52 protein-coding genes, 2 pseudogenes and 1 riboswitch (2 of these 55 only partly in view) are annotated in these 56,532 nt (G+C 70.6%); of the genes and pseudogenes, 39 read left to right on the top strand and 15 right to left on the bottom strand.

Annotated features, from left to right (window positions below; translation table 11 throughout):
- The 10 genes and pseudogenes from ACGFW6_RS24520 to ACGFW6_RS24475 all read left to right on the top strand — a co-directional run.
- Positions 1-1,400, top strand: the 3' portion of a protein-coding gene (locus ACGFW6_RS24520) for a sugar phosphate nucleotidyltransferase (protein ID WP_393513591.1). The gene continues 1,096 nt to the left of window position 1, outside the view; 1,400 of the gene's 2,496 nt are visible here — the last part of the coding sequence; the start codon falls outside the window, past its left edge; it ends in the stop codon at positions 1,398-1,400.
- Between the two features lie 109 nt (positions 1,401-1,509).
- Positions 1,510-2,412, top strand: a complete 903-nt coding sequence (locus ACGFW6_RS24515; protein WP_393513588.1) for a DUF881 domain-containing protein — start codon at positions 1,510-1,512, stop codon at positions 2,410-2,412.
- Entirely contained in the window at positions 2,409-2,741 is a 333-nt protein-coding gene (locus ACGFW6_RS24510) for a small basic family protein (protein ID WP_003988855.1), read from the top strand. The genes ACGFW6_RS24515 and ACGFW6_RS24510 overlap by 4 nt, the downstream gene beginning before the upstream one ends.
- A gap of 5 nt (positions 2,742-2,746) precedes the next feature.
- Entirely contained in the window at positions 2,747-3,607 is an 861-nt protein-coding gene (locus ACGFW6_RS24505) for a DUF881 domain-containing protein (protein ID WP_393513585.1), read from the top strand.
- Between the two features lie 433 nt (positions 3,608-4,040).
- Positions 4,041-4,115, top strand: a pseudogene (locus ACGFW6_RS24500) (zinc-ribbon domain-containing protein); the annotation flags it as partial.
- Between the two features lie 18 nt (positions 4,116-4,133).
- A complete protein-coding gene (locus ACGFW6_RS24495) occupies positions 4,134-4,577 on the top strand; it encodes an FHA domain-containing protein (RefSeq protein WP_393513652.1) in 444 nt (147 codons plus the stop codon).
- A gap of 41 nt (positions 4,578-4,618) precedes the next feature.
- Positions 4,619-5,356 carry a MerR family transcriptional regulator gene (locus ACGFW6_RS24490; protein ID WP_393513582.1) on the top strand — a complete coding sequence of 246 codons (738 nt, stop codon included), beginning with the start codon at positions 4,619-4,621 and terminating at the stop codon, positions 5,354-5,356.
- A gap of 85 nt (positions 5,357-5,441) precedes the next feature.
- Positions 5,442-5,915 (top strand): bifunctional nuclease family protein, encoded by a 474-nt coding sequence (locus ACGFW6_RS24485; RefSeq protein WP_004002801.1) that lies wholly within the window; start codon positions 5,442-5,444, stop codon positions 5,913-5,915.
- A 262-nt stretch (positions 5,916-6,177) separates the two neighbouring features.
- Entirely contained in the window at positions 6,178-6,840 is a 663-nt protein-coding gene (locus tag ACGFW6_RS24480; RefSeq protein WP_393513579.1) for a MerR family transcriptional regulator, read from the top strand.
- 109 nt (positions 6,841-6,949) lie between these two features.
- The gene (locus ACGFW6_RS24475; RefSeq protein WP_393513576.1) at positions 6,950-8,458 is read left to right on the top strand and encodes a DNA polymerase IV; all 1,509 of its coding nucleotides are present in this window, start codon (positions 6,950-6,952) and stop codon (positions 8,456-8,458) included.
- A 358-nt stretch (positions 8,459-8,816) separates the two neighbouring features.
- Here ACGFW6_RS24475 and ACGFW6_RS24470 read toward each other — a convergent pair whose 3' ends face one another.
- Positions 8,817-9,218, bottom strand: coding sequence for a PRC-barrel domain-containing protein (locus ACGFW6_RS24470; RefSeq protein WP_393513573.1), 402 nt, complete (start codon positions 9,216-9,218; stop codon positions 8,817-8,819).
- Positions 9,219-9,332: 114 nt separating this feature from the next.
- Positions 9,333-9,428, top strand: a riboswitch (glycine riboswitch).
- A gap of 175 nt (positions 9,429-9,603) precedes the next feature.
- Between ACGFW6_RS24470 and gcvP the strand changes: the two genes are divergently transcribed.
- Entirely contained in the window at positions 9,604-12,489 is a 2,886-nt protein-coding gene (gene gcvP, locus ACGFW6_RS24465; RefSeq protein WP_393513570.1) for an aminomethyl-transferring glycine dehydrogenase, read from the top strand.
- Between the two features lie 78 nt (positions 12,490-12,567).
- Here the strand turns inward: gcvP and ACGFW6_RS24460 are convergent, their stop codons facing one another.
- The 3 genes from ACGFW6_RS24460 to ACGFW6_RS24450 form a co-directional block, all read right to left on the bottom strand.
- Positions 12,568-12,990, bottom strand: coding sequence for a molybdopterin-binding protein (locus ACGFW6_RS24460; RefSeq protein ID WP_393513567.1), 423 nt, complete (start codon positions 12,988-12,990; stop codon positions 12,568-12,570).
- Positions 12,991-13,082: 92 nt separating this feature from the next.
- A complete protein-coding gene (locus tag ACGFW6_RS24455; RefSeq protein WP_393513564.1) occupies positions 13,083-13,604 on the bottom strand; it encodes a hypothetical protein in 522 nt (173 codons plus the stop codon).
- A 119-nt stretch (positions 13,605-13,723) separates the two neighbouring features.
- Positions 13,724-15,679, bottom strand: coding sequence for an amino acid transporter (locus tag ACGFW6_RS24450; RefSeq protein ID WP_393513561.1), 1,956 nt, complete (start codon positions 15,677-15,679; stop codon positions 13,724-13,726).
- Positions 15,680-16,071: 392 nt separating this feature from the next.
- Between ACGFW6_RS24450 and ACGFW6_RS24445 the strand changes: the two are divergent.
- From ACGFW6_RS24445 to ACGFW6_RS24380, 14 genes and pseudogenes are all read left to right on the top strand, one after another.
- A pseudogene (locus tag ACGFW6_RS24445) lies at positions 16,072-16,473 on the top strand (histidine kinase); the annotation flags it as partial.
- 249 nt (positions 16,474-16,722) lie between these two features.
- The gene (locus ACGFW6_RS24440; protein WP_393513558.1) at positions 16,723-18,564 is read left to right on the top strand and encodes an APC family permease; all 1,842 of its coding nucleotides are present in this window, start codon (positions 16,723-16,725) and stop codon (positions 18,562-18,564) included.
- A gap of 323 nt (positions 18,565-18,887) precedes the next feature.
- Positions 18,888-18,977 carry a K(+)-transporting ATPase subunit F gene (gene kdpF / locus ACGFW6_RS24435; RefSeq protein WP_016434100.1) on the top strand — a complete coding sequence of 30 codons (90 nt, stop codon included), beginning with the start codon at positions 18,888-18,890 and terminating at the stop codon, positions 18,975-18,977.
- Between the two features lie 8 nt (positions 18,978-18,985).
- Entirely contained in the window at positions 18,986-20,647 is a 1,662-nt protein-coding gene (kdpA, locus tag ACGFW6_RS24430; protein ID WP_393513555.1) for a potassium-transporting ATPase subunit KdpA, read from the top strand.
- Positions 20,647-22,779 (top strand): potassium-transporting ATPase subunit KdpB, encoded by a 2,133-nt coding sequence (gene kdpB, locus ACGFW6_RS24425; protein WP_393513552.1) that lies wholly within the window; start codon positions 20,647-20,649, stop codon positions 22,777-22,779. Before kdpA ends, kdpB begins: the two co-directional genes overlap by 1 nt.
- Before the next feature lie 6 nt (positions 22,780-22,785).
- On the top strand, positions 22,786-23,454 hold the full coding sequence (locus tag ACGFW6_RS24420) for a potassium-transporting ATPase subunit C (RefSeq protein ID WP_393513549.1): 669 nt from the start codon (positions 22,786-22,788) through the stop codon (positions 23,452-23,454).
- Positions 23,455-23,563: 109 nt separating this feature from the next.
- The gene (locus ACGFW6_RS24415; protein ID WP_393513546.1) at positions 23,564-24,247 is read left to right on the top strand and encodes a response regulator; all 684 of its coding nucleotides are present in this window, start codon (positions 23,564-23,566) and stop codon (positions 24,245-24,247) included.
- Between the two features lie 2 nt (positions 24,248-24,249).
- On the top strand, positions 24,250-26,805 hold the full coding sequence (locus ACGFW6_RS24410) for an ATP-binding protein (protein ID WP_393513543.1): 2,556 nt from the start codon (positions 24,250-24,252) through the stop codon (positions 26,803-26,805).
- A 577-nt stretch (positions 26,806-27,382) separates the two neighbouring features.
- Complete coding sequence (locus ACGFW6_RS24405) at positions 27,383-27,811, top strand: SAV_915 family protein (protein ID WP_393513540.1); 429 nt, start codon at positions 27,383-27,385, stop codon at positions 27,809-27,811.
- Between the two features lie 14 nt (positions 27,812-27,825).
- Complete coding sequence (gene lysA / locus ACGFW6_RS24400) at positions 27,826-29,160, top strand: diaminopimelate decarboxylase (RefSeq protein WP_393513537.1); 1,335 nt, start codon at positions 27,826-27,828, stop codon at positions 29,158-29,160.
- A 426-nt stretch (positions 29,161-29,586) separates the two neighbouring features.
- Positions 29,587-30,882: an extracellular solute-binding protein gene (locus tag ACGFW6_RS24395; protein ID WP_393513534.1), complete on the top strand. Its 1,296-nt coding sequence runs from the start codon at positions 29,587-29,589 to the stop codon at positions 30,880-30,882.
- 6 nt (positions 30,883-30,888) lie between these two features.
- On the top strand, positions 30,889-31,887 hold the full coding sequence (locus ACGFW6_RS24390) for a carbohydrate ABC transporter permease (RefSeq protein ID WP_393513531.1): 999 nt from the start codon (positions 30,889-30,891) through the stop codon (positions 31,885-31,887).
- Positions 31,884-32,714, top strand: a complete 831-nt coding sequence (locus ACGFW6_RS24385; protein ID WP_393513528.1) for a carbohydrate ABC transporter permease — start codon at positions 31,884-31,886, stop codon at positions 32,712-32,714. The genes ACGFW6_RS24390 and ACGFW6_RS24385 overlap by 4 nt, the downstream gene beginning before the upstream one ends.
- Before the next feature lie 57 nt (positions 32,715-32,771).
- A complete protein-coding gene (locus ACGFW6_RS24380; protein WP_393513525.1) occupies positions 32,772-33,809 on the top strand; it encodes an endo-1,4-beta-xylanase in 1,038 nt (345 codons plus the stop codon).
- A gap of 199 nt (positions 33,810-34,008) precedes the next feature.
- Here the strand turns inward: ACGFW6_RS24380 and ACGFW6_RS24375 are convergent, their stop codons facing one another.
- Together ACGFW6_RS24375 and ACGFW6_RS24370 are read right to left on the bottom strand one after the other, a co-directional pair.
- The gene (locus ACGFW6_RS24375) at positions 34,009-34,215 is read right to left on the bottom strand and encodes a DUF5999 family protein (protein ID WP_030053671.1); all 207 of its coding nucleotides are present in this window, start codon (positions 34,213-34,215) and stop codon (positions 34,009-34,011) included.
- A 443-nt stretch (positions 34,216-34,658) separates the two neighbouring features.
- Positions 34,659-35,261, bottom strand: coding sequence for a hypothetical protein (locus ACGFW6_RS24370; protein WP_393513522.1), 603 nt, complete (start codon positions 35,259-35,261; stop codon positions 34,659-34,661).
- Between the two features lie 555 nt (positions 35,262-35,816).
- Between ACGFW6_RS24370 and ACGFW6_RS24365 the strand changes: the two genes are divergently transcribed.
- Positions 35,817-37,334, top strand: a complete 1,518-nt coding sequence (locus tag ACGFW6_RS24365) for a glutamate-cysteine ligase family protein (protein ID WP_393513520.1) — start codon at positions 35,817-35,819, stop codon at positions 37,332-37,334.
- A gap of 29 nt (positions 37,335-37,363) precedes the next feature.
- Here the strand turns inward: ACGFW6_RS24365 and ACGFW6_RS24360 are convergent, their stop codons facing one another.
- Complete coding sequence (locus tag ACGFW6_RS24360) at positions 37,364-39,136, bottom strand: substrate-binding and VWA domain-containing protein (RefSeq protein WP_393513517.1); 1,773 nt, start codon at positions 39,134-39,136, stop codon at positions 37,364-37,366.
- Between the two features lie 193 nt (positions 39,137-39,329).
- On the opposite strand from ACGFW6_RS24360, the gene ACGFW6_RS24355 reads away from it, so the two are divergent.
- Positions 39,330-40,130, top strand: a complete 801-nt coding sequence (locus ACGFW6_RS24355; RefSeq protein WP_393513649.1) for a CPBP family intramembrane glutamic endopeptidase — start codon at positions 39,330-39,332, stop codon at positions 40,128-40,130.
- Between the two features lie 76 nt (positions 40,131-40,206).
- On the opposite strand, the gene ACGFW6_RS24350 is transcribed toward ACGFW6_RS24355, so the two are convergent.
- Positions 40,207-41,016 carry a PhzF family phenazine biosynthesis protein gene (locus tag ACGFW6_RS24350; protein WP_393513514.1) on the bottom strand — a complete coding sequence of 270 codons (810 nt, stop codon included), beginning with the start codon at positions 41,014-41,016 and terminating at the stop codon, positions 40,207-40,209.
- Positions 41,017-41,156: 140 nt separating this feature from the next.
- On the opposite strand from ACGFW6_RS24350, the gene ACGFW6_RS24345 reads away from it, so the two are divergent.
- Positions 41,157-41,774: a PadR family transcriptional regulator gene (locus tag ACGFW6_RS24345; RefSeq protein ID WP_393513511.1), complete on the top strand. Its 618-nt coding sequence runs from the start codon at positions 41,157-41,159 to the stop codon at positions 41,772-41,774.
- 86 nt (positions 41,775-41,860) lie between these two features.
- Here the strand turns inward: ACGFW6_RS24345 and ACGFW6_RS24340 are convergent, their stop codons facing one another.
- Together ACGFW6_RS24340 and ACGFW6_RS24335 are read right to left on the bottom strand one after the other, a co-directional pair.
- Positions 41,861-42,292, bottom strand: a complete 432-nt coding sequence (locus tag ACGFW6_RS24340) for an SRPBCC family protein (protein ID WP_393513508.1) — start codon at positions 42,290-42,292, stop codon at positions 41,861-41,863.
- Positions 42,293-42,420: 128 nt separating this feature from the next.
- Positions 42,421-42,588, bottom strand: coding sequence for a hypothetical protein (locus ACGFW6_RS24335; RefSeq protein WP_393513505.1), 168 nt, complete (start codon positions 42,586-42,588; stop codon positions 42,421-42,423).
- 216 nt (positions 42,589-42,804) lie between these two features.
- Here ACGFW6_RS24335 and ACGFW6_RS24330 point away from each other — a divergent pair, with 216 nt between their 5' ends.
- From ACGFW6_RS24330 to ACGFW6_RS24320, 3 genes are all read left to right on the top strand, one after another.
- On the top strand, positions 42,805-43,365 hold the full coding sequence (locus ACGFW6_RS24330; protein WP_393513502.1) for a Clp protease N-terminal domain-containing protein: 561 nt from the start codon (positions 42,805-42,807) through the stop codon (positions 43,363-43,365).
- Between the two features lie 189 nt (positions 43,366-43,554).
- The gene (locus tag ACGFW6_RS24325) at positions 43,555-44,559 is read left to right on the top strand and encodes a DMT family transporter (RefSeq protein ID WP_393513499.1); all 1,005 of its coding nucleotides are present in this window, start codon (positions 43,555-43,557) and stop codon (positions 44,557-44,559) included.
- 202 nt (positions 44,560-44,761) lie between these two features.
- A complete protein-coding gene (locus ACGFW6_RS24320) occupies positions 44,762-45,730 on the top strand; it encodes a DMT family transporter (protein ID WP_393513496.1) in 969 nt (322 codons plus the stop codon).
- 81 nt (positions 45,731-45,811) lie between these two features.
- Here the strand turns inward: ACGFW6_RS24320 and ACGFW6_RS24315 are convergent, their stop codons facing one another.
- Positions 45,812-46,444 (bottom strand): FMN-binding negative transcriptional regulator, encoded by a 633-nt coding sequence (locus tag ACGFW6_RS24315; RefSeq protein ID WP_393513493.1) that lies wholly within the window; start codon positions 46,442-46,444, stop codon positions 45,812-45,814.
- Entirely contained in the window at positions 46,444-47,127 is a 684-nt protein-coding gene (locus ACGFW6_RS24310) for a pyridoxamine 5'-phosphate oxidase family protein (RefSeq protein WP_393513491.1), read from the bottom strand. The genes ACGFW6_RS24315 and ACGFW6_RS24310 overlap by 1 nt, the downstream gene beginning before the upstream one ends.
- A 35-nt stretch (positions 47,128-47,162) precedes the next feature.
- Here ACGFW6_RS24310 and ACGFW6_RS24305 point away from each other — a divergent pair, with 35 nt between their 5' ends.
- Positions 47,163-48,494 (top strand): aminotransferase class I/II-fold pyridoxal phosphate-dependent enzyme, encoded by a 1,332-nt coding sequence (locus ACGFW6_RS24305; protein WP_393513488.1) that lies wholly within the window; start codon positions 47,163-47,165, stop codon positions 48,492-48,494.
- Positions 48,495-48,829: 335 nt separating this feature from the next.
- On the opposite strand, the gene ACGFW6_RS24300 is transcribed toward ACGFW6_RS24305, so the two are convergent.
- Positions 48,830-49,768 carry a DMT family transporter gene (locus ACGFW6_RS24300; protein ID WP_393513485.1) on the bottom strand — a complete coding sequence of 313 codons (939 nt, stop codon included), beginning with the start codon at positions 49,766-49,768 and terminating at the stop codon, positions 48,830-48,832.
- Between the two features lie 74 nt (positions 49,769-49,842).
- On the opposite strand from ACGFW6_RS24300, the gene ACGFW6_RS24295 reads away from it, so the two are divergent.
- The gene (locus ACGFW6_RS24295) at positions 49,843-50,745 is read left to right on the top strand and encodes a LysR family transcriptional regulator (protein ID WP_393513482.1); all 903 of its coding nucleotides are present in this window, start codon (positions 49,843-49,845) and stop codon (positions 50,743-50,745) included.
- Between the two features lie 94 nt (positions 50,746-50,839).
- Here the strand turns inward: ACGFW6_RS24295 and ACGFW6_RS24290 are convergent, their stop codons facing one another.
- On the bottom strand, positions 50,840-51,307 hold the full coding sequence (locus ACGFW6_RS24290; RefSeq protein WP_393513479.1) for a pyridoxamine 5'-phosphate oxidase family protein: 468 nt from the start codon (positions 51,305-51,307) through the stop codon (positions 50,840-50,842).
- Between the two features lie 160 nt (positions 51,308-51,467).
- Between ACGFW6_RS24290 and ACGFW6_RS24285 the strand changes: the two genes are divergently transcribed.
- Positions 51,468-52,142 carry an isochorismatase family protein gene (locus tag ACGFW6_RS24285; protein ID WP_393513476.1) on the top strand — a complete coding sequence of 225 codons (675 nt, stop codon included), beginning with the start codon at positions 51,468-51,470 and terminating at the stop codon, positions 52,140-52,142.
- On the opposite strand, the gene ACGFW6_RS24280 is transcribed toward ACGFW6_RS24285, so the two are convergent.
- A complete protein-coding gene (locus ACGFW6_RS24280; protein ID WP_393513473.1) occupies positions 52,129-52,620 on the bottom strand; it encodes a Rieske (2Fe-2S) protein in 492 nt (163 codons plus the stop codon). The genes ACGFW6_RS24285 and ACGFW6_RS24280 overlap by 14 nt on opposite strands.
- Positions 52,621-52,838: 218 nt before the next feature.
- Between ACGFW6_RS24280 and ACGFW6_RS24275 the strand changes: the two genes are divergently transcribed.
- The 5 genes from ACGFW6_RS24275 to ACGFW6_RS24255 all read left to right on the top strand — a co-directional run.
- On the top strand, positions 52,839-53,603 hold the full coding sequence (locus ACGFW6_RS24275) for a HipA family kinase (RefSeq protein WP_393513470.1): 765 nt from the start codon (positions 52,839-52,841) through the stop codon (positions 53,601-53,603).
- Positions 53,600-54,049: a DUF3037 domain-containing protein gene (locus tag ACGFW6_RS24270; RefSeq protein WP_393513462.1), complete on the top strand. Its 450-nt coding sequence runs from the start codon at positions 53,600-53,602 to the stop codon at positions 54,047-54,049. The genes ACGFW6_RS24275 and ACGFW6_RS24270 overlap by 4 nt, the downstream gene beginning before the upstream one ends.
- Positions 54,050-54,162: 113 nt before the next feature.
- Entirely contained in the window at positions 54,163-54,924 is a 762-nt protein-coding gene (gene fabG, locus ACGFW6_RS24265) for a 3-oxoacyl-ACP reductase FabG (RefSeq protein ID WP_107912163.1), read from the top strand.
- Between the two features lie 19 nt (positions 54,925-54,943).
- Positions 54,944-55,705 carry an SDR family oxidoreductase gene (locus tag ACGFW6_RS24260; RefSeq protein ID WP_393513459.1) on the top strand — a complete coding sequence of 254 codons (762 nt, stop codon included), beginning with the start codon at positions 54,944-54,946 and terminating at the stop codon, positions 55,703-55,705.
- Between the two features lie 203 nt (positions 55,706-55,908).
- A protein-coding gene (locus tag ACGFW6_RS24255) for an ABC transporter substrate-binding protein (RefSeq protein WP_393513456.1) crosses the window boundary here: on the top strand, positions 55,909-56,532 show its 5' end (the start). It continues 957 nt past the right edge of the window; 624 of the gene's 1,581 nt are visible here — the first part of the coding sequence; its start codon is at positions 55,909-55,911; the stop codon falls past the right edge of the window.

The raw sequence follows: 56,532 nt of genomic DNA, 5'->3' as shown, positions 1-56,532 counted from the left end.
CCGGCGCCTTCGTCAACACCTCGGTGATCTGGGAGTCGAGAGGCCAGGCGCATCTGTTCGGCGCCCGCGGCGTCTCCGGAATCCTGAACGTGGAGATCACGCCGGAACTCGCCGTGCGCCTGGCCGGGGCCTACGCGACGACCCTGAAGAAGGGTTCCACCGTCACCACGGCCCGCGACCACTCCCGTGGCGCGCGTGCGCTCAAGCGGGCGGTCATCTCCGCGCTCCAGGCCAGCGCCATCGACGTACGGGACCTGGAGAACGTACCGCTGCCGGTGGCGCGGCAGCAGACCGCGCGGGGCAGTGCCGGCGGGATCATGATCCGGACGACACCGGGTGTGCCCGATTCCGTGGACATCATGTTCTTCGACGGGCGGGGAGCCGACCTGTCGCAGGCCAGTCAGCGGAAGCTGGACCGGGTCTTCGCGAGGCAGGAGTACCGGCGTGCCTTCCCCGGTGAGATCGGGGACCTGCACTTCCCGGCCAGTGTGTTCGACTCGTACACCGGGTCGCTGCTGCGGAACGTCGACACGACCGGGATCTCCGAGTCGGGTCTCAAGGTCGTCGTCGACGCGTCGAACGGTAGCGCCGGGCTCGTGCTGCCCAGCCTGCTCGGCAAGCTGGGTGTGGACTCGCTGACCATCAACCCCGGTCTCGACGAGTCCAGGCCCACGGAGTCGGCGGACACGCGGCGGTCGGGGCTGGTGCGGCTGGGGGAGATCGTGGCGTCGGCGCGGGCCGCGTTCGGCGTGCGGTTCGACCCGGTCGGAGAGCGGCTGTCGCTGGTCGACGAGAAGGGGCGGATCGTCGAGGACGACCGGGCCCTGCTGGTCATGCTCGACCTGGTGGCGGCCGAGCGGCGCAGCGGGCGGGTGGCGCTGCCGGTGACCACCACGAGGATCGCCGAGCAGGTGGCGGCGTATCACGGCACGCAGGTGGAGTGGACGACCACCTCGCCCGATGACCTGACCCGGGTCGGGCGCGACGACACGACGATCTTCGGCGGGGACGGCAGGGGCGGGTTCATCGTCCCGGAGTTCAGCAGTGTCTTCGACGGCACGGCGGCCTTCGTACGGCTGATCGGGCTTGTCGCGCGGACGCAGCTCACGCTCAGCCAGATCGACGCCCGGATTCCGCGGGCGCATGTCATCAAGCGCGATCTTGCGACGCCCTGGGCCGTCAAGGGGCTCGTCATGCGGCGGGTCGTCGAGGAGGCCGGAGATCGCTTTGTCGACACGACCGACGGAGTGCGGGTCGTGGAGACCGACGGGCGGTGGGTGATGGTGCTGCCGGACCCGGCTGAGGCGGTCACCCATCTGTGGGCCGAGGGGCCGGACGACGCGTCCGCCCAGGAGCTGCTCGACGAGTGGTCCGCGGTCGTGGACAGCGCCGGGCGGTAAGGCAAGCAGCACACGCGCGTGCCGGACAGGTGTCCCCGAAAGGGGGCCTGTCCGGCACGCCGGTGGGGCCATTCGGAGGTAGCGGCCACGACGTGCGACGATGTGCGGCATGCCGCAGCCGCCCCCCGTTCGGAGCACATCCACGCCACCTGCGCGCCCGGACGCGTCCATGTCGCTGCTCAACAACGTCATGGATCACAGCCTCGACGACGGGTACGCCGAGGCCGCCGCGCGCAAGAAGGCCGCGGGTGACGGGGGGCTGCCCAAGACGCTGAGGGCGAAGCTGGGGCTCGCCGCCGGTCTGGTGCTCGCGGCGCTCGTGGTGACCGTGGGAGCGGCGCAGGCGCGCGTGGCGGCCCCCGTGGTGGCCAAGGAGCGCGAGGAGCTGATCGACCGCATCGACCGTGAGACGGCGACGGCGGACAAGCTGGAGGAGACCGTCGACGACCTGCGCGCCGACGTGAGCGCGCGGCAGCGCGAGGCACTCAAGACCGCCGGGGGCGACCAGGCGGAGCTCGTGGGCATTCTCGCGGGTGCGGTCGAGGTGCACGGGCCCGGCGTGAAGCTCGTCGTGAACGACGCCAAGGAAGCGGGCACGGACGGTGACGGCGACCCGCGCGGGTCGTCCGGTTTCTCCGACACCGGGCGGGTGCGTGACCGCGACATGCAGCGTGTGGTCAACGGGCTGTGGGAGTCGGGCGCCGAGGCCGTCTCGATCAACGGGCAGCGCCTGACGGCCCTGTCGGCGATCAGGGCCGCGGGTGACGCAATACTGGTCGACAACAAGCCGCTGGTGCCGCCTTACACGGTGCTCGCGGTGGGGGACGGGGAGCGGCTGAGCACCAGGTTCCAGGACAGTGCCGACGGGCTGTACCTGCACGCCCTGCAGGAGAACTTCGGCATCCGGACCAGCATTTCCGTGCAGGAGGACCTCCGCCTGCCCGCCGCCCCGAGTGTGATCGTACGTACAGCACAGCCGAACACCGAGAAAACCGAGAAGGGCACATCGTGATCGCCGTACTGGGCCTCGTCGTCGGAGTCGTGGCCGGACTGTTGGTCCGGCCTGAGGTTCCGGCGGTCGTCGAGCCTTACCTGCCGATCGCCGTCGTGGCGGCTCTGGACGCCGTCTTCGGGGGTCTGCGGGCCATGCTCGACGGCATCTTCGACGACAAGGTCTTCGTCGTGTCGTTCCTGTCCAACGTGGTCGTGGCCGCGCTGATCGTGTTCCTGGGCGACAAGTTGGGCGTCGGGGCCCAGCTGTCCACGGGTGTGGTCGTGGTGCTCGGCATCCGGATCTTCTCCAACGCCGCGGCGATCCGCCGGCACGTGTTCCGGGCGTGAGGCCGATGAGCGAGCAGGAGCAGACCCCGCAGAACAGGTTGCGCAAGGAGCTGCCCGAAGAGGTGGCGACGGGCGCCGGCGAGTCCTCGGACGCCCCTGAGGGCACGGACGCGCCCGAGGGGCAGCAGGCGCAGCAGGCCGGGCTGACCGGTCGGCAGCGGCTCGCGCAGGGGCTGTGGCCGCCCCGCGTGACCCGGGCCCAACTCATCGTCGCCCTGCTGCTGTTCGGCCTCGGGTTCGGTCTGGCGGTCCAGGTCGCGTCGAACAGCGACAGTGACAGCGCCCTGCGCGGCGCACGTCAGGAAGATCTCGTTCGTATCCTCGATGAACTGGACGACCGTACTCAGCGTCTAGAGGACGAGAAGCAAGGTCTCGAGAAGCAGCGGGACGAACTGGAGAACAGTTCGAACCAGGCCGAGGAGGCCCGCAGGCAGACGGTCGAGAAGGAGAGGCAACTCGGCATTCTGGCGGGCACGGTGGCCGCTCAGGGACCCGGCATCACGATGACCATCGACGACACGAAGGGAACGGTCGAGGCGGACATGCTGCTCGACGCGATCCAGGAGCTGCGCGCGGCCGGCGCGGAGGCGATCCAGGTGAACGGCGTTCGCGTCGTCGCCGGGACCTACCTCACCGATTCCGGCAACAGCGTGAGCGTCGACGGGAACAAGATCAACGCGCCCTATCGTTTCAAGGTCATCGGCAAACCGCAGGACCTCGAACCAGCGCTCAACATCCCTGGAGGCGTGGTGCAGACCCTCGAGAAGGAGCAGGCCACCGTGACGATCGAGCGGTCGGACAAGATCGTCGTCGACGCCTTGCGAGCGGCGAAGCGGCCTGACTACGCTCGGTCGTCCTCGCAGTGAACCGGGGGTGCATGGGGGACGTCCGGGGAGGGCATGAGGTTGCGGGGGGTCGGCGCACCGATTGGGTGGTGCGTGGTGGAAACTGTCTGGCGGAGACGGACGTTGTGAGGATGTCTGAGTCAGCCAGCGAGAGCAGTCAGGGTTCGTCCTGCCCCACGGGCGGGTCTGTTTCGGTCAAGGGGAATCGCCCGTGAAGTTGTTTGCGAAGTTGTTCGGCGGCAAGAGTGCGCGAGAGGGCAGCGACAACGCGACCGCTCGTCACCGTGCGCAGGGGGACGACGAGGGCCAGCGCCCGTTGTTCAGGGATCAGGTGTCTGGGCCGGGCGGTGACATTTCCGGAGGTCAGGGCGCGCCGTCAGTTGACCCTGGCCAGTCCGGCGGCATAGGTTTCGGGCAACCGTCAACCTCAAGTACGGGTGGAGGGTTTTCCCCGATGTCGGCCCTGGTGTGTACGAGGTGCGGTAACCGCAACGCGGAGAACAGCCGCTTCTGTTCCAACTGTGGTGCTCCGCTGCGGAGCGGCGCCATGCCCGAGCGGCCGTCCGAGACGACCTCCACGATCTCCATCTCCGGTATCGAGGCCTACGACGCCGAGACCACCGGTCAGACGCAGATCCCGGCGCTGTCGCCCGAGGCGCAGGCCGCTGTCGACGCGCTGCCGCTGGGCTCCGCGCTCCTGGTGGTGCGCCGCGGACCGAACTCGGGCAGCCGGTTCCTGCTGGACGGCGATCTGACCACCGCCGGTCGTCACCCGCAGAGCGACATCTTCCTGGACGACGTGACGGTCTCGCGTCGGCACGTGGAGTTCCGTCGCCTTCAGGACGGCTCGTTCACGGTGGCCGACGTCGGCAGCCTGAACGGCACGTACGTCAACCGGGAGCGGATCGACCAGGTCCCGCTGAACAACGGCGACGAGGTGCAGATCGGCAAGTACCGGCTGGTCTTCTACGCGAGCCAGCGGGGCTACTGACCCTCCCCCGGAGACCGTCCGGGGAGACCCAGGGAAGGTCCATGCTGAAAACACCGAGCGGCGGTGCCGGCCACGGCATCGCCGCCACGGACGGTCGGCTGATGAGTATCGGCGCGGTGCTGAACGTGCTGCGCGACGAGTTCCCTGACATCACCATCTCCAAAATCCGGTTCCTGGAGTCGGAAGGGCTGGTCGAGCCGCAGCGGACCCCCTCGGGGTATCGCAAGTTCAGCGTGCAGGACGTCGAGCGGCTCGGTCACGTCCTGCGGATGCAGCGGGATCACTATCTGCCCCTGAAGGTCATCCGGGAGCACCTGGACGCCATGGAGCGCGGGGAGGCGGCAGCCCTGCCGTCCGTGTGCCGCCAGCGGGACGGCGAAACGGTCCTGGAGGCCGTGGAGGCGCCCCCAGTGGCCCGGATCGGGCGTGCCGAGCTGCTGGCCGCCGCCGAGATCGACGAGCGTGAGCTCGCGGAGTGGGAGTCGTACGGCCTGATCGCTCCGCTGCCGGAGGGCGTGTACGACGCGGAGGCGGTCACCGTGGCCGCGCTCGTGGCCGAGCTGGGGCGGTTCGGGATCGAGCCTCGGCATCTTCGGGTGATGAAGGCCGCCGCCGATCGTGAGGCCGGGCTCGTGGACCAGGTCGTGGCGCCGCTGAAGCGGCACCGCAACCCACAGACCAGGGCTCATGCCGAGGCGCGCGCCAAGGAGCTGGCCGGGCTCACGGTCAAGCTGCACTCCGCGCTGGTGCAGACGGCCCTGGGGCTGCGGCTGCCCTGAGCGGGGCATGCACAGGAAGGCCGGATCGGCCACCCGTTCTCGGCCCGACTACCCAAACGTCCCGAGCACGGCCTAGGGTTGCTGTGTGAACGAGCTCGATGTCGTAGGTGTCCGGGTCGAAATGCCCTCCAACCAACCGATCGTGCTCCTGCGCGAAGTGGGAGGCGACCGCTACCTCCCCATCTGGATCGGGCCGGGGGAGGCGACGGCGATCGCCTTCGCCCAGCAGGGCATGGCCCCCGCGCGACCGCTGACCCACGACCTGTTCAAGGACGTGCTGGAGGCCGTCGGCCAGGAGCTCACCGAAGTACGCATCACGGACCTGCGTGAGGGCGTCTTCTACGCCGAGCTGGTGTTCGCCAGCGGCGTCGAGGTGAGCGCCCGCCCGTCCGATGCCATAGCACTGGCCCTGCGCACCGGGACGCCGATCTACGGCAGCGACGGGGTGCTGGACGACGCCGGCATCGCGATCCCGGACGAGCAGGAGGACGAGGTGGAGAAGTTCCGCGAGTTCCTCGACCAGATCTCGCCCGAGGACTTCGGCACCAGCAGCCAGTGAGATGTGGGCGGTGCCGGCCGGACTTGCGGTCCGTGGCGGTTCGGCCCACAGTCGGTAACAGCTCAAATGCCGGCATTTGCCAGCGGCGAGCGAGAGCGTCCCGAGGCCCGTTCCGAGGGCATTCGGCTAGCCTTTCCCCGCGGTGGGGTGCGGGAAACCACTCCTAGGGTGATTATCACTCGGCGTGCCGAGTGTGGCGATCGTTGACGCACCCCTGGTGACTGCCTACCGTCGAGAAGGCAGGTCAAGGACGGAGGTCGGCGTGAGAAGCAGCGGCGACGGTACGGCTGGGGGTGCCCCCGGGCGCAGTCTCGGGGCGAGCGGTCCGTACCCGCTTCACAGCAGCGCTGTTCAGGGCGGTGCTGCCGATCACGCTCAGCACAGGCCGACGGCCGTGCCGAGCACCGGCGGAGGGGCGGCGTCCATGGGGTCGGAAGAGATTGGCTACCGCGGTCCGACGGCCTGTGCGGCCGCCGGCATCACGTACCGCCAACTGGACTACTGGGCGCGCACCGGCCTCGTCGAGCCGAGCGTGCGGCCCGCGTACGGGTCCGGGACGCAGCGCCTGTACAGCTTTCGGGACGTCGTCGTCCTGAAGATCGTCAAGCGGTTTCTCGACACCGGTGTGTCGCTTCAGAACATCCGGACCGCCGTGGTGCACCTGCGGGAGCAGGGCTTCCGCGATCTCGAGCGCATGACGCTGATGAGCGACGGCGCGACCGTGTACGAGTGCAGCTCGCCGGACGAGGTGCACGCGCTGCTCCAGGGCGGGCAGGGGATCTTCGGGATCGCCGTGGGTGTGGTGTGGCGGGACGTCGAGAGCGCGTTGTCGCAGCTGCACGGCGAGCGGATCGACACCGGGGAGACGCTCATCGGGCACAACCCGGCGGACGAGCTGGCTCGGCGGCGTAACCGGGCGGTCTGAGCGGAGTTCGTGGCCTCGCCCGGCCGTGGAGCCGGTGGTCCGGCGTCCGTGGCAGCGAACGTGCGGTGATGGCGGGGCATTGTCAGTGGCGTGAGGCAGCATCGGAGATGTGAGAAACGCGCCCACGATCCTGCATCTCGACATGGATGCCTTCTACGCCTCGGTGGAGCAGGCATCCAAGCCGAGCCTGCGCGGGAAAGCCGTGATCGTCGGCGGGCTCGGGCCGCGCGGAGTGGTCGCCACCGCGTCCTATGAGGCCCGGGTGTTCGGGGTGCACTCGGCGATGCCCATGGCGCAGGCGCGGCGGCTGGCGCCGAACGCCGCGTATCTCGTGCCGCGCTTCGGGATCTACCGCGACATCAGCGAGCAGGTGATGGGGCTGCTGCGGGAGCTGTCGCCGCTGGTGGAGCCGTTGAGCCTGGACGAGGCGTTCGTCGATCTGGAGGCCGGGGGTGCGGCCTGGGACGAGGCGTCGGCGCGGCTGGTGGGGGCGAAGCTGCGCGGCGACATACGGGCCGCGACGGGGCTCGCGGGGTCGGTGGGGCTGGCCGCTTCCAAGATGCTCGCGAAGATCGGCTCGGAGCAGGCCAAGCCCGACGGGCTGGTGGTGATCGAGCCGGGGACGGAGCGGGCGCTGCTGGGGCCGATGTCGGTGCGGACGCTGCCGGGAGTGGGGCCGGCCACGGGGGACCATCTGCGGCGGGCCGGGATCCATACCGTCGAGGAGATCGCCGAGGCCGGTGAGGACGAGCTCGTACGGCTGCTGGGCAAGGCGCACGGGCATGCGCTGTACGCGATGGCGCTGGCGCACGACGAGCGGCCCGTGGTGGCCGAGCGGGAGACGAAGTCCGTGTCGGTCGAGGACACCTATGACGTGGACATCCACGACCGGGTGCGGGTCGGGCTGGAGGTGCAGCGGCTTGCCGATCGCTGTGTGGGGCGGTTGCGGGGGGCCGGGTTGTCGGGGCGGACCATCGTGCTGAAGGTGCGGCGGTACGACTTCTCGACCCTGACGCGGTCCGAGACCTTGCGGGGGCCGACGGATGATCCGGCGGTGGTGCGGGAGGCCGCCGCTCGGCTGCTGGAGTCCGTGGATACGACGGGTGGGGTGCGGCTGCTGGGGGTCGGCGTCAGCGGGCTGGCCGACTACACGCAGGAGGATCTGTTCGCTCAGGCGGCGGGGGAGCTGGGGAAGCTGGGGGAGCAGCAGCCGGTGGAGGGCGGGGAGGACGGCGTGGAGGCGGTGGCCGTGGCGCGGGGGGAGGAAGGGCCGGGCGAGCGGAGATGGCATGCCGGGCACGATGTGCGGCATGCCGAGTACGGGCACGGGTGGGTGCAGGGGAGCGGGCTCGGGCGGGTGACCGTGCGGTTCGAGACGCCGGGGTCGGAGCCGGGGCGGGTGCGGACGTTTCGGGTGGAGGATCCGGGGCTGGAGGCGGTGGAGCCGTTGCCCTTGGTGGAGGAGCGGCCCGGGGGGAGTGGGGGAAGCCGGGAGGTTCGGGGGAGTGGGGGAAGCGGCAGGGCTGGGGGAAGTGGGGGATCTGGCGTGGCGGGGGTGTCTGAGGGGTCTGAGGTGTCTGTGGTTGGTGGGGATGGTGCGGCTGCGGTTTCTGGGTAGGGCGGGGGCGGTAGCGGCGGGGGCGGTGCGGTTGCATCCGTGCGGTGGCAGCAGGGAGCGGCTGTGCGGTGGGTGTCTGGTTGCCCTGGGCCTGGGGTGCCGTGGGGGTGGGGACGCTCGCCCGCGCTGGCGGGGTGCCGCTGCGCCCACCCGTGCCGCCCCAGCGGCACGACTGCCCGCAGTTGGGTGCAGCTGGGGTGTAGCCGGGTGCGGCATGGCTTGCTGCGGCTGGGTGAGGCGTGACGTCCTGGGGCTAGGGGCAGGTGCGCGAGGCGCGACTGCCTGCAGTTCAGCCAGGTGCTGTGGTGGGAGGGGCCGAGAGGTTGTCTGTGTGGATGGGGGGGGAGGGGTGTGCTGGTCAGGGGTGCGGGGTTGTGGGGTCGTTGTTGTTGGGGGGTTCTGAGGAGGCCAGGTTGCCGAAGTCTCGGTCGGGGGGCGGGGGCTGGGCCGCCACGTCGAGGCCGTAGTGGTGATAGAGCTGGAGTTCCTGCTCGGGGGACAGGTGGCGGCCGACTCCGAAGTCGGGGGCGTCCTTGATCAGGGCGCGTTCGAAGGGGATGTGGAGGGTGCCCTCCACCAGCTCGCTGGGCTCCAGGGGGACGAAGGCGTCCCGGGAGAAGAGGCCGGTGCGTATCGCCGCCCATTCCGGCACCCCGGTCGCGTCGTCGAGATAGACCTCGTCGATGGTGCCGATCTTGGTGCCGTTGCGGTCGAAGGCCTTGCGGCCGATCAGATTGCGCGGATCGATGTCGGTCTGCACGGGCCCTCCACTTGGTCGCAACTCATCCGTAAGCACTACGAAAAGGCAGATTGGTGAGAGCGGCCACTCGAAGGTCCGTGCGTCGACCTCGCTGGTAGGCTGACTAGCGGCTGCTGACCCCGTGCGGGAGAGTCCTCCGGAGAACACCGGAGGCGCCGAAGGAGCAAATCCTCCCCGGAATCTCTCAGGCTCACGTACCGCACGGACGAGGTCACTCTGGAAAGCAGAGCGGGTGTCCGACGGCTTCCGCTCTCACCGACGGTGAAAGCCGACGGCCTTCGGGCGGTCCGGTGAAGCTCTCAGGTTGAGATGACAGAGGGGGAGGCCGTCCGGGTACCCGTGCCGTGGTGCCCCTCGAAGGTCGTCAGACCAGGAGGCCTCCGCAATGACCGCCCACCGCATTCCGCTCTCCGAGCTCGAGCAGGGAATCCCCTTCGAGCAGCGTCACATCGGTCCCGATCACGAGGCCCGCGCCAAGATGCTCGCCCAGGTCGGCTACGGCTCCCTCGACGAGCTCACCGCCGCAGCGGTGCCGGACGTGATCAAGAACGCCGACTCGCTGGACCTGCCGGGTGCCCGCACCGAGGCCGAGGTGCTGGCCGAGCTGCGCTCGCTCGCCGACCGCAACCAGGTGCTGGACTCGATGATCGGGCTCGGCTACTACGGGACCTTCACCCCGCCGGTCATCCTGCGGAACGTCATGGAGAACCCCGCCTGGTACACGGCCTACACGCCGTACCAGCCCGAGATCTCGCAGGGGCGTCTCGAGGCCCTGCTGAACTTCCAGACCATGGTCGCCGAGCTCACCGGGCTGCCGACCTCCGGTGCCTCGCTGCTCGACGAGGGGACCGCGGCGGCCGAGGCCCTGGCTCTGTCCCGGCGCATGGGCAAGAACAAGAAGGGGCTCTTCCTGGTCGACGCGGATGTCCTTCCGCAGACCGTCGCCGTGATCGAGACCCGTGCCGAGCCGACCGGTGTGGAGGTCGTGGTCGCCGACCTCAGCGACGGTATCCCGGCCGAGATCGCCTCGCGTGAGATCAACGGTGTGCTGGTCCAGTACCCCGGTGCCTCCGGTGCCGTACGGGACATCAAGGCCGTCATCGACCAGGCGCACGAGCTCGGCGCCCTCGTCACCGTCGCCGCCGACCTGCTCGCGTTGACGCTGCTGAAGTCGCCGGGTGAGCTCGGGGCGGACATCGCGGTCGGCACGACGCAGCGGTTCGGCGTGCCGATGGGCTTCGGCGGGCCGCACGCCGGCTACATGGCCGTCCACGAGAAGTTCGCGCGCAGCCTGCCGGGGCGGCTCGTGGGCGTGTCCGTGGACGCCGACGGGAACAAGGCCTACCGGCTGGCGCTGCAGACGCGTGAGCAGCACATTCGGCGGGAGAAGGCCACCAGCAACATCTGCACGGCTCAGGTGCTCCTCGCCGTGATGGCCGGCATGTACGCCGTGTACCACGGGCCGGACGGGCTCCGGGCCATCGCGCGGCGGACCCACCGGTACGCCTCGATCCTCGCGGCGGGCCTGACCGCCGGCGGCATCGAGGTCGTGCACGGCTCCTACTTCGACACGCTGACCGTACGGGTGCCCGCGAAGGCCGCCGAGGTTGTCGCCGCCGCCCGGCAGAACGGCGTGAACCTGCGCCTCGTCGACGCCGACCACGTCTCCGTCGCCTGTGACGAGACCACGCTGCGGGCCCAGCTGGGCGCGGTGTGGACGGCGTTCGGCATCGAGGGCGACATCGAGGCGCTGGACGCGAGCACCGAGGACGCGCTCACGGACGGGCTGCTGCGCACCGACGACTACCTCGCGCACCCGGTCTTCCACCAGCACCGCTCCGAGACGGCGATGCTGCGTTACCTGCGCCGCCTCGCCGACCGGGACTACGCGCTCGACCGCGGCATGATCCCGCTGGGCTCCTGCACGATGAAGCTCAACGCGACCACCGAGATGGAGCCGGTCACCTGGCCGGAGTTCGGGCAGCTGCACCCCTTCGCGCCCGCCGAGCAGGCGCAGGGCTATCTGACGCTCATCCGCGAGCTGGAGGAACGTCTCGCCGAGGTCACCGGCTACGACAAGGTGTCCCTCCAGCCGAACGCCGGCTCGCAGGGTGAGCTGGCCGGCCTGCTCGCCGTGCGCGGGTACCACCGGGCCAACGGCGACGAGCAGCGCACCGTCTGCCTCATCCCGTCCTCGGCGCACGGCACGAACGCCGCCAGCGCCGTCATGGCCGGCATGAAGGTCGTCGTCGTCAAGACCGCCGAGGACGGCGAGATCGACGTCGAGGACCTGCGGGCCAAGATCGAGAAGCACCGCGACGAGCTGTCCGTGCTGATGATCACGTACCCGTCGACGCACGGTGTGTTCGAGGAGCACGTCGCCGACATCTGCGCGCAGGTGCACGAGGCCGGCGGGCAGGTGTACGTCGACGGCGCGAACCTCAACGCGCTGGTGGGACTGGCCAAGCCGGGCCACTTCGGCGGCGACGTCTCGCACCTGAACCTGCACAAGACCTTCTGCATCCCGCACGGCGGCGGCGGTCCGGGCGTCGGACCGGTCGGCGTGCGCTCGCACCTGGCGCCGTACCTGCCGAACCACCCGCTGCAGCCGGCCGCCGGTCCGGAGACGGGCGTCGGCCCGATCTCGGCCGCGCCGTGGGGTTCCGCGGGGATCCTGCCCATCTCCTGGGCGTACGTCCGTCTCATGGGCGGTGAAGGGCTGAAGCGGGCCACGCAGGTGGCCGTGCTGTCGGCGAACTACGTCGCCAAGCGGCTGGAGCCGCACTTCCCGGTGCTGTACACCGGGCCGGGCGGGCTGGTCGCGCACGAGTGCATCATCGATCTGCGCCCGCTGACCAAGGCGACCGGAGTGAGCGTCGACGACGTGGCCAAGCGGCTCATCGACTACGGCTTCCACGCGCCGACGATGTCGTTCCCGGTGGCCGGGACGCTGATGATCGAGCCGACCGAGTCCGAGGACCTGGCCGAACTCGACCGGTTCTGCGAGGCGATGATCGCCATCCGCGCGGAGATCGAGAAGGTCGGGTCGGGCGAGTGGCCCGCCGAGGACAACCCGCTGCGCAACGCCCCGCACACCGCCGGCGCGCTGGGCGGCGCGTGGGAGCACGCGTACACCCGTGAGGACGCCGTCTTCCCCGCCGGGGTGTCGGCCGCCGACAAGTACTGGCCGCCGGTGCGCCGCATCGACCAGGCCTTCGGCGACCGGAACCTCGTCTGCTCCTGCCCGCCGCTGGACGCGTACGACGACTGAGCCGCTCCGGGCTGACGCACGCACGTAGGAAGGGCTCCCCTCCGGCCACACACGGCCGGGGTGGAGCCCTTCCGCGCGTCATACGGTCGTCAGGGCGACCTCCGTGGCCTCCACCAGGGCGACGACGGGGTCGCCGGGGGACAGGTCGAGGTCGGTCGTGGCGTCCCGGGTCATGGCGGCGGTCACCGCGCCGCCGTCGACCGCGATCTGCACCGACGCCATCGCGCCACCCGTGGCGATGCCGGTGATCGTGCCGGGGAGCCGGTTGCGCAGGGGCCGGCCGTCCTCGGTCGGGGAGATGGCCAGAGAGATGTGCGTGGACGTCACCAGGGCGTTCACGGTGCTGCCCGCGGCGAGGCCGAGCTCTTCGACAGCGGACGGGGCGATGGCCGCGATGAGGTCCTGGCCTCCGGTGAGACGGACGTCGATCATGGCCACGGTCTCGCCGGGGCAGATGGACGTGATCGTGCCGGGGAGCTGGTTGCGGATGCTCAGGCTCATGGGAGACGCCTCGCGCGGGATGTTTGATGTGCTTATACAGCTTTTGTCCCACCCTAGTCGCCGCCTCGCTCCGTAGTCCCCCGACGCCGTCCTCAGGTCATTCCGGACGCCCTGAGCACCTCACGTGCCTCCGCGTCGTCGATCTCGTGCCGCAGCTGCTCGAGTACGTCGATGCCCTCCAGCAGGGTTCCGCTCGCGCGTGAGCGGCGTACCCCGGTGTCCAGTTCGTGCCACAGCAGCGGGTTGGCGAGGAGGACGCGTGGGTCGAGTTCGACGCGGCGGCCGTCCGCGTCGCGCAGGGTGAGATGCGTGGAGACGTCGCCGTGCTGCCGTACGGTCACCAGTTCGTCCGTGCGCACCGCCTGACGTCGTACGAGTCCGCGCACCGCCAGCCATCCCGGGCCGGCGGTCACGCGCTGGGGGAGCAGGATCGTGAAGAGTACGGAGGTCATGACCAGCCACAGCAGGGTGCGCGGCGGCGTCAGGGTGTGGCCGTCCCAGTCGACCAGCAGGGTCATACCGAAGAACGTCACGGCGCAGCCCGCGGCGAACCGGGCACTGTCGTGCCAGTGACGGTCACCGGTGGGGGCCGGGCGCGGTCTGCTTCCGTCCACAGTGCCGACGGTAAGGGGCTTCGGCGCGGGAGCGAACGGCGCTGACAGTGCTCTGACGCCATACGGCTCATCGTTGACGCGATCCTGATGGACCGAGGCCGGATCGGCCGTGTCGGGCGTCAGCCGGTGTGCACGCGCGGCCTGCGGTCCCGGTCCGGCTCGGCCTCGCGCAGGACCTCACGGGTGACCGGGGCGACCTCGCCCTGCCCGAAGAGGAAGAAGCGCAGGAAGTTGTTGAACGGGGTGCCCTCGGTCCACTCGAAGTAGATGTGCGGGATGCAGCCGGTCGTGTCGCGGACGTACAGCAGCAGGGCGGCCAGCGCGTTGGGGATGGAGGAGGACTCCAGGGTCAGGACGCGGTAGCGATCGTGCATGACCTGGCCGCGCACAACCAGGCCGGCCTCGAACTCGGACGGGTCGGTGACCGTGACCTCGACGAAGACGAAGTCCTCCTGCGCGGAGAGGTCGTTGTCGGTGCGGATCTGCTCGATCTTGTCGCGGTACTCGGCCTTGTCCCGGTTGTCGGGCTCGTTGGCGATGAACCGGATCTTGCGGCTGGCGATGTCCCTGACGAATCGTTCCGCCATGTCGTCGAGCGTCACGCTCGTGACGCGGAGCTCGAAGGCGCGCAGCAGCCGGGACAGCAGGGAGATCAGGATGATGCCGGCGATGAAGCAGGCGCCGATCTTCACGCCGTCGGGGCGCTCGATGACGTTCACGACGGTCGTGTACAGGAACACGACCGAGATGACCGCGAAGCCGATGAACCAGTTGCGCTGACCGGCCTTGCGGGCCGCGATGGTCACGGCGATGGCGGCGGAGCTGATGAGCACCAGCACGCCGGTGGCGTACGCGCCGCCCTGGGCGTCCACGTCGGCGTCGAAGATCCAAGTCACCAGGAAGGCGACCAGGGTGAAGACGATGACCATCGGACGCACCGCGCGCGCCCAGTGCGGGGCCATGCCGTAGCGCGGCAGATAGCGCGGCATCAGGTTGAGCAGGCCGGCCATGGCGGAGGCGCCGGCGAACCACAGGATGGCGATGGTCGAGACGTCGTAGACCGTGCCGAAGGCGTTGCCGAGGTACTCGTGCGCGAGGTAAGCGAGCGCGCGGCCGTTGGCCTGGCCGCCCGACTCGAACTCCTTCTCCGGGATGAGCAGGGTGGTGATGAAGCTCGTCGTGATCAGGAAGCAGCTCATCACCACGGCGGCGGTGGTGAGCAGCTTCTTGGTGTCCCGGATCCGCCCCTTGGGGTTCTCCTCGGTCTCGCCCGCATCGCCCTTGACGTGCGGCATCACGGCGACGCCCGTCTCGAAGCCGGAGAGGCCGAGCGCCAGTTTGGGGAAGACGATCAGGGCGACGCCGACCATGACGAAGATGTTGCCGTGCTCGGCGGTGAGGGCGTTGGTCCAGTCGGTGACCACATGCCCCTCGGTGACGACGTGGTAGAGGCCGGAGACCACGACGACGGCGTTGAGCGCGAGGTAGATGCCTACCAGCGCGACCGCGACCCCGATCGCCTCCAGGAAGCCCTTGAGGAACACCGCGCCGAGCAGCGCGACGAGGATCAGGGTGATCACCAGCTGCTTGTCGTGCAGGGCGCTTTCCAGATGCGGGTTCTCGACCAGGTGGGTCGAGGCGTCCGCCGCCGACAGGGTGATGGTGATCAGGAAGTCCGTGGCCGCGAAGCCCAGCAGGGTCAGGACGAAGAGCTTGCCCTTCCAGAACGTCAGCAGCCGCTCCAGCATCGCGATCGAGCCCTGACCGTGAGGGCTCTCCTCGGCCACCCGCCGGTAGACGGGCAGGGCGCCCGCCAGGGTGACGATCACCAGCACGATGGTGGCGATGGGCGACAGCAGTCCGGCGGCGAGCGCGGCGATGCCGGGCTGGTAGCCGAGGGTCGAGAAGTAGTCGACGCCGGTGAGGCACATGACCCGGTACCAGGGCTGGCCCTCCTGAACGGGCGCCTTCTCGGCCTGCGGGCCCTTGGGAGCATGACCCTTGCCCATGTCGGACAGGCCCTCCAGCATCCAGGCGCGCAAGCGACTGGGTGGCGGGTGCTCGGTCGTGGCCATCGGCCTGCTCCTGACGTGCGGGTCGGCATGCGATTCCGGCCATGACGTGGACGGCTGCACCAGCGTAAGCAGAGAGTGACGCCCGGGCCCACGGATCAAGGGGGCGTGGGCGTCAAGCTTCCGTTAAGACTGGCCGGGTCGGCGTCGGCACCGCATCAACAGCTGGGCTTCCGTACCTGTTCGTGCCTGACTGGGCTGTATGGACGACGGATGGTGCGCGTGAACACTCAGCGTCACCAATGCCGCTGCACGACGCTTCGCCGTGGCGTCCGGAGCGTGGACGCGTCCTCGTCAAGACGGTGTCGACGTCCTGACGGTGAGCGCCAGGGATCCGTCAGGATCCCTGCCCAGCGGCCCGAGGAGCGGCCCGAGGAGCGGTGTGCTGAGAGCTGATGAACGACGTACCGCGCGGACGGCTGAGGGTCTCTCGGGGCGGCCCCAGGGGTGGGCCAGACGTACCGCATGCTCGACGAGGCGCGGCGGCGGGCCGGCCGTGGGGCCGAGGTGGTGGTGGCGTTCGCGGAGTGCCACGGACGCCCGCGGACGGAGGCGATGCTCGACGGTCTCGAAGCGGTGCCGCGGCTTCGCTGTGCACACCGCGGGGGCTGTACGAGGAGATGGACGTCGCCGCGGTGCTCGACCGCCGCCCGCAGGTCGCCGTCATCGACGAGTTCGCCCACAGCAACGTGCCGGGCGGCGGGCGCAACGCCAAGCGGTGGCAGGACGTCGAGGAGCTGCTCGCCGCGGGCATGGACGTCCTGACGGCCGTCAACGTCCAGCACCTGGAGTCCCTCGGGCGACCGTAGGGATCGCGGGTGCCGTGACGGCGGGCCTTGACGGGACTCTGAGGGGCCCCCGGCCGTTCTTGACGCGGCCGCGGCGACGCGACGCCGGCCATGCGCGTCAAGGTGTCGTCAGGGACGGCCGCCCGCGCGCGAAGAACCCGCAAGGAGCCGTCGGGAACGGCGGGATCCGGACAGAACCTGGGTCGGTCGCACGCTCCTCGCCCGCGACCGATCGTCCCTACGAAGGAGCCCGCACCCATGTCCGTCCTGACCACCGCGCCGGGGGCGACCCCCGCCGACGAGGAACCGCCGGACACCGGCGAACGGCACCGGCTCACCGCCGTCACCGGCCTCGCCGCCCTGTCCCTCGACGCGATGGCGTCGGTGGCCTACGGCCCCGAGGCGATCGTCCTGGTGCTGGCCGCGGCCGGTGCCCACGGCGTCGGCTTCACCCTCCCCGTCACGCTCGCCATCGCCGCGCTGCTCGCGGTGCTGGTCGCCTCGTACCGGCAGGTCATCGCCGCCTTCCCGGACGGCGGCGGCTCCTACGCGGTCGCCAGGACGCACCTGGGCAGGCGCACGAGCCTGGTCGCGGCCGCCTCGCTGGTCCTGGACTACGTCCTCAACGTCGCCGTCGCCGTCACCGCGGGCGTCGCCGCCCTGACCTCCGCCTTCCCGGGTCTCTACGACGACCGGCTGTGGCTGTGCCTGGCCGTGCTCGTGGTGATCACGGCGGTCAACCTGCGCGGCATCGTGGAGTCGGCGAAGGCGTTCATCGTGCCCACCGCCGTGTTCGTCGGCTCGATCCTCGTGCTCATCGCCGTCGGGCTGTTCCGGTCCGAACCCGTCAGCACCGCGACGGCCGCCGGACACGCCTCCGTGCTCGCGGACAACGCCACCACCGTGGGCGCCCTGCTCCTGCTGAAGGCCTTCGCCTCCGGTTGCGCGGCGCTCACCGGCGTCGAGGCCATCGCCAACGCCGTCCCCTCCTTCCGCGTCCCGCGCGCCCGCCGCGCCCAGCACGCGGAGATGGCCCTCGGCGCCGTCCTCGGGGTGATGCTGACCGGGCTGTCGGTGCTGATATCCCGCTTCCACCTCCAGCCGGTCGAGGGCGTCACCGTCCTCGCCCAGCTCGCGGACGCCTCGCTCGGCCACAACTGGGCGTTCTACGTCATCCAGTTCGCCACGATGGTGCTGCTGGCCCTGTCCGCGAACACCTCCTTCGGTGGACTCCCGGTGCTGCTGAAGCTGCTCGCCCGGGACAACTACCTGCCGCACGTGTTCGCGCTGAAGGCGGACCGGCAGGTGCACCGGCACGGCGTGCTGGCGCTGGCCGCCGTCTCCACCGCGCTGATCGTCTTCTCCGGCGGCGACACCAACACGCTCGTGCCGCTCTTCGCCATCGGCGTCTTCGTCGGCTTCACCATCGCCCAGGTCGGCATGGTCCGGCACTGGAGGACCGAGCGCGGGCCCGGGTGGCGCGGCAAGGCACTGCTCAACGGCTTCGGCGGGCTGCTGACCGGCATCGCGGCCGTCGTCGTCACCGCGACCAAGTTCGCGGAGGGCACCTGGCTCATCGTGATCGCGCTGCCCCTGCTGGTCGTGGCCTTCGAGGCCGTGCACCGGGCCTACGCGCGGATCGGCGAGCGGCTCGGCCTCGGCCGGATCCCCGAGCATCCGCACCGGGACCGCTCGGTCGTGATCGTGCCGGTCTCCTCGCTCTCCCGGCTCACCTCGGAGGCCCTCACCGCGGCTGCCTCGCTGGGCGACGAGGTGCGCGCGGTCACCGTCTGCCACCCGGACCCCGAGGACCGGTCCGCGCTGCACGCCCTGGAGCGCTCCTGGGCCGAGTGGGACCCCGGCGTGCCCCTGGTCCGGCTGGCCGGTGACCGGCGTGCCCTGGGCCGTCCCATCGCCGCGTACGTCCGTGACGTCATGGCCGCGGAGCCGGCCACCCGGGTGACCGTGCTGATCCCGGAGACCGAGCCGGAGCGGCTGTGGCAGCGACTGCTGCAGAACCAGCGGGGCGCCGTCGTCGCGCACGCCGTGCGCAGGGAGACGGACGCGGTGATCTGCAGGCTGCGGTTCCGCATCTCCTGACCCGGACCGAGCCGCCCGTCACAGCGCCGGGCGGCTCGCTCCGCGTCGGCCGCGGCACACCCGCGACCTGCGGTGATCGGGTCACCGTAAGAGAACCGCCAAAGGCGCGCAGCGGGCCGTAAGAGAACCGTCAAAGGCGCGCAGCGGGCCGTAAGGGAGCCGTCAACGGCGCTCGAATCCGGCCACGCAGGCTGTTTCCTCGAATCGTCCCTGTCCGACCGAACCTCACTCCAGGAGTTCACGATGGCCGATCTGGCCTTCGTCGTCATCACGATCGCGTCCTTCGCGCTGGTGGCTCTCGTCGCCAAGGGGGTGACGAAGCTGTGACCGCCGAGAACATCGTCGGCCTCGTCGTGGCCGTCGCCCTGCTGGGCTATCTCGTCCTCGCCCTGATCTTCCCGGAGAGGTTCTGAGCCTAGATATGGGTCCTGTCCTCGCCGGCGTGCTCCAGCTGCTCGCCCTGATCGCGGCACTGGCACTCGCCTACGTCCCCCTCGGCACCTACATGGCCAAGGTCTACTCCTCCGACAAGCACTGGCGGGTCGAGAAGTGGATCTACAAGGGCATCGGTGCCAACGCCGACACCCAGATGCGCTGGCCCGCGTACCTGCGCGGCGTCCTCGCCTTCTCCGCCGTCGGCGTCCTGTTCCTCTACCTGCTCCAGCGGATCCAGGGCGTGCTGCCCGGTTCGCTCGGTTTCTCCTCGATCGACCCGGACCAGGCGTTCAACACCGCCGTGTCGTTCGTGACCAACACCAACTGGCAGTCGTACTACGGCGAGCAGGCCATGGGCCACGTCGTGCAGACCGCCGGTCTGGCCGTCCAGAACTTCGTCTCCGCCGCCGTCGGCATCGCGGTCGCCGTCGCGCTCGTGCGCGGCTTCGCCCGCTCCCGCACCGGTGAGCTGGGCAACTTCTGGTCCGACCTGGTGCGCGGCACCGTCCGCATCCTGGTGCCGGTCGCCGCCGTCGCCGCGGTCGTCCTCGTCGCGTGCGGCGCCATCCAGAACTTCTCCGGCATCCACGAGGTCGGCCAGTTCATGGGCGGACAGCAGCAGTGGAACGGCGGCGCGGTCGCCTCGCAGGAGGCCATCAAGGAGCTCGGCACCAACGGTGGCGGCTACTTCAACGCCAACAGCGCCCACCCCTTCGAGAACCCGACCCCGTTCTCGAACCTGTTCGAGATCTTCCTGATCCTCGTCATCCCCTTCGCCCTGACCCGCACCTTCGGCCTCATGGTCGGCTCGGTGAAGCAGGGCTACGCGATCCTCGCCACGATGGCCACCATCTGGCTCGGCTTCACCGCCCTGATGATGTGGACCGAGTTCGCCCACCACGGCCCGGCGTTCCAGATCGCGGGCGGGGCGTACGAGGGCAAGGAGGTCCGCTTCGGAGTCGGCGCCTCGTCGATCTTCGCCACGGCTACCACCCTCACCTCGACCGGCGCGGTGGACTCCTTCCACTCCTCCTTCACCGGCCTCGGCGGCGGCATCACCATGCTCGGCATGATGCTGGGCGAGATCGCGCCCGGCGGTACCGGCTCCGGTCTCTACGGCATGCTGATCATGGCGATCATCGCGGTGTTCATCGCCGGCCTGATGGTCGGCCGCACCCCCGAGTACCTCGGCAAGAAGATCGGCTCCCGCGAGATCAAGCTCGCGGCCTGCTACATCCTGATCACCCCGGCCCTGGTGCTCGTCTTCACCGCGTTCGCGATGGCCCTGCCCACCCCGGGCAACTCCATGACCAACAGCGGGGCGCACGGATTCTCCGAGATCCTCTACGCCTACACGTCCGCCTCCAACAACAACGGCTCGGCCTTCGCCGGTCTGAACGCGGACACGCAGTGGTTCAACAGCACGCTCGGCCTGTGCATGCTCTTCGGACGTTTCCTGCCGATGATCTTCGTGCTGGCCCTGGCCGGCTCGCTCGCCGAGCAGAAGCCGGTCCCGGAGACCGCGGGCACCCTGCGGACCGACAAGCCCCTGTACACGGGCCTGCTGGTCGGCACGATCATCATCATCACCGGTCTGACGTACTTCCCGGCACTCGCACTCGGGCCCCTGGCCGAGGGGTTGGCGTGATGACCACCCGTACAGACAAGCAAGAGGACTCGATGTCCACAGCCACCCCGACCCGGGCGCCGCACAGCGACGTACCCACCGGTCACAAGTCCCCCGAGGGCCGTGTGGGCGCGGGCCTCTTCGACCCGAAGCAACTCCTCAAGTCGCTGCCGGACGCCCTTCGCAAGCTCGACCCGCGGGTGATGGTCAAGTCACCCGTGATGTTCGTGGTGTTGATCGGCTCCGTCCTGACCACCGCCTTCTCCTTCAAGGACCCCGGCGACTGGTTCGGCTGGACCATCAGCGCCTGGCTGTGGCTGACGGTGATCTTCGCCAACCTGGCGGAGGCCGTCGCCGAGGGCCGGGGCAAGGCGCAGGCCGACACCCTGCGCAAGGCCAAGACCGACACCGTGGCCCGCCGGCTCACCGGCTCCGTCGAAGAGCGGGTGCCGGGGACCGAGTTGCGGATCGGCGACCTGGTCGTCTGCGAGGCCGGCGACATCATCCCCGGTGACGGCGACGTCATCGAGGGCGTCGCTTCCGTCGACGAGTCGGCGATCACCGGCGAGTCGGCCCCCGTGATCCGGGAGTCCGGCGGCGACCGCTCGGCCGTCACCGGCGGCACCAAGGTCCTCTCCGACCGCATCGTCATCAAGATCACGACGAAGCCCGGCGAGACCTTCATCGACCGGATGATCAACCTGGTCGAGGGCGCGGCCCGGCAGAAGACGCCGAACGAGATCGCGCTGAACATCCTGCTCGCGTCGCTGACGATCGTCTTCCTGCTGGCCTGCGCCATGCTGCCGCCCCTCGCGGACTACGCGGGCACGCACCTGACGATGGTCGTGCTGGTCGCCCTGCTGGTCTGTCTGATCCCGACGACCATCGGCGCCCTGCTCTCCGCGATCGGCATCGCCGGCATGGACCGGCTGGTGCAGCGCAACGTGCTCGCCATGTCCGGCCGCGCCGTCGAGGCGGCCGGTGACGTCTCCACGCTGCTGCTCGACAAGACCGGCACCATCACCCTCGGCAACCGCCAGGCCGCCGAGTTCGTCCCGGTCACGGGCGTCACCGAGGCCGAGGTCGCGGACGCCGCCCAGCTCTCGTCGCTCGCCGACGAGACGCCGGAGGGCCGATCCATCGTCGTACTGGCGAAGGAGAAGTACGGCCTGCGCGAGCGCCACCAGGGCGAACTGGTCGGCGCCCAGTGGATCGCCTTCACCGCGCAGACCCGGATGTCCGGTGTCGACGTCGACGGGCGCAAGATCCGCAAGGGCGCGGCCGGTTCGGTCATCGCCTGGGTGCGGGACCAGGGCGGCACGGTCGCCGACGACGCGGACCGCAGCGCCAACCGCATCTCCGAGGCCGGCGGCACCCCGCTGCTGGTCGCGGTGGAGGATGCCGAGGGCGCCCGGATCCTGGGCGTCATCCACCTCAAGGACGTCGTCAAGGACGGCATGCGCGAACGGTTCGAGGAACTGCGCCGCATGGGCATCAAGACCGTCATGATCACGGGCGACAACCCGCTGACGGCCAAGGCGATCGCCGACGAGGCGGGCGTCGACGACTTCCTCGCGGAGGCGACTCCCGAGGACAAGATGGCGCTCATCAAGCGGGAGCAGGCCGGCGGCAAGCTGGTCGCGATGACCGGTGACGGCACCAACGACGCCCCGGCGCTCGCGCAGGCGGACGTCGGCGTGGCGATGAACACCGGTACGTCGGCCGCCAAGGAGGCCGGCAACATGGTCGACCTCGACTCCAACCCGACCAAACTGATCGAGATCGTCGAGATCGGCAAGCAGTTGCTGATCACCCGCGGTGCGCTGACCACGTTCTCCATCGCCAACGACGTCGCGAAGTACTTCGCGATCATCCCGGCGCTGTTCGCGGTGGTCTACCCGGGCCTGGACAAGCTCAACGTCATGGGCCTGTCGTCGCCGGACTCGGCGATCCTGTCCGCGGTGATCTTCAACGCGCTGATCATCATCGCGCTGGTGCCGCTGTCCCTGAAGGGCGTGCAGTACCGGCCGGTCAGCGCCGACCGGCTGCTGCGCCGCAACCTGACCGTCTACGGTCTGGGCGGCCTCATCGCGCCCTTCATCGGCATCAAGCTCATCGACCTTCTCATCTCCCTCATCCCCGGGATCGGTTGATCCATCATGAACAACTCCGTATCGAACACGGCCCGGTTGCTCGGGGCGGGCCTGCGCGCCCTCCTCGTGCTGACCCTGGTGACCGGTGTCATCTATCCGCTGGTGGTCACCGGCATCGCGCAGGGTCTGTTCCACCACAAGGCGAACGGCTCCGAGATCGAGTCGGACGGCAGGGTCGTCGGGTCGTCCCTGATCGGGCAGACCTACAACCTGCCGCTGAAGAAGGGCGAGGAGACGCCGGCCCCCGACCTGAAGTGGTTCCAGGGCCGCCCGCAGAACGGCCTCGGCACCAACAGCGTCAACACCCGGTACCAGCTCATCCTGTCCGGCGCGACCAACCGGTCCGGCGACAACGAAGAGCTCATCCAGTGGGTGAAGGACGCCAAGGCCGCCGTCGTCAAGGACAACTCGACGCCGGACTACAAGGTCGAGCCGTCCCAGGTGCCCGCCGACGCGGTGACGTCCTCCGGCTCCGGCCTGGACCCGGCCATCTCCCCGCAGTACGCGGACCTCCAGGTCCACCGGGTCGCCGAGAAGAACGGCCTGCCCGTCGACCGGGTGCGGAAGCTGGTCGATGAGCACACCGACGGCCGCACCCTCGGCTTCATGGGCGAGCCGCGGGTCAACGTCCTGGAGCTGAACATCGCGCTCAAGGACCTCGTGGCCAAGAGCTGATGGCGTTACGCGACCCGCGCGGGAGTCGGCGGCCGGGAACGTCCGGGTCCGCCGACTCCCGCCGCCGTGAGGCCCGTTGCCGACGTGCAGGACAGGAAGGCGTACACCCATGACCAGGGTGCTGGTGGTGGAGGACGACCCGCAGCTGGTGCGGGCCCTCGTGATCAACATGCAGGCGCGCAGGTACGGCGTGGACGCGGCACCCGACGGTGCCACGGCGCTCAGACTCGCGGCCGCACGCCGGCCCGACATCGTCATGCTCGACCTGGGCCTGCCCGACATGGACGGCGTCGACGTCATCAGGGCCCTGCGCGGCTGGACGCGGGTTCCGATCCTGGTGCTGTCGGCTCGGCAGGCGTCGGACGAGAAGGTTGTCGCGCTCGACGCCGGAGCCGACGACTACGTCACCAAGCCGTTCAGCATGAACGAGCTGATGGCCCGGCTGCGGGCTGCCGTCCGCCGTACCGAGGACACGCCGCTCGCCCCCGAGACGACGCTCGTGGAGACGGACGAGTTCGTCATCGACCTGCGGGCGAAGAAGGTCGCCCGCGGCGAGCGCGAGGTACGGCTCACCCCGACGGAATGGCACCTGCTGGAGATCCTGGTCACCCACCCGGGCCGGCTCGTCACCCAGAAGTACCTGCTCCAGGAGGTCTGGGGGGTCTCCCGCAGCGGCAAGACCAACTACCTGCGGGTCTACATGGCGCAGTTGCGTCGAAAGCTGGAAGCGGACCCCGCACATCCCCGCTATCTCGTCACCGAACCCGGCATGGGTTACCGCTTCGAAGGGTGAACATGGCACGCGGCAGGCTTCGGATCTACCTCGGTGCGGCACCGGGCGTCGGCAAGACGTACGCGATGCTCTCCGAGGCGCACCGGCGGGTCGAACGCGGCACCGACTGCGTGGTCGCGTTCGTGGAGCACCACGACCGACCGCGCACCGAGGTGATGCTGCACGGCCTGGAGCAGATCCGGCGCAAGGATCTGGAGTACCGGGACACCTCCTTCACGGAGATGGACATCGACGCCGTCCTGGCCCGCGCACCCAGGGTGGCGCTGGTCGACGAGCTGGCCCACACCAACATCCCCGGCTCCCGCAACGCCAAGCGGTGGCAGGACGTGGAGGAGCTCCTCGCGGCCGGCGTCGACGTCATATCGACCGTCAACATCCAGCACCTGGAGTCCCTCGGGGACGTCGTGGAGTCGATCACCGGTGTACGGCAGCAGGAGACCGTGCCGGACGAGGTGGTGCGCCGGGCCGACCAGATCGAGCTGGTCGACATGTCGCCCCAGGCGCTGCGGCGCCGCATGGCGCACGGCAACATCTACCAGCCGGACAAGGTCGACGCGGCCCTGTCGAACTACTTCCGCCCCGGCAACCTCACCGCCCTGCGGGAGCTGGCACTGCTGTGGGTGGCCGACCGGGTCGACGAGTACCTCAACGCGTACCGGAGCGAGCACGAGGTCTCGACGATCTGGGGGTCGCGGGAGCGGATCGTCGTCGGACTGACCGGCGGACCGGAGGGCAGGACGCTGATCCGCCGGGCCGCGCGGCTGGCGGAGAAGGGCGCCGGCGGCGAGGTGCTCGCCGTCTACATCGCCCGCACCGACGGGCTGACCTCGTCCTCGCCCAAGGAACTGGCCGTGCAGCGCGGGCTGGTCGAGGACCTCGGCGGCACCTTCCACCATGTCGTCGGCGACGACATCCCGGCGGCGCTGCTGGCCTTCGCACGCGGCGTGAACGCCACCCAGATCGTGCTAGGCGTCTCCCGCCGCCAGAGCTGGCAGTACGTCCTCGGACCCGGCGTCGGCGCCACGGTCGCCCGGGAATCCGGCCCCGACCTCGACGTCCACCTGATCACGCATGACGAGGCGGGCAAGGGCCGCGGCGGGCTGCCCGTCGCCCGCAGCGCGCGGCTGGGCCGGGCACGGATCATCTGGGGCCGGCTGGTCGGTGTGCTCGGCCCCGTCGTCCTCACCGTGCTGCTGACTCACGTCGCACCTGAAGTCGGCCTCGCCAACGACATGTTGCTGTATCTGTCGCTGACCGTGGCAGCGGCCCTCCTCGGCGGCCTGCTGCCCGCGCTGGCGTCCGCCGTGGTGGGCTCCCTGCTGCTGAACTGGTTCTTCACCCCGCCCGTCCACACGCTGACCATCGCCGACCCGAAGAACATCGTCGCCATCGCGATCTTCATCGGGGTCGCGGTGTCGGTGGCCTCCGTCGTCGACCTCGCGGCCCGCCGGACCCACCAGGCGGCCCGGCTGCGCGCCGAGTCGGAGATCCTGTCCTTCCTCGCCGGGAACGTGCTGCGCGGCGAGACCAGCCTGGAGGCGCTGCTCGAACGCGTCCGTGAGACCTTCGGCATGGAGTCCGTCGCGCTCCTGGAACGGGAGAGCGACGTCGACCCGTGGACCTGCGCCGGCAGCGTCGGTCCACGGCCCTGCCGGAACCCCGACGACGCGGACGTCGACGTGCCCGTGGGCGACCACATGGCCCTCGCGCTGACCGGCCGGGTGCTGCCCGCCGAGGACCGCCGGGTCCTCGCCGCCTTCGCCGCGCAGGCCGCGGTCGTCCTGGACCGTCAGCGCCTCAGGCACGAGGCCGACCAGGCCAAGGAACTGGCCGAGGGCAACCGCATCCGCACGGCCCTGCTCGCCGCCGTCAGCCACGATCTGCGCACGCCCCTCGCGGGCATCAAGGCGTCGGTCTCCTCGCTGCGCTCCGACGACGTGGCGTGGTCCGAGGAGGACCAGGCGGAACTGCTGGAAGCGATCGAGGAGGGCGCCGACCGGCTCGACCACCTGGTCGGGAACCTGCTCGACATGTCCCGCCTCCAGACCGGCACGGTCACGCCGCTGATCCGGGAGATCGACCTCGACGAGGTGGTGCCGATGGCACTGGGCGGAGTACCCGAGGGCAGCGCGGAGCTGGACATCCCGGAGACCCTGCCGATGGTCGCCGTGGACAAGGGCCTGCTGGAGCGCGTCGTCGCCAACGTCGTGGAGAACGCCGTCAAGTACAGCCCGCGGGACGAGCCCGTGCTCGTGTCCGCGAGTGCCATCGCGGACCGGGTCGAGGTCCGGGTGGTCGACCGCGGGCCGGGCGTCCCGGACGAGGCCAAGGAACGCATCTTCGCCCCCTTCCAGCGCTACGGCGACGCCCCGCGCGGCGCCGGCGTCGGGCTCGGCCTCGCCGTCGCCCGCGGCTTCGCCGAGGCCATGGGCGGCACCATCAGCGCGGAGGACACGCCCGGAGGCGGTCTCACGATGGTGCTGAGTCTGCGAATGGCGGCCGGGGGAGTGGACGACGACGGTTGCCTCATGCAGCAGGCGGCACCTGGGTCACCGTAACCGTGCACGTCACGCCCCTTCCGGCGGTCCCCGGATCGTGCCGTAGCCGTGCACGTCACGCCCTTTCCGGCGGCACCCGGGCCGCTGTAGCCGTGTCCGTCACGACCTTCCGGTGGCACATGGGCCGCTATAGCCGTGCACGTCACGCCCCTTCCGGCGGCACCGCCTCACGTGTCAGGTCCCGTGCGTCCAGCCGCAGGCGCCAGGCGTTGCGGCGGTGCGTGGCCGTCAGCTCCGACGAGGGGCACTTCCATGAGACCGCTGCCGCTGCCCTCCAGCCGGCTCGGGCGGCACTTCTTGGCGCACCTCTGACGGGGGTCCCCACGGCCCGCCGGGCCAGGTGTCAGCATCGCGTCAGCGTCGGGCGGAAACCCGTCAGCATCGCGTCATGAGGCGTCCCGGCCCCCGGGTCACCGGGCATAGCGTCAGAGCAAGCCCCGGCCCGCCTCCCCGCGTCCGGGGCGTCAAACACTCGCAGAACCACGTCGATCCACGACGATCTGCGTCGATCCACCTCGATCCACCTGTATCCACCTCGATCCACCTTGATCCACCTCGGATCCCCCGGAGGTACCCCATGGCAGACCACCTGTCCGACGAAGACCCGGAGCCCTCTGAACGGTTCCCGGCCGGCCCCCTGTTCGTTCCGGTCCGGCCGGGACACGCCGCCTGCGCGGCCCGCCTCTTCCGTACGCCCCTCGGGGCCCGCACAGCCGTGGGGTTCACCTCGCAGCGGCAGCTCGCCGCCACCCTCGGCCCCGACCAGCCGTGGATCCGGCTCGCCGAACCCGCCCTGCGCGCCCTGACCGCGCCGCTCGGCGTCACCACCGTCACGGTCGACCCGCAGTTCTGCGCCCCGGCCCCGACCGCGTCGGCCACTCGGGAACACGCCCCGCACTCCGGCCCCCGGTTCCGTGAGGGCGCCTGGGATCCGCAGGCCGTCGGAGCGCTGCGCGTGACCGGTGCCGCCGCGCTCATCTCCGCGTTGACCATGTGGATCGGCTGAGGGGGACCCGCACGATGACCACCGTTCACGAACCCGCGGTGACCGCCGCGGCCGACGCGCTCTCCGTGTGGCCGGCCTCGGCCGTCGAGCCCCTCGAGGGCGAACTCACCGTCGGCGGCGTGCCGCTCGCCGAGGTCGCCGACCGTTTCGGCACCCCCGTCTACGTCATCGACGAGGACGAGGTCCGCGAGCGCTGCCGCACCTACCGGCACGCCTTCCCCGACGCCGAAGTCCTCTACGCGGCCAAGGCGTTCCTGTGCCGGGCCATGGTCCACTGGATGGCCGAGGAGGGCCTGGGCCTGGACGTCTGCTCGGCCGGTGAGCTGGAGCTCGCGGTCACCACCGGCTTCCCGCCGGAGCGGATCGTGCTGCACGGCAACGCCAAGTCCCCGCGCGACCTGGACACCGCGCTGCGCCTCGGGGTCGGCCGGATCGTCATCGACAGCCCCTCCGAGATCGCCCGTCTCGCGGCGGCCGTCGGACCCGACGGCCGCCAGAAGGTGATGGTCCGCGTGGTGCCGGGCATCAGCGCCGGCGGCCACGAGAAGATCCGCACCGGCACCGAGGACCAGAAGTTCGGCCTGTCGATCTCGGACGGCTACGCCCAGCACGCCATCGCGCGGATCCTGGACCAGCCGCAGCTCGAACTCACCGGTCTGCACTGCCACCTGGGCTCGCAGATCACCAGCGTCAAGCCGTACCTGGCCGCCGTACGCCGCATGGTCGGGCTCATGGCCCGGCTGAACGAGCAGCACGGCCTCGTCCTGCGCGAACTCGACCTGGGCGGCGGGCACGGCATCGCCTACCGTCCCGGCGAACCCGCGCTCGACCTCACCGCGCTCGCCCGCAAGGTACGCGCGGAGCTGACGGAGGCGTGCACGGCGGCAGGACTCACCGTGCCCCGCCTCATCATCGAGCCGGGCCGGGCCATCGCGGGCCCGGCGGGCATCGCGCTGTACCACGTCCTCGCCGTCAAGCGGACGGGCGCGCACACCTACGTCGCCGTGGACGGCGGGATGAGCGACAACCCGCGTCCCGCGCTGTACGGGGTGCGCTACGCGCCCCGCCTGGTGGGACGGCACAGCACCACCACCCCGGCCCCGGTGACCGTGGTGGGCCGGCACTGCGAGGCGGGCGACATCGTCGCCGCCGACGTCGAACTCCCCGACGACATCCGCCCCGGAGACCTGCTCGCCGTCCCGGCGGCGGGCGCGTACCACCTGTCCATGGCCTCCGGCTACAACCTGGTCGGCCGCCCACCGGTGGTCGCCGTGGAGGACGGCCACGCCCGGCTCCTGGTCCGACGCGAGTCCTTGGAGGACATCCGCAGCCGCGACGTCGGCCTGTAGACCCGGGCCGGTGCCGAAGACCCGGCGATCAGGCCCCACCCCCTGACGCACCTCCGGACGAGCGACGGCCCTCGTCCGGAGGTGTCGTGTTGTTGCCCGGCGGCCTCCGCGTTCTCTCGTCGTAGTCCAGCCCCGCCGCCCCCCCTTACGTAATGTTCGTCAGCGATGCCGAATGTTTCGACCAGTCGGAGGCGGAATGCGCGGACGGCTGTACGGCGACTCCGTCATCGACGGCTCAGGTTCCATGACCCCGCAAGAGCCGCCCGCGTCGCGACGGTTGGCGGCAGATTCACCGCGTACAAGGGGTTGCCACCGTTTGGGAGCTGTCTCTAGGGTGCGGCAGCAACGAACCTTTCTGGATCTCTTCCGAAACTTTCGATCCCCAGGGCGGTCAGTGAGGACCGTCCCGTACCCAAGGAGCGCATCATGGGCGACCCGGGACTGTCCCGCCGCGGCTTCATCGCGGCCTCCGCCGCGGCCGGTGTGGGCATGACGGCACTGAGCGGTTGCGGCGGCGACTCGGACGGAGGGTCGTCGGACGGCACGACCACCATCGAGTGGTGGAACATCTCCACCACCGAGCCGACCAAGAGCGTCTGGGCCGCACTCGCCAAGAAGTTCGAGGCCCAGAATCCCAAGGTCAAGGTGAAGATCGTCCAGCTGGAGAACGACGCCTACAAGTCGAAGATGACGGCGCTGACCGCCTCCGGGAAGCTGCCCGACATCTTCCACACCTGGGGCGGCGGCGTCCTGCAGCAGCAGGTCGACGCCGGTCTCGTCGAGGACCTCACCGACCGCACCAAGGACTTCGCCGAGGGTCTGCTGCCGGTCGCGAAGGAGCCGTATCTGCTGGACGGGAAGGCGTACGGCATCCCGTTCGACATCGGCATGATCGGCTTCTGGTACAACAAGGCGCTCTTCAAGGACGCGGGCGTCGCCGAACCCCCCACCACCTGGGGCGACTTCCTCGACGCCGTACGGAAGCTGAAGGCGAAGAACATCACCCCGCTCGCCCTCGCGGGCAAGGAGAAGTGGCCCGGCATGTACTACTGGGCCTACCTCTCGATGCGCACCGCGGGTGCCTCCGCCCTCCAGAAGGCCTACGAGGACAAGGACTTCACCGGCGACCCGTTCGTCCAGGCGGGACAGCACCTCCAGGAGCTCGTCGACCTCCAGCCGTTCCAGAAGGGCTTCCTCGGAGCCGCCTACTCCAGCCCCACCGGCCAGGCCGCGACCGTCGGCAACGGCAAGGCCGCGATGGAGCTCATGGGCCAGTGGGCCCCGGTCGTCCAGGCCGACGCGGGCAAGGGCCTCGGTGACGACCTCGGCTTCTTCCCGTTCCCCGCGGTCGACGGCGGCAAGGGCACGATCACCGAGGTGTTCGGCGGAGGCGGCGGACACGCGCTGCGCAGCGGGGCCCCGCAGGAGGCCGTCGACTTCCTGAAGTTCTTCGCCTCCGAGGCCACGGACGTGGAACTGGTCAAGAAGACCGGCGTCATCCCGGTGGTCCCGGCCGCCGAGAGCGCCCTCTCCGACCCCAACATCAAGGCCGTACAGGCACAGTTGAAGGCCGCCACCGGCTTCCAGCTCTATCTCGACCAGGCGTACGCGCCCGCTGTCGGCCAGGAGGTGAACGACAGCGTCGGCGCCCTGATAGCCGGGTCCAAGTCACCGCAGCAGGTCGCCGAGTCGATCACGAAGACCGCGAAGGAAGAGCAGTAACCGGCGATGACCTCCACGTTCCTGCCGGACAAGCGCACCGGCCCCGGCGTCGAGCCGCCGCCCCCGTCCCCCGGCGCGGCCCGGGGGCGGGCCCGGCGGCGCATGCTGCACTGGCTGACCGCGGTCGGCTTCCAGGTGCCCGCCCTGGTGCTGTTCCTCGTCCTGGTGCTGCTTCCGATGCTGTTCGCGCTGTACGCGGCGTTCTTCCGCTGGGGCGGCTTCGGCATGCCGTCCGACTACATCGGCGGCGACAACTTCACCCGTCTCCTCGAGGACCCCGTCTTCCTCGGGGACCTCTGGCGCTGTCTGCTCCTCGTCCTGCTGTCCCTCGCGATCCAGCTGCCGTTCGCGCTCGCCATGGCCGTCCTGCTCAACCAGAAGCTGCGCGGCCGGGCCTTCTACCGGATGGTCTTCTTCGGGCCGTACGTCCTGTCCGAGGCGATCACCGGCGTCCTGTTCGGCATGATCTTCGCCCCTGACGACGGCCTCGCCGACCAGATCCTCGGCGGCATCGGCCTCGACGGGCTCGGCGGCGAGTGGTTCGCCGATCCGTCGAACGTCATGGCCACCCTGTTCCTGGTCATGACCTGGAAGTACTTCGGCTTCCACATGATGCTGTACCTGGCCGGACTCCAGTCCATCCCGGCCGAGTTGACCGAGGCCGCGCTCATCGACGGTGCGAACGCCTGGCAGCGCTTCCGCAGCGTCACCCTGCCGCTGCTCGGGCCCACCCTCAGGATCAGTGTGTTCCTGTCCGTGATCGGGGCGATCCAGCTCTTCGACCTGGTCTGGGTGACCACCGCGGGCGGCCCCGACCATCACTCCGAGACGATGGCCGTGACCATGTTCCAGTACGGCTTCAAGCGCTACCAGGTCGGCTACGCCAGCGCGATCAGCGTGGTCATGTTCGGCATCAGCCTCGTCTTCGCCCTCGCCTACCAGCGGTTCGTGCTCCGCCGCGATCTCCAGGGAGCCACCACGACGATGCGGGGAGGCGCCAAGTGACGGCCAGGTCCGGCAGGAAGCACCTGCCGCTGCACGTGATCCTCGTCGTGGTCGGCGCCGTGATGATCGTGCCGCTGCTGTACGCCGTGCTGTCCGGCTTCAAGTCCACCGACGAGCTGTCCCGCAACCCGGTCGGACTGCCGGAGTCCTGGGTGGTCGGGAACTACACGGACATCCTCGGCTCCGGCGACTTCTGGCGGCTGATCGGCAACAGCACCCTCATCGCGGTCGGTACGACCGTCCTGGTCGTGGCCGTCTCCGCGCTGTCGGCGTTCTCGTTCGCCCGCTTCGCCTTCCGCGGGCGGGAGGGCCTGTTCACCCTGTTCACCATGGGGCTGATGTTCCCCTTCGCGGTGGCGGCCCTGCCCCTGTTCCTGCTGCTGCGCTCCCTGGGGCTGCTGGACAACCCGCTCGGCGTGATCCTTCCGCAGGCCGCCTTCGGGCTGCCGATGACCATCATCATCCTGCGCGGGTTCTTCCGGCAGATCCCGGGCGAGTTGGAGGAGGCGGCCACGCTCGACGGATGCAGCTCCTTCGGGTTCTTCTGGCGGGTGCTGCTGCCCATGGCGCGGCCCGCGCTGGGCACCGTGTCGGTCCTCGCCGTCGTCACCAGCTGGAACAACTTCTTCCTGCCGCTGCTGGTGTTCACCGACTCCACGTGGTGGACCATCCCGATCGGCGTCCAGCAGTTCCAGGGCCAGTACTCCGCCGACTACGCCCGTGTCTTCGCCTACCTGGTGCTGGCCATGGTCCCCGCGCTCGCCTTCTACTCGGTCGCCGAACGCCAGCTCGTCGGCGGCCTCACCGCCGGCGCGACCAAGGGATAGCACGCGCGCGATCGGACGTACGGCTCACCCACCATCCATCAAGTGAGGAGTCGCACCATGCGCAAGAACCGCCTCGGACTCGCCGGCGCCCTCGCGGCCGTCCTGGTCGCGGCAGCCGTCCCCGCCGCACAGGCCCAGGACAGACACCCGCCCACCCTCGCCGACCTCGCCGAGCGCCACGGCCGCTACTTCGGCAGCGCGACCGACAACCCGGAGCTCACCGACGAGCCCTACACGGCACTCCTCGGCAGCGAGTTCGACCAGATCACCCCCGGCAACGGCATGAAGTGGTACGCCACCGAACCCCGGCAGGGCGTCTTCGACTTCACCCAGGGCGACGAGATCGTGGACCTCGCCCGCGCCCACCACCAGAAGGTGCGCGGCCACACCCTCGTCTGGCACAGCCAGTTGCCCGACTGGCTCACCGGCCGAGAGTGGACGGCGCCCGAGCTGCGGGCCGTCCTGAAGAAGCACATCCAGACCGAGGTGCGGCACTACCGCGGCAAGATCTACGCCTGGGACGTCGTCAACGAGGCGTTCAACGAGGACGGCACGTACCGCGAGACGATCTTCTACAAGACGCTCGGTCCCGGTTACATCGCCGACGCCCTGCGCTGGGCCCACCAGGCCGACCCCGGGGCCCGGCTGTACCTCAACGACTACAACGTCGAAGCGGTCGGCCCCAAGAGCGACGCCTACCACCGGCTGGCCAAGGAACTGAAGGCCCAGGGCGTCCCGCTGCACGGCTTCGGCCTCCAGACCCATCTGGCGCTCCAGTACGGCTATCCGACCACGCTGGAGGACAACCTGCGCCGCTTCGCCCGCCTGGGCCTGGACACGGCGCTCACCGAGGTCGACGTACGCATGGAACTGCCCGCCACCGAGGAGAAGCTGGGCCGGCAGGCCGATTGGTACCGGGACATGACCGAGGCGTGCCTGGCGGTGCGCCGATGCGTGGGGATCACGGTCTGGGACTACACGGACAAGTACTCCTGGATCCCGGCGTTCTTCCCGGGCGAGGGCGCGGCCCTGCCCTGGGACGAGGAACTACGGCCGAAGCCCGCCTACTTCGCGCTGCGCCGGGCGCTGGGGTAGGCCGCCGCCGTCGGGTCCCGGGCGTCGGTACGAGGGTCGCCCGGGACGCACGGTGCACTACCGTGCGTGATCGCCCCCGGACGCACGTCGGGGCCGGCTCGCAGTCAGGGTCTGCGACCGGCCCCTGGGAGTACGCCGGGCGTCCGTCGTGCCGCCCGGTGGTGCGGGTCCTCACCGGCGTGCTCCGCCGGAGGGGGTGCTACGCGGCGGTCATCACCTTGCCGGTGCCCAGCGGACGGTGCGGGGCGATGATCTGGCCGTCGGGCAGGAGCTCACCGGTGTCCTCGAAGAGCAGAACGCCGTTGCACAGCAGGCTCCACCCCTGCTCCGGGTGGTGCGCCACGAGGCGGGCGGATTCCCGGTCGGCGGAGTCGGCTGAGGGGCACGGTGGCTGGTGCTGGCACATGGATGGGATCTTTCGCTCTGTTGTGCTCTGTGAGATGGCTGTTTTGTCTGTCTCGCGGCGTGAAGCTTCGTTCATGGCCGCTCCCCCGTTGTGATAAGTCGGTCGGAACCCAGTGTTGCCCCACGGGCGTCAATCCGCAGGGATTTCGCAGCACCGCTTTCTCACAGGTTGATGACGCTTCACCCGCGCGGATGGTTCATCCCAACTGCACTGTCACTTCGGGTGGTTCGCAGTGGTCGGATGGGGCTAGTCCGTGCGGGCGGGGAGGGCCCGACGGCTCATTCGAGCGCTTTATCGCTCGTACGAGTTATTCATGGCTCATACGTGCGTGACGCGTGATTCCTGTTGTCCGATACGAGCCTAATCCCACCTCAGGAAACGCGTGTACCCCGCCACCCGGAATGGGGCGACGGGGTACGCCGGTCCTCGCGCGGACGGTGCCGTCAGGCGGGCGAGCCGAGCAGCGGTGGCAGCGGCGGCAGCGGGGCCGGGGTCGCACGCAGGGTGAGCACCGGGAGCAGTTCGGCGACCCGGTGCGGCACATGAGCCGCGATGCCGGGCGGCGCCGGGGCCAGCGGCACGAGGATGTCCGCGGCGTCCGGATGGCCGGTGGAGCCGTCCGCCGTGCAGTCGCCGTGCAGCCACAGGGCGAGCATGTAGAGGCTCGGGATCGACAGCAGGCGCGGCTGGAGGGCCTGCGCGATGGTCTCCGCCTGGCGCAGGGCCCGTTCGGTCGAGGCGACGTAGGGCCCCTCGAAGAAGTGCGAGAAGGCCCAGCCGTCGGGGGTCAGCCGGGTCTCGGCCGCCGCCACCGCGCGCTCCCCGCACCGGATCAGGAAGCGCCAGCCGGCCAGCCGCGTCGCGGACACCCCGGCCGGGGTGATCTCGTCCAGGACATGGACGGGCAGCGGCAGTTCGGGGGTGGCGGGCCCCTGGGCGGCGCGCAGCGAGGGCGTTCGGGCCTCGCGGACGGCGGTGGGTGAGCCGAGTGCGGTGAGGACGGAGCGAAGTGCGGGCGCGGGAGCCGGGGGGACATGCAGGGGCATGGTGGGTCGCCTCTCATTCGACAGGCACGGTGGCGCGAGGGCGGGGCGGGGGCGGACGGCGCTGTCAGCTCACGAGGTCAGAGAGATGGGGGCCGGGGTCCGGGCCGAGGGGGAATGGGTGAGGTCTGCCGCACGTCACCTGGACGGCAGGACCGGGACCGCGGGCGCCAACACTCTGCCTTGATTGCGGAGTTTATACGACGAGTGTTCAGACGGTGTTTCGTCTAACCGCTTTCGGCGCACTCGGCAAGGAGTCAATCGGCCGCTGATATGCGGGAATCATCCCGATTCCCGGCCGGGGTCCGGGCGGTGACCTCGATAAATGCGACGGGCGCGGACGGCCAATTCTCGTCGGCGTTTTTCACGAGTTCGTGAGCCGTCCGAAACTGCACAGTGCATCATGCCCGCTGAATGTGCCACCGGTCACATCCGACAGAGTAGCGGGCGCGGGGTTCGCGTGGGACGTTATCGATCGCTTCGGCTGGGCACACTCTCACCTGACCCGGGAGACCGGCGGCCGAACGTCGGCCCGCCCATCCGAGGAGGGACGCTTCGATGGGGGAGAAGGTCGTGGCAGGTCGGTTCGATCTGTCCGATCGCCAGCGCTACCGCGAGAAGCTGCGGCAGTGCCTGACGGGCCTGGAGCGACTGCTGGCGGAGAAGCGGTTCGACCGCCCCAAGAACCTGATGGGGCTGGAGATCGAATTGAACCTCGCCGGCGCCGACGGCATGCCGAAAATGTTGAATGGGCAGGTACTGGAGCGGATCGCGAGCCGCGATTTCCAAACAGAACTCGCCATGTTCAATCTGGAAGTCAACATTGCCCCACACCGATTGCAGGGGCGGGTATTCGACCAGCTCGGCGAGGAACTCCGTACGTCACTGGCATATGCCGACCGAAAAGCGGGCGAGGTCGACGCCGGAATCGTGATGATCGGCATTCTGCCGACGCTGGACCGGGACGACCTGGTCTCCTCGAACCTCTCCGACGTGGACCGCTACGCCCTGCTCAACGATCAGATCGTGGCGGCCCGCGGCGAGGACTTCGTGCTCGACATCGACGGGGTCGAGCGTCTGACGTGCACGTCGAAGTCCATCGCCCCGGAGGCCGCCTGCACCTCCGTGCAGCTGCACCTGCAGGTCACGCCGGGACGCTTCGCCGACGTCTGGAACGCGGCCCAGGCGGTCGCCGCCGTACAGGTCGCCGTGGGCGCCAACTCGCCCTTCCTGTTCGGGCGTGAGCTGTGGCGCGAGTCCCGCCCGCCGCTGTTCCAGCAGTCCACCGACACCCGCCCGCCCGAACTCCAGGCCCAGGGTGTGCGACCGCGGACCTGGTTCGGGGAACGGTGGGTCGACTCCGCCTACGACCTCTTCGAGGAGAACCTGCGCTACTTCCCGGCCCTCCTGCCGATCTGCGACGACGAGGACCCGCTCGAGGTCCTCGACTCCGGCGGGATTCCCACGCTCGCCGAACTCGTCCTGCACAACGGCACCGTCTACCGCTGGAACCGGCCGGTCTACGGCATCGCCGACGGCGTCCCGCACCTGCGCGTGGAGAACCGTGTCCTGCCCGCCGGGCCGACCGTCACGGACGTCATCGCCAACGCGGCCTTCTACTACGGCGTCGTCCGCGCCCTCGCCGAGGAGTCGCGGCCGGTGTGGACCCGGATGCCCTTCGAGGCGGCGGCCGCCAACTTCGACGCGGCGTGCGAGCACGGCATCGACGCCCGGCTGACCTGGCCACGGCGGGGGCGGTACGGCGGGACCGCCGAGGTCGACGCGGTGAGCCTCGTACGCGACGAACTCCTGCCGCTGGCCGAGGCGGGCCTGGACGCGTGGGGCGTCGAGCCGGCCGACCGCGATCTCTACCTGGGTGTCATCGAGGAGCGCTGCCGCAGGCGCATGAACGGCGCGTCCTGGCAGGCGGCCACCTTCCACCGTGCCCTGGAGTCGGGCATGACCCGGGACGCCGCGCTGGCCGCCACGACCCGCCGCTACCGCGAACTGATGCACCGCGGGGACCCGGTGCACACGTGGCCGGTGGGCCTGCTGGAGCCGGTGCCGCTCGGGTGACGGCCGCACGGCACGGCGCGGCGTCCGAGTCAGCCGCGCCGGTCCGGCGACGCCGCGTCCACGATCGCCTTCAGGATCACCGTGTGGATCTGGGCCGGGTCCGTCACCTCGTGCCCCGAACCGCCGGTGGCCCGGGCGATGCGGTTCGCCTCCTCTCGGTCGGCGTCGGGGCCGACGGCGATCATGATGAGGGGCACATGGCGCTCGGGGTTGGCCAGCCGCTCCAGCCGTTCGACGAGCTCGGCGCGCGAGATGCTGTCCGGGTCCTCGTTCACCCCGTCCGTGAGGATGACCAGGGCGTTGAACTTGCCCTCGGCGTAGGAGTCCGTCGCGGCCCGGTACGCGGCGAGGGTGGTGTCGTACAGGCCGGTCCCGCCGTCGGGCACCGGCGCCAGGCCGCCGAACGCCGACGACAGCCGGTCCCGCTGGGTGCCGGCCTCCTCGCGGTCGCCGAGCCGCTCCGTCGGCACCCGGACGCGGTAGTCCTTGTCGCCGTCCAGCTCGGTGGAGAAGTCCCACAGCCCGACCTCGTCCTCCGCCGTGAAGGTGGCGAGCGCCTGGAGCAGCGACGCCTTGGTCACGTCCATCCGGGACCGCCCGGTGCCCGGAACCGTCTCGGCCATCGAGGCGGAGGCGTCCACGACCGTGGTGATCCGCGCGCTCTGCACGGTGATCGTCCACACCCCGAGGGTCTCCTGGAGCGCGACCGCCGAGGCCGGCCGGGCCGGGGGCTGCGTGTACGGCTGCGGGCTGCTGCCGCCGGCCCGGGTCACCAGCGCGTCCGACACCGCCTCGTCGGAGGTCCGGAAGCCGTGCCGCTCCAGCAGCCGCAACTGCCGTGCGTCCCGCAGATAGCTCATGAACCGGATCGCGGCCCGGCTCTCGTCGGTCGTCAGCCCGGTCTGGGTGAGCAGCGTGTACGGGTAGTCCAGCCGGGGCGAGCCGTCCTTCGGGTAGAAGAAGTCCAGGTCGTCCTCGCCGTCCGTCGCGGAGTTGTACAGGTGCGCCGTCTGCTCGCTGACGACCAGCGCCTGATTGCGCCGGGGATTGCCCTGCTCGGTGCCCGAGGCGTCACGCGGCAGCGTGTCCAGGACCTGACCGTCGCTGTCGGAGACGCGCTGCGAGAGCGCCTTCATCATCGCCGCGGTCTGCGTGTCCCCGCCCTCGACGCCGGCGGAGGCCGTGCTCAGTCGGGTGAGCGCGAGCAGCCCGGTCGCGCTGCGCGCGGGGTCGGCCGAGCCGAGCCGCAGCGTGTCGTCGCGCAGAGCGGCACCGGCCAGCTCCAGCCAGGCGTACGACTTCTTCGGCCACCCCAGGGACTTCGCGGCCGTCGGCACCATCGCCACACCCACCGGCGTGGAGGCGACATGGCCGACCGTGGAGACGTCGGCCGTGTCGCCGTCCGTGCTGAGCCGCTCCAGCCACACCTCCGAGTCCGGCACCCACACGTGCGCGCCGGGGTCCTCGCCCGCGAGGAGGGCGTCAGCCACCTTGTACGACTCGCGTGAGCTGACCGTGACGGCCACGCACCGCCCGTCGGAGGTGAGGTCCTCGTCCCGCGCCCGGGCCGCGGCGGTCTCCAGGGCGGGGGCCAGGTCGGGGGAGGCGGCCAGGGTCAGCCGCACCGGGTCGTCCTGGCAGGAGGAACCGAAGGAGAGCAGTCCGCCTCCGACGACGGCGGCCGTACCGCCGGCCGCGGCCAGGACGAGGACGGTGGCGATGGCCGTCGTGCGGTGTCGTGCGCGTCGACGGGGGTCGCTGCCGCCCGCCCCATACTGATCGGGCAAGCTGTGACGTCCCATGTCGGTCGTGCCCCTCCCTGTCGCCCTGCCGAACCACGTGCCGGAATCCGGCCGTATGGCAGGCAGTGGGCGGTACGCCCCGTACGGCGTCCGTCCCCCCGACGGCCTGTCGCGCACGGTCCTCGTAACTGTTTTCGAGACCCTAGCGGGGCGGCGATGAGGATGAGGCGGGAATACACAAGTGGAGGCAGGAGTGCAGGGCGAGGCAGGCCCCGTGGCCGATTCTTTTCCTCATGAGCGGCTCTCGCGACGGATCCTCCGTGACGAGACCTTGCTCGTTCTCGGGCTCTCGCTCGGTGCGAGCGGTGTGTCCGCCCTGATCAGCTTTATCGGCTCGGTCACCAAACCGGGCGGCCTCAAGGACCAGGCCGCCACCCTCAACGCCTCGGCCGCGCCAGGGCGCCCCTGGCTGGATCTCGCCTGGCAGCTCTTCGGGATCACCACCGCGCTGATCCCCGTGGCCCTGGTCGCCCACTTCCTCATGCGCGAGGGCCAGAGCCTGCGCACCCTCGGCTTCGACCGCACCCGGCCCTGGCCCGACCTCGGTCGCGGGGCGGCGATCGCGGCGGTGATCGGCAGCACCGGCATCGCCTTCTACCTGGCCGCCCGCGGACTCGGCTTCAACCTCACCGTCGTCCCCGAGGCGCTCCCCGACGTGTGGTGGAAGTACCCCGTACTGATCCTCTCGGCGCTGCAGAACGCGATCCTGGAGGAGGTCATCGTCGTCGGCTATCTGCTGCGCCGCCTGGGTCAGTTGGGGTGGACACCCGGGACCGCGCTGGTGGCCAGTTCCGTGCTGCGCGGCTCGTACCACCTCTACCAGGGCATCGGCGGCTTCCTCGGCAACATGGCGATGGGCGTGGTGTTCGTCTACCTGTACCGGCGATGGGGCCGGGTGGGTCCCCTGGTCGTGGCGCATTCCCTGCTCGACATAGGGGCGTTCGTCGGTTACGCGCTGCTGGCCGGGAAGGTGGACTGGCTGCCCACGGCGTGACCGGTGCCGAGGTGAAGTGCCAAGGGGGCGTACGAGACCGTCGTACGCCCCCTTCGGTGTGCCGGGCCGGCCGCCCCTAGGCGATCAGCTCTCCCTCGATCACGGTCACGGCCCGGCCGCTCAGCAGCGTGCGGTCGCCCCGGACCTCCGTGCGGACCCGCCCGGAGCGGCGGGAGGCCTGTAGACCGGTCAGCGTGGTGCGGCCGAGGCGCTCGGACCAGTAGGGGGCCAGAGCGGTGTGGGCGCTGCCGGTGACCGGGTCCTCGTCGATGCCGACGTTCGGGAAGAAGCACCGGGAGACGAAGTCGTAGCCGCGCGCCGGGTCCTCGGCGCGGGCGGTGGCGATGACGCCGCGCGACGAGTGGGCTCCGAGTGCCTTGTGGTCCGGGGCCAGGGCCAGGACCGTCTTCTCGTCGGCGAGTTCGAGGAGCAGGTCGCCGATGTTCGGGCCGGTGTCGAAGGTGGCGAGCGGCTCGGCGCCGAGTGCCTCGGTCACACCCTCCGGGACCTCGACCGGGGTGAGCGGGGCGGTCGGGAAGTCGAGCGTGATCGACCCGTCGGCGCCGGGCGTGGCGACGAGGACACCGCTGAGGGTGTCGAACCGCACGGGCCCTTCGTGGGCACCGGTGCTGTGCAGCACGTGGGCCGTGGCGAGCGTGGCGTGCCCGCACATCGTCACCTCGGTGACCGGTGTGAACCACCGCAACGCCCAGTCGGCGTCGCCCCCTTCGGGCAACGGGTGCGCGAACGCCGTCTCGGCGTGGTTGACCTCCATGGCCACGTTCCGGAGCCAGTCGTCCTCCGGGAACGCGTCGAGAAGGAGCACGCCGGCCGGGTTGCCGGCGAAGGGGCGGTCGGAGAAGGCGTCGACGATTCGAATCCGCATGACGCCGACCGTAGGGGGTGCGGGGACGCCACGGCCAAGGCCAATTCGGGAGTGCTGGACCGGTGACTCTTGCCATCCGAACGCTTCCGACATATCGTTGACGCATCGCGACAGATCAACGATGGAATGGAGTGATTGCGATGCGTTCCCATGGATTCGAGCGTGGGCATGGTGGACACGGTCATCACGGCCGAGGCGGCTTCGAGCAGCTGCGTGGCGCCTTCGGGCCCTTCGGTCCCGGCGGTGGCCCCGGTTTCGGCGGACCCGGATTCGGACCCGGCCCCTGGGGGCCGAGGGGTCGAGGAGGGCCTCGAGGGAGGGCACGGCGCGGCGACGTACGGGCATCGATCCTCGCCCTGCTGAAGGACCGCCCCATGCACGGCTACGAGATGATCCAGGAGATCGCCGAGCGCAGTGGCGGGGCGTGGAAGCCCAGCCCCGGCTCGGTGTACCCCACCCTCCAGCTGCTGGAGGACGAGGGCCTGATCGCCAGTGAGACCGAGGGCGGCAAGAAGCTGTTCTCCCTCACGGAGGCGGGCCGCGAGGCGGCCGAGGGCGGTCCCGAGGCGCCCTGGGAGGAAGCCTCCCGTGGCGTCGACTGGGAGGCCCTCGGCGAGATCCGCCAGGCCGGCTTCGGCCTGATGGAGGCCTTCGGGCAGGTCTGGAAGACGGGCAGCAAGGACCAGCGCGACAAGGCGCTGGCCGTCATCAACGACGCCCGCAAGAAGCTGTACCTGATCCTCGCCGACGAGGACTGAGAAGCACCGGCGGCCTCCCCGCCGTGAGTGAAGGCGCCCCGCGGAGCGATCCGCGGGGCGCCTTCGCGTCGTACGGCGAAGGTTTCTCAGGTCACCAGGCCCGCCAGCTTGCGCAGCGACTCGTTCAGCGCCGCCGTCGCCGAGTCCTTCAGCTTGCCCGCCATCAACGACACCGCCGCGCCCGTGAACTCGCCGTCGATGCGCACCGTCGTCGCGGTGTCGCCGTCGGGCGTCAGGGTGTAGCGCGTGGCCACGGTCACCGCCATCGGGCCCTTGCCGCGGATCGCGAGGACCCGCGCCGGCTCCAGTTCCTCGATGGTCCACTCGACCTCGGCCGGGAACCCCATCAGCTTCATGTTCTCCTGGAAGGTCCCGCCCACTTCGAGGGCCGCTGGACCGCCGTTCGGGAAGCTGGTGTGGGTGGCGTTCCACTGGCCGTACGCCGACCAGTCCGTCAGCTGTGCCCAGACCTTCTCGGCCGGCGCCTCGATGCGTGACTCCGCGCTGACTTCGGCCATGCGACCACCCCTTCGTATCGGGCTACGGTGTCGCGGAACGTAGCCGCGTGGGCCTCAACATTCAATACTGATGAACCGTCAGGAATTGTGGAGGCGCGGTCCCCGCTCCGGGCGCTCGCACCGCGGGCTCAGCCCACGAGCCGTATCACCGCCGCGTCGAACAGATCCCACGCCCGCGGTAACGCGCTCTCGTCGTGGCAGTGCCACGCCTCCCAGAACAGGTCGGCGAGCAGCGCGTCCTGCGGGGCGTACACCCGGTAGACGTACTGCCGGCCGTCGACGGCCGGCAGCGCCACCAGCCAGCACCTCTCCATGTCCCTGGGGGACGTGCGGTGCGGCGCCCCGGTTGCGTGCCGGGCGCACCGCAGGGCGGCGCGCGCCCCTGCGGCTCTTTCGGCGTGATCTCATCCGTAAGGAGGAGATTCCGGCCCGCCGGGTCCACTCTGTGTGGGACGCGAAAATGCTTCCCCCCGGCGATGACGCGGCTCGATGTGGCTGATGGGGTAAGGGATGTGCAACCCCGTATCCCCCGGCAGTCGGCCCAGGAACAGGACTGCCGGCGCCCGGACACCCCGGCGGACGGTGCCAGGCTCAGCGACGAACTGGCAGCGGTGGTCTCCGGTGCCCGTCGCCGGGCGCTCAGGGACGGGGACCGGCAGATCGACACGGCCCATCTGCTGCACTCGCTCCTGGAACACGACCCGGCCGTGTACGCCGTCTTCGGCGAGGGGCCCCAGATCGCCCGGCTCCTCGGCTATCTCGTGCAGCGCAGCATCGGCTACGGGCTGCGCTGGCAGGGCGCCGTCGAGGACTCCGGCGCCGTCCCCGTCGTGCTGCACGGCGAGGGGTTCTCCCCGCTCGCGGCGAGCGCGATGGAGCACGCCTGCGGGCGCGCCGCCCGGCGTGGCGACACCCAGGCCCGCGGCGTCGACCTGCTCGCGGAGATCGTCGTCGACCCCCAGGCCCGGGCCGTCGAGGTGCTCGGCCGCGCCGGCATCGACGCGGCCGGCGTCCGCGCCCGCATCGACGGACATCGCGACGAGTACGTCGGCGACGGCGAGACCAGCCGCTAGCGAACCCCGGTTCCCTGGTTTATCCGTTCCCCGTTCCCCGTTCCCCGTTCCCCGTTCCCCGTGCCCCGCTCCCCCGGTTCTCCGGGCCGGTCGAGCCGTACCCGCACCACCCCGCCGAGCCCTGTCGACCGTCCACACCGCGAGACAGGTGTCAACGGGGATGACGCTGCTGTCATCGCCTGTCATCATGTGCCGGTGCGTAAGTCAGAGGGCGGCCCGGCGGGCCGCGGCAAAGGTGCCGGGCTCGGTCTCGCGGTCGGATCCGCGATCGCCTTCGGAGGTTCCGGGGTCGCGGCCAAGCCGCTGATCGAGGCAGGGCTCGACCCGCTCCACGTGGTGTGGCTGCGGGTGGCCGGCGCGGCGCTGGTGATGCTGCCGCTCGCCGTGCGCCACCGTGCGCTGCTGAGGGACCGACCCGCCCTGCTCGCCGGGTTCGGGCTGTTCGGTGTGGCCGGCGTGCAGGCGTTCTACTTCGCCTCGATCTCCCGCATCCCGGTCGGCGTGGCCCTGCTCGTCGAGTACCTCGCGCCCGCCCTCGTGCTCGGCTGGGTCCGGTTCGTCCAGCGGCGCCCGGTGACCCGTGCGGCCGCCGTGGGCGTGGTCCTGGCGGTCGGCGGCCTCGCCTGTGTCGTCGAAGTCTGGGCGGGCTTGAGCTTCGACGCCCTCGGACTGCTCCTCGCGCTCGGCGCCGCCTGCTGCCAGGTCGGCTACTTCGTCCTGTCCGACCAGGGCAGCGACTCCGGCGAGCGGGCACCCGACCCACTCGGTGTCATCGCCTACGGCCTCCTGGTCGGCGCCGCCGTCCTGACCGTCGTCGCCCGCCCCTGGACCATGGACTGGGCGGTCCTCACGGGCACCGCCGGCATGAACGGCACCCCGGTCGCGGCGGCCCTGCTGCTCGCCTGGATCGTGCTCGTCGCGACCGTCCTCGCGTACGTCACCGGCGTGGTCTCGGTGCGCCGTCTGTCGCCGCAGGTCGCCGGCGTCGTCGCGTGCCTGGAAGCGGTGGTGGCCACCGTCCTCGCCTGGTTCCTGCTCGGCGAGCACCTCTCGGCGCCGCAGATCGTCGGCGGGGCGATCGTTCTCGCCGGAGCGTTCATCGCGCAGTCGTCGGCGCCGGCCAGGACCTCGGTCGAACCGGTGGCCAGTGGGGGACCCGAACGTGAGTTGTCCGCCCGCGGAAACGTCGCCTAGGCTGCGCAATCATGCCTACGACACTCGTTCTTCCGCCTCCGGCCGCCTGAGGCGGGCCTCCGGAAAAGCCGAGCCTCGGTGCCCGACGGGACCTGAATCCCGCGCACCGCACGGCGCAACGGTGCTGCCCGCGGACGAAGTCCATGGACCCCGCTGAACCGGGCTCCTCCCTGCGCTTCTGCATGTCTGCGGAGAACCACTCGTGTCGAACACATCTGTCTCCGGCCTGCCCCTCGGGCGAGGCCTCCTCTACCTGATCATCGCCGGTGCCGCCTGGGGCACCGCGGGCGCCGCCGCCTCGCTGGTCTACCGGACCAGCGACATGGGGCCGATCGCCCTCTCCTTCTGGCGCTGCGCGGCCGGCTTCGTGCTGCTGCTCGCCGTACGGCTGCTGCGGCCCCGTCCCCGGCGGAGCGTCCGTGAGCCCTTCTCCCGCAAGGCGCTGCGGGCCGGGGTCACGGGCCTCGGACTCGCCGTGTTCCAGACGGCCTACTTCGCGGCCGTCGAGGCCACCGGGCTCGCCGTGGGCACGGTGATCACCCTCGGCGCCGGTCCCGTGTTCATCGCGCTCGGCGCCCGGCTGACGCTGGGGGAGCGGCTCGGCCGGGGCGGTGCCGCGGCGGTGGCCGGCGCGCTCACCGGGCTCGCCGTGCTGGCGCTCGGCGGCGAGGGCGCGACCGTACGGCCGTGGGGCGTGCTGCTCGCGCTGGTGTCCGCCGCCGGGTACAGCGTGATGACCCTGCTGACCCGCAGGTGGGGCCGCGACGGCGGGTCCGACGCGGCCGGGACGTCCGTGTGGGCCTTCGCGGTCACCAGCCTGTGCCTGCTGCCGCTCGCCCTCGTCGAGGGACTGCTGCCGCACACCGCCGATCCGATCCGGCTCGGCTGGCTGCTGGCGTACATCGCGGCCGTCCCCACGGCTCTGGCCTACGCCCTGTACTTCGCGGGCGCGGCCGCCGTACGGTCCGCCACCGTCTCCGTGATCATGCTGTTGGAGCCGGTCAGCGCGGCCGTGCTGGCCGTCGTCCTGCTCGGTGAGCACCTCACCGCACCGACCCTCCTCGGCACCCTGCTGATGCTGGGGTCCGTCGCGGGCCTCGCGGTGGCGGAGACACGCGGAGCGCGGCGGGAGAGGGAGCGCGAACGGGAGCCCGAGCCGATGTCGGCGTGACGCCGAGGGGTCCCACACCGCACCGGTGCGGGACCCCTCGCCCCGCGCCTCCCCGAGTTCCTCGGCTCCGCCCGACCTCGCTCAGGCGGGGCGGCGGCGCAGCATGTGGTCCCGGGCCGCGGTGTCACGGGGACCGCCACGGCCGGCCAGGTTGCCCGCGATCCGGTCCTGTACCTCCGCCGTGCGCCGGCCCCCGAACTTGAACTTCGCGCGTACGCCGGTCACCTCGAGGCGCAGTCCGCGGATGCCGGACAGCAGCCTGCCGTAGGGCGCCTGTCCGACCGCGACCTCCGCCGAACCGCCCTCCGGCTGGAAGTGGCCGACCTGGCGGTTGAGCAGCTCGGCCTTCTCGGCCGGGTCGTCCACGACATGTGCCCGGCAGCGGAGCTGGACGGCCGCGTAGAAGCTGGTCGGCTCGCCGTGCTCGGTCGGCTGCTCCGGTCCCGCCTGCCACGGGCCCGGCACGTACACGTAGTCGTCGACCACACTCAGGACGACCTCGGGGCTCGCCAGGAGCGCCGGCCAGATCGGGTTGGGGCGGGCCAGGTGCGTGACGATCTCGTCGCGCCCGGCGTCGTACGTGAAGTGCAGCGGCTGGACGTGCGGCGGCTCGTCGTCCAGGCCGTTGACCACGAGCTGCCCGAAGTCGTGGTCGTCGAGCCAGCGCTGCCACTCGGTGTCGTCGTGGGGAGCGTCCCAGGGGTGGATCAGCATCACAGGTCCGCGAGGTAGCCGGGAAGTTCGGTGCCGGGGGCCAGGTCGGGGTCGCCGAGCGGGGTGTCGTAGCCCTTGCGCAGCGGCACGACGCCGGCCCAGTGGGGGAGGGAGAGGTCCTCGGGCTCGTCGTTGACGCCGCCGGTGCGCAGCTTCGCGGAGACCTCGTTCAGGTCGAGGCGGATCACGGCGGTGGCGGCGAGCTCCTTCTTGTTGGCGGGCCGGGAGTCACGGGACCGGCCCGCCACCACGTGGTCGACGAGCGCGTCGAGGGCGATCCGCTTCTCCTGCGGGTCCGTCACGTCGTACGCGGTGCCGTGCACCACCACGGACCGGTAGTTGATCGAGTGGTGGAAGGCCGAGCGGGCCAGGATCAGCGCGTCGACATGCGTCACCGTCAGGCACACCGGCAGCCCGGGGTCCGCCTGGCCGGTCATGCGCAGCGGGCGCGAGCCGGTGGAGCCGTGGACGTAGAGCGTCTCGCCTACGCGGCCGAACAGCGTGGGCAGCACGACGGGCGCGCCGTCCCGGACGAAGCCGAGGTGGCAGACGTAGGCCTCGTCGAGTATCGCGTGCACCAGTTCCTTGTCGTAGGCCGCGCGCTCGGCGGAGCGGGTGGGGACGGTGCGGTCGGTCGGCGTGTAGGCGGCGGCTTGCGACGTCGGTTCCTCGGTCCCCTGCATTGCGTTCTCCATTGCACTAGTACATAATGTTGTTTGTGCTAGAAGGATATCGGATCGAGGGGCGTCGCGCAGCCGACATCGCGGCGAGCGTCGAGCGTGCGGTCGGCGCGGGTGAGCTGGAGCCGGGCCAAGTGCTGCCTCCCATGCGGGAGTTGGCGACGCAGCTGGGCGTGAACCCCAATACGGTCGCCGCCGCCTATCGCGTTCTGCGGGAGCGTGGAGTGATCGAGACCGCGGGCCGCCGGGGGAGCCGGGTGCGGCCGAGGCCCGCCACGACCGGGCGCGAGTCCGTCCGGGTGGATGTGCCCGAGGGCGTCCGTAACGTCGCGAGCGGCAATCCGGACCCCGCGCTGCTGCCGTCCCTGGCGAAGGCGTTCGCGGCCGCCGCCGAGCTCTCCGACCGGCAACCGGTGCTGTACGGGGACGACCCCGTGGAACCGGAGCTGGCGCGCATCGCCCGGGCCCGGCTGGACGCCGACGGGGTGCCGGCGGGACCGCTGGCCGTCGCCTCGGGCTCCCTCGACGCCATCGAGCGTGTCCTCACGGCCCACCTCAAGCCGGCAGACACCGTCGCCGTCGAGGACCCCGGCTGGGGCAGCCTGCTGGATCTGATCCCGGCGCTCGGCCTGCGTACGGTCCCTGTCGCGGTCGACGACGAGGGACCGCTGCCGGACGACGTGCGCCAGGCCCTCGACGCCGGGGCACGCGCCCTGATCGTGACCGACCGTGTGCAGAACCCCACCGGAGCCGTGGTGACCGCCACGCGTGCGCGTGCCCTGCGCTCCGCGCTGCGCGATCACCCCGAGATCCTGCTCATCGAGGACGACCACGGCCACGGCATCGTCGACCTCCCCGTGCACCCCCTGGCCGGCACCACCCGTCACTGGGCCTTCGTCCGCTCGGTCGCCAAGGCGTACGGCCCCGACCTGCGACTCGCCGTGCTCACCGGGGACGAGGTCACCGTGGACCGGGTGCGCGGGCGGCAGCGCCTCGGCGCCGGCTGGGTGAGCAGGCTCGTGCAACGGGCCGTGGTGCGGTTGTGGAGTGACGGCGCCGTGGACCCGGCGGCGGTGTCGAAGACCTACGCCGCCCGCCGTGACCTGCTCATCCGGGCGCTGGCCGAACGCGGGGTCGAGGCCCACGGACGCAGCGGCCTCAACGTCTGGATCCCGGTTCCCGACGAGACCGGCGCCGTCTCCCGCCTGCTGCACGCCGGCTGGGCGGTCGCCCCCGGCGCCCGCTTCCGCACCGGCTCACCACCGGGCATCCGCGTCACCACCTCGACACTCACCGAGGAGGAGACAGACCCCCTGGCCGACGCGGTGGCAACGGCGGTAGGCCCGGGCCCGGCAAGAAGCTACGTCTGAACGCCGCCCCCCAAGAGGCGCGGTCAACCGCGCAAAGGCGAGGCACAACACCCGGCGGCGTCTGAACACAGGGTCCGGCAGCGCCGGTCGGGGGCGCGGGGAACTGCGCGAAGGCGAGGTACAACACGGGGCGGTGTCTGAACACAGGGTCCGGCAGCGCCGGTCAGGGGCGCGGGGAACTGCGCGAGGGCGAGGTGCAACACGGGGCGGTGTCTGAACACAGGGTCCGGCAGCGCCGGTCAGGGGCGCGGGGAACTGCGCGACCAGCCACGCACGACCCGCAGCCGCGCACGGCCCCGCAGCCGCACACGACCACCGCCCCCCTCCCACTACCACTAGGCCCCCCGTCTCACCTGGGTCAGCGCCGCACCCGCCAGCACGATCACCGCCCCCACCGGAGTCGACCAGCCAAGGGACTCACCGAGCAGCGCAACCCCCGCCGCGGTCGCGATCACCGGAATGAAATACGTGACCATCTGGGCCGTGGTCGGCCCCACTTCCGCGACCAACCCGTACTGGATCAGCACCGCGAGCCCGGTCCCCAGGGCACCGAGTGCCACGATCGCCAACAGCGGCACGACCGAGAACGTGGTCGGCACGGACGTGAACAACGGCGTGACCACGGCCAGTTGAACCGTCGCCAGCAACAACTGCGCCCCGGTCAGCGAAAGATGCGACTCGCCGGCCCCGGCCAGCGTGCGGCGAACGTAGATCCAGCCGATCGGATAGCTCAAGGAAGCCAGCAGCGCCATCGCCGTACCCGTGCCGTCCAGCCCTTCGAACCCCTGCCACGCCCCGAGCACCGTCAGCACACCGAGGAACCCGATGCCGAGCCCGGCCACCCGCACCCGGGTCGGCCGGTCCTCCGACAGGGCGACCATCGACAGGGCCATGCCCCACAGCGGCGAGGTCGCGTTGCAGATGCCCGCCAGCGTCGACGGGATCGTCAGCTCGGAGTACGCGAACAAGGAGAACGGCAGCGCGTTCAGCAGGAACGCGGCCACCGTCAGGTGCCCCCACGTGCGCGCCCCGCGCGGCAGCCGCTCCCGCTTCACCGCCATCGCGGCCGCCAGCACCGCCGTACCGAACACCAGCCGCCCCAGCGTGACCTGGAAGGGGGCGTAACCGTCGGTGCCGACCTTGATGAGCAGGAAGCTGAAACCCCAGATCAGGGAGAGACCGGCGAACCGCAGCCGCCAGTCGAGGCGGCCACGGGGGTGAGGTCGGACGGAGGACGCGGGCGCGGTCGCGTCGCGCGAGGCGGTGACGGTCATACCGGCAACCATGCCGCCCACCACCTCGTAGCACAATCGAGATTTCGCTCGCGGTATCTCGTAGCATTGCTTACATGTTGAACCTGGAGCGCCTGCGCACCCTCGACGCCCTCGCCCGGCACGGCTCGGTCAGCGCCGCCGCCGAAGGGCTGCACATCACGACGTCGGCCGTCTCGCAGCAGATGTCCAAGCTGGAGCGCGAGGTCGGCCAGCAGCTCCTGGCCAAGAACGGACGGGGCGTACGGCTCACCGACGCCGGTCGGCTGCTCGCCGAGCACGCGGCCCGCATCCTGTCGCAGGTCGAGCTGGCCCAGGCCGATCTGGAGGCGCAGCGCGGCCAGGTCGTCGGCGAGCTGCGGCTGGCCGCGTTCCCCACCGCCCTGCGCGGACTGTTCCCCGCCGCGCTCACCGCGCTGCGCGCCGACCACCCGGCGCTGCGCCTGACATCGCGCGAGCTGGAGCCCGAGTACGGCGTCGCCGCCGTGCTGCGGGGCGACGCCGACCTCGCCGTCGTGCTGGACTGGTACAACAAGCCGCTGCCCATGCCCGAGGGGCTCGCCAAGGCGCCGATTCTCGACGACCGCGTGGAGATCGCCATGCCCGAGGCGCACCCCCTCGCCGACCGGAGCGAAGTCGACCTCGCGGACTTCGCGGGCGACGAGTGGGTGGCCTGGCCCGAGGGCGAGTTCTGCCACGAGTGGCTGCTCTACACCCTGCGGACCAAGGGGATCGAACCCCGGATCGCCCATCGCGCCGAGGAGCATCACACCCAACTCGCGCTGGTCGCCGCCGGGTTGGGCGTCTGTGTCGCGCCCAGGCTGGGCCGTGACCCGATGCCGCTGGGCGTGCGGGCCGTGCCCGTGCGCAACCGGGTCCACCGCTACGTCTACGCGGTGTGGCGGGCGGACGCCGACCGCCGCCCGTCGATCCGGGCCGCGGTCCAGGCCCTGCGGACGGCGGCCGAGAAGGTCGGCTGACCCGGCCCCGTCGGCCCGGCCCCGTCGGCCCGGCCCCGTCGGCCCGGCCCCGTCGGCCCGGCCCCGTCGGCCCGGCCCCGTCGGCCCGGCCCCGCTAGGCCGACCCCAGCTTCCGGAAGTCCCACGACACGATCTTCTCGGGGGTCAGCCGTATCCAGGCGTGCCGCCCGTCGTGCGGCATCTCGTCGAGGCCGAAGTTCTTGCGGGCGAACAGCGTCTCGGGCACGTCGAGTTCGGCGCACAGCTCGCCCACGCGCGGCGCCTCGCCCACGAAGTCGACGGTGCCGGACAGCTCGACGCCGCGCAGCTGCTCGTACTCCTCACCCGTGTCGATCACGATCGCGACCCGCGGATCGCGCCGCAGATCCGTCCACCGCTTGCTGCGGAGCACCGAGTACAGCCACAGCGAGTTGCTGTCCCAGGCGAACCACAGGGCGCTGACATGCGGAAAGCCGTCGGCGGACACGGTGGCGACCCGGCAGGTGCGCTGCTCGGTGAGGAACTCGTCCAGTTCGCCGGGCGTCATCATGATCTTCCGGCCCCGGCGCTGAGTGACGGTCATACGTCCCCCTCTTCTCTCACGTCGTGCCAGAGGAGAGATCCTCTGACATCACGTCAGAAAAGGATGAGTCGTCTTCCGTCCACACGCAATGGTGGTTCCGTCCTCGCGCGTTGATGGCTACGCTCGCCGGCCACGCCGCCGTCGGGCACAGGGGGACCCCATGCCGTCGAAGGACCGACTCAGCGCAACTCTCGACCCCGCCACCACCGTCCTGCTCACCGTCGAGTGCCAGCAGGGCGTCGTCGGCCAGGACAGCGCCCTGCCCGAACTCGCCAAGGAGGCCCGGGACTCGGGCGTTCTCGCCAACGTCGCCCGGCTGGTGGCCGCGGCCCGCGCGAGCGGCGTCCAGGTGATCCACGCGATCGCCGAACGCCGCCCCGACGGACGCGGAGCCAACCGCAACGCCCGCCTCTTCCGCGCCGCCGCACGGCTCCCCGTCCAACAGCTGACCGGTACCGAGGCGGTACGGGTGGCGGCGCCGATCGAGGTCGCCGATGAGGACCTCGTCGTACGACGGCTGCACGGCCTGTCGCCGATCCAGGGCACCGATGTCGACGCGCTGCTGCGCAACCTGGGCTGCCGCACACTCGTGATCACCGGGGTCTCGGCCAACGTCGCGATCCCCAACACCGTGTTCGACGCCGTCAACCGCGGCTACACGGCCGTCGTGCCCTCGGACGCCATCGCGGGGGTGCCCTCCGACTACACCCCCGCGATGATCAGCCACACCCTCGCATTGGTCGCCACGGTCGCGACCACGGACGAGGTACTGGACTGTTTCGCGCGTCCGAGCGGGGCCCGAGCCCGTCCGGCGCCGCCGGTCAGGCCAGCGTGATCGAGTCGCCCGACACGCTGATCTGCTGGGCGGCCAGCGGCTGGGTCGCGGGCCCCTTCTTCACACTGCCGTCGAGGACGGAGAACTGACTGCCGTGGCAGGCACAGGACAGGGTGTCCTCCTTGAGGTCCGTCATCGGGCAGTTCTGGTGGGTGCAGATGGTCGAGAAGGCCTTGAAGTCGCCGGCCGCCGGCTGCGACACGACCACCTTCTCGTCGCTGAAGACCTTCCCCGAGCCCTCCGGGATATCGGCCGTCTTCGCGAGCGCCGCGCCGCCCGCGCCGGCGTCGGCGGACGAGCCGCCGCCCGACTCGGTGGTCTCTCCCGCGCCGGCGGCACCCTGTTCGGTGGACGAGCCGGACGCCCCGTCGTCCGATCCGCACGCGGTCAGCGCAGCGGCGAGCCCGGCCGCGCCGACCGCCGCCACGACAGTACGGCGGCTCGGTCCCGACACCGGCTGAACTGATTCGCTGGTCATGCTGACGTTCCTTCCCGTCATTCGTGATCTGCCGAGAGGTACGGTCCTTTGGGACCGGCTGTTCAGACGATGTCGAAATCCTGACCCGGTCCGGCGGGGAGGTGGGTAAAGCGGAGCTGTCGGTTCACTGTCCGGAGCTGTCGATCCGCTGTCGACGCCGACGCACCGCCGCCCGCCGGGGCCACGCCGGCCCCCTCCCGCGCCAGTAACCTGGGGCGATGCTCAAGGAAGTCATCGCGACCCGCTACATCACGCCCCTGCGTGAGGGCGGCTCACTGCCGGGACTCGTCGAAGCCGACGACTTCGGGACATACGTCATGAAGTTCACCGGTGCCGGGCAGGGCCGCAAGACGCTGATCGCCGAGATCGTCGTCGGCGAACTCGCCCGCAGGCTCGGGTTCAGGGTGCCCCGCCTGGTGACCGTCGAACTCGACCCGGTGCTGGGGCTCGGCGAACCCGACCAGCAGGTGCAGGAGCTGCTCAGGTCCAGCGGCGGCACCAATCTCGGGATGGACTTCCTCTCCGGCGCGCTCGGCTTCGACCCGCTCGCCTTCGAGGTGGGCGCCGGGGAAGCCGGCCGGATCGTCTGGTTCGACGCCCTGGTGAACAACGTCGACCGGTCCTGGCGCAACCCCAACCTGCTGATGTGGCGGCGGGATCTGTGGCTCATCGACCACGGCGCGACCATGATCTGGCACCACAACTGGCCCGGGGCACTGGCCTCGGCGGAACGCGCCTACGACGCCTCCGACCACGCCCTCGCCACCTTCGCGCCCGATGTGCGCGCCGCCGCCGCCGAGTTGGCGCCGCTGGTCACCGAGGAACTGCTCGCCGAGGTGACCGCCGAGATCCCGGACGCCTGGCTGGCCGGGGAGCCCGGCTTCGACACCCCGGACGACCTCCGCCGGGCCTACGCGGGACCGCTGCTGTCCCGCGCCGCCGTCATCCACGAGCGCGTCACCGGAATCGAGGAGAGCAAGTGAGCGAGCGACACATTCACATGGCCGGCCATGTGGTCGAGCGCCACATCATCCGGGGCAGTGAGTCGAACGACCGGGACGTCTTCGAGTACGTCCTCCTGCGCGTCGTACCCCGCGTCGAACGCGGCGAGTGCATCAACGCGGGCGTGCTGGTGTACTGCCGGCCCCAGGGCTACGTCGGCGCCCGCACCCACCTCGACGAGGCGCGGCTGCTCGCCCTCGACCCGGGCGCGGACGTCGCCGGCATCCGGGCCGCGCTCGGGGCCGTCGAGCGGGTCTGCGGCGGCAGCGACGCGGCGGGGCAGGCGGCCGGCGACGACGCCGGGCGGCGTTTTCGCTGGCTGATCGCGCCCCGCTCGACGGTCGTCCAGCCGGGGCCCGTGCACACCGGGCTCACCTCCGATCCGGCCGCCGAGGCCGAACGGCTGCTGGAGCTGTTGGTGAAGTGACGGATCAGGTAATGGATCACATGCGCGCGGCCACCGTTGACACCGCGTGCCAGGACTTCTAGCGTCACGTCCATCGAAGGTACTAAGCGGTCGCTCACCGAGGAGAGTCTCTGATGTCCACCACTGATCAGCGGGTCGCCGTAGTCACCGGCGGAGCGCGCGGGATCGGCGCCGCCACCGCCGTACGCCTGGCCGCCGAGGGACGCGCGGTCGCCGTGATCGACCTCGACGAGGCCGCCTGCAAGGACACCGTGGAGAAGATCACGGCGGCCGGCGGCAAGGCCATCGCGGTCGGCTGCGACGTCTCCGACGAGGCGCAGGTCGAGGCCGCCGTCGCGCGGATCGCCGAGGAGCTCGGTGCCCCGACGATCCTGGTCAACAACGCGGGCGTGCTGCGCGACAACCTGCTGTTCAAGATGAGCGTCGCCGACTGGGACACCGTCATGAACGTCCACCTGCGCGGCGCCTTCCTGATGTCGAAGGCCTGCCAGAAGCACATGGTGGACGCGGGCTTCGGCCGGATCGTCAACCTCTCCTCCTCCTCCGCCCTCGGCAACCGCGGCCAGGTCAACTACTCCGCCGCCAAGGCCGGCCTGCAGGGCTTCACCAAGACCCTCGCCAAGGAGCTCGGCAAGTTCGGCGTCACCGCCAACGCCGTCGCCCCCGGCTTCATCGCCACCGAGATGACCAAGGCCACCGCGGACCGCGTCGGCATGGGCTTCGAGGACTTCAAGGCCGCCGCCGCCACCCAGATCCCGGTGGCCCGCGTCGGCGAGCCCGACGACATCGCCAACGCCATCGCCTTCTTCACGGGCGAGGCGGCCGGATTCGTCTCCGGCCAGGTGCTGTACGTCGCCGGCGGACCGCTCGACTAAGGGCACAGGAGACATCGACATGACTGAACTTCCCGCACTCTCCGGCAAGGTCGCCCTCGTCACGGGCGCCAGCCGCGGCATCGGCTACGGCGTCGCCGAGGCGCTCGTCGCGCGCGGCGACCGCGTCGTCATCACCGGCCGGGGCGAGGACGCCCTCAAGGAGGCCGTCGAACAGCTCAGTGCCGACCGTGCCGTCTACGTGGCCGGCAAGGCGCACGACGAGGCCCACCAGGCCGTCGCCGTGGAGCGCGCCATGGAGGCCTTCGGCCGGGTCGACTACCTGGTCAACAACGCCGGTACCAACCCGGTGTTCGGCCCGCTCGCCGACCTCGACCTGAACGTGGCCCGCAAGGTGTTCGAGACCAACGTGATCTCGGCACTCGGCTTCGCGCAGAAGACGTGGCACGCCTGGCAGAAGGACAACGGCGGCGCGATCGTCAACATCGCCTCCGTCGCGGGCATCGCCCCCTCGCCGTTCATCGCCGCCTACGGGGTCAGCAAGGCCGCGATGATCAACCTCACCCAGCAGATGGCGCACGAGTTCGCCCCCAAGGTGCGGGTCAACGCGATCGCCCCGGCCGTGGTGAAGACCAAGTTCGCCCAGGCGCTGTACGAGGGCCGGGAGGCCGAGGCCGCCGCGTCCTACCCGCTGGGCCGGCTCGGCGTCCCCTCCGACATCGGCGGCGCCGCGGCGTTCCTCACCTCGGACCAGTCCGACTGGGTCACCGGGCAGACGCTCGTCGTCGACGGCGGCATCTTCCTGAACGCGGGCGTCGGCTGACGCCGGGACACCCGAAACCGCCACAGACGCGGGCGTCGCTGGACATCAGCGGCGCCCGCGTCGACGTATCGGAAGATCACTAAACATTGACAACGTAGTCACCTGAAGAACGAACAAGTGCACTACGAGACAGGAGGTCCCACGGCCGGAACACTGCGGTATGGTCTGCCGACCCTTGGTATGGCAGATCGAGGAGCGTGCGCGTGTTCAACCGGATCCGACGCCTGCGGCAGGTGGCGGCCATCGCGTCCATATCGTCCCTGGTGGCAGGTTGTGGTGTCCTCTCGTCCGACTCGACGGAGGACCAGGGACCGATCATGGTGGGGACGACGGCCGCCCCCAGCACCCTTGATCCCGCCGCGTCGTGGGACAGCTCCTGGGAACTGTTCCGCAACATTTACCAGACACTGCTGAGCTATCCCTCGGGCGCCAGCGCCCCCGAGCCGGATGCCGCCGAGAGCTGCCGGTTCACCGACACCTCGAACATGAAGTACCAGTGCGAGCTGCGCGAGGGACTGACCTTCTCCGACGGGCACACGCTCGACGCCAAGGCGGTCAAGTACTCGATCGACCGCATCCGGAAGATCAACGTCAACGGCGGTCCCGCCGGTCTGCTGGGCAGCCTCGAACGGGTCCAGGTGCTGAACGACCGCGAGGTCGTCTTCCACCTCAACAAGGCCGACGCGACCTTCCCGTTCGTGCTCGCCACCCCGGCGATGTCGATCGTCGACCCCGAGGACTACCCCGCGGACAAGCTCCGCGAGGACGGCACCATCGTCGGCTCCGGGCCGTACACCCTGTCGTCGTACGACGAGGGCAAGACGGCC

This window comes from Streptomyces sp. Y7, from assembly GCF_043195415.1.
GTDB lineage: Bacteria > Actinomycetota > Actinomycetes > Streptomycetales > Streptomycetaceae > Streptomyces.
Note: the sequence above shows the minus strand (reverse complement) of the source record. Positions and strands in the feature narration are given on the sequence as shown.

Excerpts from the sequence above, each read along its gene's own strand:
- ACGFW6_RS24395 (WP_393513534.1), top strand. The coding sequence starts at position 29,587 with ATGGGCGACCCGGGACTGTCCCGCCGCGGCTTCATCGCGGCCTCCGCC.
- kdpA (WP_393513555.1), top strand. The coding sequence starts at position 18,986 with ATGGGTCCTGTCCTCGCCGGCGTGCTCCAGCTGCTCGCCCTGATCGCG.
- gcvP (WP_393513570.1), top strand. The coding sequence starts at position 9,604 with ATGACCGCCCACCGCATTCCGCTCTCCGAGCTCGAGCAGGGAATCCCC.
- fabG (WP_107912163.1), top strand. The coding sequence starts at position 54,163 with ATGTCCACCACTGATCAGCGGGTCGCCGTAGTCACCGGCGGAGCGCGC.
- ACGFW6_RS24360 (WP_393513517.1), bottom strand. The coding sequence starts at position 39,136 with ATGGGACGTCACAGCTTGCCCGATCAGTATGGGGCGGGCGGCAGCGAC.
- ACGFW6_RS24405 (WP_393513540.1), top strand. The coding sequence starts at position 27,383 with ATGGCAGACCACCTGTCCGACGAAGACCCGGAGCCCTCTGAACGGTTC.
- ACGFW6_RS24410 (WP_393513543.1), top strand. The coding sequence starts at position 24,250 with ATGGCACGCGGCAGGCTTCGGATCTACCTCGGTGCGGCACCGGGCGTC.
- ACGFW6_RS24420 (WP_393513549.1), top strand. The coding sequence starts at position 22,786 with ATGAACAACTCCGTATCGAACACGGCCCGGTTGCTCGGGGCGGGCCTG.
- kdpB (WP_393513552.1), top strand. The coding sequence starts at position 20,647 with ATGACCACCCGTACAGACAAGCAAGAGGACTCGATGTCCACAGCCACC.
- ACGFW6_RS24295 (WP_393513482.1), top strand. The coding sequence starts at position 49,843 with ATGTTGAACCTGGAGCGCCTGCGCACCCTCGACGCCCTCGCCCGGCAC.
- ACGFW6_RS24505 (WP_393513585.1), top strand. The coding sequence starts at position 2,747 with ATGAGCGAGCAGGAGCAGACCCCGCAGAACAGGTTGCGCAAGGAGCTG.
- ACGFW6_RS24260 (WP_393513459.1), top strand. The coding sequence starts at position 54,944 with ATGACTGAACTTCCCGCACTCTCCGGCAAGGTCGCCCTCGTCACGGGC.
- ACGFW6_RS24290 (WP_393513479.1), bottom strand. The coding sequence starts at position 51,307 with ATGACCGTCACTCAGCGCCGGGGCCGGAAGATCATGATGACGCCCGGC.
- ACGFW6_RS24310 (WP_393513491.1), bottom strand. The coding sequence starts at position 47,127 with ATGCAGGGGACCGAGGAACCGACGTCGCAAGCCGCCGCCTACACGCCG.
- ACGFW6_RS24490 (WP_393513582.1), top strand. The coding sequence starts at position 4,619 with ATGCTGAAAACACCGAGCGGCGGTGCCGGCCACGGCATCGCCGCCACG.
- ACGFW6_RS24365 (WP_393513520.1), top strand. The coding sequence starts at position 35,817 with ATGGGGGAGAAGGTCGTGGCAGGTCGGTTCGATCTGTCCGATCGCCAG.
- ACGFW6_RS24375 (WP_030053671.1), bottom strand. The coding sequence starts at position 34,215 with ATGTGCCAGCACCAGCCACCGTGCCCCTCAGCCGACTCCGCCGACCGG.
- ACGFW6_RS24390 (WP_393513531.1), top strand. The coding sequence starts at position 30,889 with ATGACCTCCACGTTCCTGCCGGACAAGCGCACCGGCCCCGGCGTCGAG.
- ACGFW6_RS24515 (WP_393513588.1), top strand. The coding sequence starts at position 1,510 with ATGCCGCAGCCGCCCCCCGTTCGGAGCACATCCACGCCACCTGCGCGC.
- ACGFW6_RS24350 (WP_393513514.1), bottom strand. The coding sequence starts at position 41,016 with ATGCGGATTCGAATCGTCGACGCCTTCTCCGACCGCCCCTTCGCCGGC.
- ACGFW6_RS24495 (WP_393513652.1), top strand. The coding sequence starts at position 4,134 with ATGCCCGAGCGGCCGTCCGAGACGACCTCCACGATCTCCATCTCCGGT.
- ACGFW6_RS24340 (WP_393513508.1), bottom strand. The coding sequence starts at position 42,292 with ATGGCCGAAGTCAGCGCGGAGTCACGCATCGAGGCGCCGGCCGAGAAG.
- ACGFW6_RS24380 (WP_393513525.1), top strand. The coding sequence starts at position 32,772 with ATGCGCAAGAACCGCCTCGGACTCGCCGGCGCCCTCGCGGCCGTCCTG.
- ACGFW6_RS24315 (WP_393513493.1), bottom strand. The coding sequence starts at position 46,444 with ATGCTGATCCACCCCTGGGACGCTCCCCACGACGACACCGAGTGGCAG.
- ACGFW6_RS24285 (WP_393513476.1), top strand. The coding sequence starts at position 51,468 with ATGCCGTCGAAGGACCGACTCAGCGCAACTCTCGACCCCGCCACCACC.
- ACGFW6_RS24345 (WP_393513511.1), top strand. The coding sequence starts at position 41,157 with ATGCGTTCCCATGGATTCGAGCGTGGGCATGGTGGACACGGTCATCAC.
- ACGFW6_RS24415 (WP_393513546.1), top strand. The coding sequence starts at position 23,564 with ATGACCAGGGTGCTGGTGGTGGAGGACGACCCGCAGCTGGTGCGGGCC.
- ACGFW6_RS24450 (WP_393513561.1), bottom strand. The coding sequence starts at position 15,679 with ATGGCCACGACCGAGCACCCGCCACCCAGTCGCTTGCGCGCCTGGATG.
- ACGFW6_RS24460 (WP_393513567.1), bottom strand. The coding sequence starts at position 12,990 with ATGAGCCTGAGCATCCGCAACCAGCTCCCCGGCACGATCACGTCCATC.
- ACGFW6_RS24370 (WP_393513522.1), bottom strand. The coding sequence starts at position 35,261 with ATGCCCCTGCATGTCCCCCCGGCTCCCGCGCCCGCACTTCGCTCCGTC.
- ACGFW6_RS24275 (WP_393513470.1), top strand. The coding sequence starts at position 52,839 with ATGCTCAAGGAAGTCATCGCGACCCGCTACATCACGCCCCTGCGTGAG.
- lysA (WP_393513537.1), top strand. The coding sequence starts at position 27,826 with ATGACCACCGTTCACGAACCCGCGGTGACCGCCGCGGCCGACGCGCTC.
- ACGFW6_RS24300 (WP_393513485.1), bottom strand. The coding sequence starts at position 49,768 with ATGACCGTCACCGCCTCGCGCGACGCGACCGCGCCCGCGTCCTCCGTC.
- ACGFW6_RS24280 (WP_393513473.1), bottom strand. The coding sequence starts at position 52,620 with ATGACCAGCGAATCAGTTCAGCCGGTGTCGGGACCGAGCCGCCGTACT.
- ACGFW6_RS24440 (WP_393513558.1), top strand. The coding sequence starts at position 16,723 with ATGTCCGTCCTGACCACCGCGCCGGGGGCGACCCCCGCCGACGAGGAA.